37 protein-coding genes and 2 pseudogenes (1 of these 39 running past the window's edge) are annotated in these 57,671 nt (G+C 56.5%); 23 read left to right on the forward strand and 16 right to left on the reverse strand.

Annotated elements, in window-relative coordinates; genetic code table 11:
• Window positions 1-125: 125 nt before the first annotated feature.
• The 4 genes and pseudogenes from AB8W27_RS20995 to AB8W27_RS21010 all read right to left on the reverse strand — a co-directional run bounded on the left by AB8W27_RS20995 (window position 126) and on the right by AB8W27_RS21010 (window position 7,364).
• Window positions 126-896 (reverse strand): AAA family ATPase, encoded by a 771-nt coding sequence (locus AB8W27_RS20995; RefSeq protein WP_161578214.1) that lies wholly within the window; start codon window positions 894-896, stop codon window positions 126-128.
• 567 nt (window positions 897-1,463) lie between these two features.
• Window positions 1,464-2,720 (reverse strand): hypothetical protein, encoded by a 1,257-nt coding sequence (locus tag AB8W27_RS21000; protein ID WP_012815845.1) that lies wholly within the window; start codon window positions 2,718-2,720, stop codon window positions 1,464-1,466.
• 206 nt (window positions 2,721-2,926) lie between these two features.
• A pseudogene (gene mgtA / locus AB8W27_RS21005) lies at window positions 2,927-5,640 on the reverse strand (magnesium-translocating P-type ATPase).
• Window positions 5,641-6,242: 602 nt separating this feature from the next.
• Window positions 6,243-7,364 (reverse strand): cupin domain-containing protein, encoded by a 1,122-nt coding sequence (locus AB8W27_RS21010; protein WP_041924249.1) that lies wholly within the window; start codon window positions 7,362-7,364, stop codon window positions 6,243-6,245.
• Between the two features lie 149 nt (window positions 7,365-7,513).
• Here AB8W27_RS21010 and AB8W27_RS21015 point away from each other — a divergent pair, with 149 nt between their 5' ends.
• The gene (locus AB8W27_RS21015) at window positions 7,514-7,681 is read left to right on the forward strand and encodes a hypothetical protein (protein WP_007767731.1); all 168 of its coding nucleotides are present in this window, start codon (window positions 7,514-7,516) and stop codon (window positions 7,679-7,681) included.
• 132 nt (window positions 7,682-7,813) lie between these two features.
• On the opposite strand, the gene AB8W27_RS21020 is transcribed toward AB8W27_RS21015, so the two are convergent.
• The gene (locus tag AB8W27_RS21020) at window positions 7,814-7,996 is read right to left on the reverse strand and encodes a hypothetical protein (RefSeq protein WP_282914043.1); all 183 of its coding nucleotides are present in this window, start codon (window positions 7,994-7,996) and stop codon (window positions 7,814-7,816) included.
• A gap of 64 nt (window positions 7,997-8,060) precedes the next feature.
• Between AB8W27_RS21020 and AB8W27_RS21025 the strand changes: the two genes are divergently transcribed.
• Entirely contained in the window at window positions 8,061-10,745 is a 2,685-nt protein-coding gene (locus AB8W27_RS21025; RefSeq protein WP_282914044.1) for an autotransporter domain-containing protein, read from the forward strand.
• Window positions 10,746-10,803: 58 nt separating this feature from the next.
• Here the strand turns inward: AB8W27_RS21025 and glgX are convergent, their stop codons facing one another.
• The 7 genes from glgX to AB8W27_RS21060 form a co-directional block, all read right to left on the reverse strand.
• Window positions 10,804-12,882, reverse strand: a complete 2,079-nt coding sequence (gene glgX / locus AB8W27_RS21030; protein WP_015740470.1) for a glycogen debranching protein GlgX — start codon at window positions 12,880-12,882, stop codon at window positions 10,804-10,806.
• A 68-nt stretch (window positions 12,883-12,950) separates the two neighbouring features.
• Entirely contained in the window at window positions 12,951-15,482 is a 2,532-nt protein-coding gene (gene treY / locus AB8W27_RS21035) for a malto-oligosyltrehalose synthase (protein WP_015740471.1), read from the reverse strand.
• Window positions 15,479-17,263, reverse strand: a complete 1,785-nt coding sequence (gene treZ, locus AB8W27_RS21040) for a malto-oligosyltrehalose trehalohydrolase (RefSeq protein ID WP_041924250.1) — start codon at window positions 17,261-17,263, stop codon at window positions 15,479-15,481. Before treZ ends, treY begins: the two co-directional genes overlap by 4 nt.
• 304 nt (window positions 17,264-17,567) lie before the next feature.
• The gene (locus tag AB8W27_RS21045; protein WP_015740473.1) at window positions 17,568-18,887 is read right to left on the reverse strand and encodes a type II toxin-antitoxin system HipA family toxin; all 1,320 of its coding nucleotides are present in this window, start codon (window positions 18,885-18,887) and stop codon (window positions 17,568-17,570) included.
• A 2-nt stretch (window positions 18,888-18,889) separates the two neighbouring features.
• Window positions 18,890-19,171 (reverse strand): helix-turn-helix transcriptional regulator, encoded by a 282-nt coding sequence (locus tag AB8W27_RS21050; protein ID WP_015740474.1) that lies wholly within the window; start codon window positions 19,169-19,171, stop codon window positions 18,890-18,892.
• 134 nt (window positions 19,172-19,305) lie between these two features.
• The gene (locus tag AB8W27_RS21055) at window positions 19,306-20,193 is read right to left on the reverse strand and encodes a siderophore-interacting protein (RefSeq protein ID WP_041924251.1); all 888 of its coding nucleotides are present in this window, start codon (window positions 20,191-20,193) and stop codon (window positions 19,306-19,308) included.
• The gene (locus tag AB8W27_RS21060; protein ID WP_015740476.1) at window positions 20,190-21,401 is read right to left on the reverse strand and encodes an MFS transporter; all 1,212 of its coding nucleotides are present in this window, start codon (window positions 21,399-21,401) and stop codon (window positions 20,190-20,192) included. The genes AB8W27_RS21055 and AB8W27_RS21060 overlap by 4 nt, the downstream gene beginning before the upstream one ends.
• Before the next feature lie 135 nt (window positions 21,402-21,536).
• Between AB8W27_RS21060 and AB8W27_RS21065 the strand changes: the two genes are divergently transcribed.
• Genes AB8W27_RS21065 through AB8W27_RS21085 form a run of 5 tightly spaced genes read left to right on the forward strand, consistent with a single transcriptional unit; the run spans window position 21,537 to window position 29,506 of the window.
• A complete protein-coding gene (locus AB8W27_RS21065) occupies window positions 21,537-23,285 on the forward strand; it encodes an IucA/IucC family siderophore biosynthesis protein (protein WP_015740477.1) in 1,749 nt (582 codons plus the stop codon).
• A complete protein-coding gene (locus AB8W27_RS21070; RefSeq protein WP_041924266.1) occupies window positions 23,278-24,225 on the forward strand; it encodes a GNAT family N-acetyltransferase in 948 nt (315 codons plus the stop codon). Before AB8W27_RS21065 ends, AB8W27_RS21070 begins: the two co-directional genes overlap by 8 nt.
• Window positions 24,222-25,967 carry an IucA/IucC family siderophore biosynthesis protein gene (gene iucC, locus AB8W27_RS21075; RefSeq protein WP_041924252.1) on the forward strand — a complete coding sequence of 582 codons (1,746 nt, stop codon included), beginning with the start codon at window positions 24,222-24,224 and terminating at the stop codon, window positions 25,965-25,967. The genes AB8W27_RS21070 and iucC overlap by 4 nt, the downstream gene beginning before the upstream one ends.
• Entirely contained in the window at window positions 25,964-27,286 is a 1,323-nt protein-coding gene (locus AB8W27_RS21080; protein ID WP_041924253.1) for a lysine N(6)-hydroxylase/L-ornithine N(5)-oxygenase family protein, read from the forward strand. The genes iucC and AB8W27_RS21080 overlap by 4 nt, the downstream gene beginning before the upstream one ends.
• A gap of 24 nt (window positions 27,287-27,310) precedes the next feature.
• Window positions 27,311-29,506 carry a TonB-dependent siderophore receptor gene (locus AB8W27_RS21085; protein ID WP_041924254.1) on the forward strand — a complete coding sequence of 732 codons (2,196 nt, stop codon included), beginning with the start codon at window positions 27,311-27,313 and terminating at the stop codon, window positions 29,504-29,506.
• 233 nt (window positions 29,507-29,739) lie between these two features.
• Here the strand turns inward: AB8W27_RS21085 and AB8W27_RS21090 are convergent, their stop codons facing one another.
• The 3 genes from AB8W27_RS21090 to AB8W27_RS21100 form a co-directional block, all read right to left on the reverse strand.
• Window positions 29,740-29,943 (reverse strand): hypothetical protein, encoded by a 204-nt coding sequence (locus tag AB8W27_RS21090; protein ID WP_282914045.1) that lies wholly within the window; start codon window positions 29,941-29,943, stop codon window positions 29,740-29,742.
• A 151-nt stretch (window positions 29,944-30,094) separates the two neighbouring features.
• Window positions 30,095-31,063 (reverse strand): ParB family protein, encoded by a 969-nt coding sequence (locus AB8W27_RS21095; RefSeq protein ID WP_015740483.1) that lies wholly within the window; start codon window positions 31,061-31,063, stop codon window positions 30,095-30,097.
• Between the two features lie 7 nt (window positions 31,064-31,070).
• Entirely contained in the window at window positions 31,071-32,267 is a 1,197-nt protein-coding gene (locus AB8W27_RS21100; protein ID WP_015740484.1) for an AAA family ATPase, read from the reverse strand.
• A gap of 851 nt (window positions 32,268-33,118) precedes the next feature.
• On the opposite strand from AB8W27_RS21100, the gene AB8W27_RS21105 reads away from it, so the two are divergent.
• From AB8W27_RS21105 to AB8W27_RS21180, 16 genes and pseudogenes are all read left to right on the forward strand, one after another.
• Window positions 33,119-34,132 carry a RepB family plasmid replication initiator protein gene (locus tag AB8W27_RS21105; RefSeq protein WP_041924255.1) on the forward strand — a complete coding sequence of 338 codons (1,014 nt, stop codon included), beginning with the start codon at window positions 33,119-33,121 and terminating at the stop codon, window positions 34,130-34,132.
• Window positions 34,133-34,746: 614 nt separating this feature from the next.
• Window positions 34,747-36,411 (forward strand): ShlB/FhaC/HecB family hemolysin secretion/activation protein, encoded by a 1,665-nt coding sequence (locus AB8W27_RS21110; RefSeq protein WP_041924267.1) that lies wholly within the window; start codon window positions 34,747-34,749, stop codon window positions 36,409-36,411.
• 13 nt (window positions 36,412-36,424) lie between these two features.
• Window positions 36,425-48,847, forward strand: coding sequence for a hemagglutinin repeat-containing protein (locus AB8W27_RS21115; protein WP_369833023.1), 12,423 nt, complete (start codon window positions 36,425-36,427; stop codon window positions 48,845-48,847).
• Complete coding sequence (locus AB8W27_RS21120; RefSeq protein ID WP_282914057.1) at window positions 48,844-49,539, forward strand: hypothetical protein; 696 nt, start codon at window positions 48,844-48,846, stop codon at window positions 49,537-49,539. The genes AB8W27_RS21115 and AB8W27_RS21120 overlap by 4 nt, the downstream gene beginning before the upstream one ends.
• A 253-nt stretch (window positions 49,540-49,792) precedes the next feature.
• Window positions 49,793-50,734, forward strand: coding sequence for a hypothetical protein (locus AB8W27_RS21125; protein ID WP_369833024.1), 942 nt, complete (start codon window positions 49,793-49,795; stop codon window positions 50,732-50,734).
• The gene (locus AB8W27_RS21130) at window positions 50,731-51,420 is read left to right on the forward strand and encodes a hypothetical protein (protein ID WP_282914031.1); all 690 of its coding nucleotides are present in this window, start codon (window positions 50,731-50,733) and stop codon (window positions 51,418-51,420) included. Before AB8W27_RS21125 ends, AB8W27_RS21130 begins: the two co-directional genes overlap by 4 nt.
• Window positions 51,421-51,741: 321 nt before the next feature.
• On the forward strand, window positions 51,742-51,987 hold the full coding sequence (locus tag AB8W27_RS21135; RefSeq protein ID WP_369833025.1) for a MafI family immunity protein: 246 nt from the start codon (window positions 51,742-51,744) through the stop codon (window positions 51,985-51,987).
• Between the two features lie 373 nt (window positions 51,988-52,360).
• Complete coding sequence (locus AB8W27_RS21140; RefSeq protein WP_282914032.1) at window positions 52,361-52,873, forward strand: hypothetical protein; 513 nt, start codon at window positions 52,361-52,363, stop codon at window positions 52,871-52,873.
• 2 nt (window positions 52,874-52,875) lie between these two features.
• Window positions 52,876-53,229, forward strand: coding sequence for a hypothetical protein (locus AB8W27_RS21145; RefSeq protein ID WP_282914033.1), 354 nt, complete (start codon window positions 52,876-52,878; stop codon window positions 53,227-53,229).
• 259 nt (window positions 53,230-53,488) lie between these two features.
• Window positions 53,489-53,662 (forward strand): hypothetical protein, encoded by a 174-nt coding sequence (locus AB8W27_RS21150; RefSeq protein WP_015740490.1) that lies wholly within the window; start codon window positions 53,489-53,491, stop codon window positions 53,660-53,662.
• Window positions 53,663-54,042: 380 nt separating this feature from the next.
• Window positions 54,043-54,240 (forward strand): hypothetical protein, encoded by a 198-nt coding sequence (locus AB8W27_RS21155; RefSeq protein WP_015740491.1) that lies wholly within the window; start codon window positions 54,043-54,045, stop codon window positions 54,238-54,240.
• A 17-nt stretch (window positions 54,241-54,257) separates the two neighbouring features.
• On the forward strand, window positions 54,258-54,740 hold the full coding sequence (locus AB8W27_RS21160) for a DUF2247 family protein (RefSeq protein ID WP_015740492.1): 483 nt from the start codon (window positions 54,258-54,260) through the stop codon (window positions 54,738-54,740).
• A 343-nt stretch (window positions 54,741-55,083) separates the two neighbouring features.
• Window positions 55,084-55,395: pseudogene (locus AB8W27_RS21165) on the forward strand (integrase core domain-containing protein); the annotation flags it as partial.
• Window positions 55,396-55,515: 120 nt separating this feature from the next.
• A complete protein-coding gene (locus AB8W27_RS21170; RefSeq protein ID WP_282914034.1) occupies window positions 55,516-55,866 on the forward strand; it encodes a hypothetical protein in 351 nt (116 codons plus the stop codon).
• A gap of 118 nt (window positions 55,867-55,984) precedes the next feature.
• Window positions 55,985-56,473: a hypothetical protein gene (locus AB8W27_RS21175; RefSeq protein WP_282914035.1), complete on the forward strand. Its 489-nt coding sequence runs from the start codon at window positions 55,985-55,987 to the stop codon at window positions 56,471-56,473.
• A gap of 61 nt (window positions 56,474-56,534) precedes the next feature.
• Window positions 56,535-57,503 carry a VENN motif pre-toxin domain-containing protein gene (locus AB8W27_RS21180; protein ID WP_041924256.1) on the forward strand — a complete coding sequence of 323 codons (969 nt, stop codon included), beginning with the start codon at window positions 56,535-56,537 and terminating at the stop codon, window positions 57,501-57,503.
• Between the two features lie 65 nt (window positions 57,504-57,568).
• Here the strand turns inward: AB8W27_RS21180 and AB8W27_RS21185 are convergent, their stop codons facing one another.
• On the reverse strand, window positions 57,569-57,671 hold the 3' portion of the coding sequence (locus tag AB8W27_RS21185) for a hypothetical protein (protein ID WP_282914036.1). Its footprint extends 113 nt past the window's final position; only the last 103 of its 216 coding nucleotides appear in the window; the start codon falls outside the window, past its right edge; it ends in the stop codon at window positions 57,569-57,571.

Raw genomic sequence — 57,671 nt, forward strand, 5'->3', positions numbered from 1 at the left:
TTTCCTGATGATGCTATCGTAGCGTCTGAACCTTAAGGCAAACTTAAGAGATGAGTTTAATCTTAAATTTTTTGTGACGATGGCATCATTACGTATCAAAAAGCCGGAAAATCTCACCGCCGCAATCAGGCATCCGTAAATTCCAGCTTCGCTTTCACGCGCTCCAGCGACTGCAGATAATCGATATTCTCAATAAGCTGATGTAATTCCCGCGTTTCGCCGCCAGACTCCGCCAGTGCATCTTCAATAAAAGGCGAATGCCCGAAACGTTGCAGGATCACATTTTTCTTTTGCATGTCATTCAGCGAGCAGAGCGTAATAAACCGGAAGCGTTTTTTATACGTAGCGTCGTTTTTCAGGGTCTCCGTCGCCTCGCACGGTGCGGAAATAATGCACCGGAACGACGACATCAGATACGGCTTAAGAGAGAGAAGAATGCGCATCCCTGCCGACAGCTGGTCATTTTCTGCGGTGAACGCGTGCGTACCGTCCAGATACAGAATGACTTTATGGCGCTCGGCCAGCTCAACCGCCAGCGCCAGTTTTTTTTCTACCTCTTCCTGACTGGTATTACCTGCATACAGCGACACCATATTAATTTCCGCCAGATGGCAGCCCGGCTGGATCTGTAACAGGTAGCGGGAAAGATTGCGGACAAAACAGGACTTCCCGACGCCTTCATTGCCGGAGACGACCAGACTGTTAGTATTTCGGCATGACAGAATCGCCAGCGCCGAGAGGATTTCTGATTCCCGATACATCACGTCCGGAATATTTCCGCTGGCGAGCATCCCCATCAGATCGCTGGCATGAATGCCATGCTCTTTTAACAGTGAATAAAACGCCTTCCGGTCATGTTGCGGCTCAATGGTGAACAAATTGTTAGGTGGTGTCATTTTATTTTCCTTAAGCGTGTAATTACAAAAGTAATAATCCCGCCCTGATTCATTTCTGAAAAGGCGTTGAATACCGCTGCGGTTAAATGGGTAACAAAATAATAATGGCGCCGGTTAACGGGCACGACTTATCCCCACGCCGGAGACCATTCCACCAGCGTTTGCGTACCTTTTGCGCATTACAATTTTACGAGCGTCTCGTTGAATACCCCGTTGTGTGTCTGACTCTCCCGCCAGCATTTCAAAGGTCAGAAAGGCCAGCTCATATCATCAGGAGAATTGGATAGTTAAGCGGTGCTAAAACTTAATTAAGTGTGAAGATAGGCAAAAATCTTAAAGGCGTCAACTGCCGAAATAATTATCGATAAATAAGTTATTCCTTATACCGTGAATTGGCGAATTAAGATTTTCCTCAGTATGAATTACGGAAATAAAAAGGTAAGTTGTCCGGTTATTTTTTATGGGGGCAGGTAAAATTTTATGTCGCAAACGGGTGGCGATACGGATGGAAATCATTAAAAAACCCCGCCGATGCGGGGTTTGTGAGAGAAAAGAAGACGAGCGGTTTCAGAACGTACTGTAAAGCAGCGCAGAAACCGTGAGCAGGCCGCCAGCAGCGACCACGACCGCCGTCGGGCCTCGCAGCGAGCGCAGCGCGTCACGGGTATAGATCAGGTACGTCGGGATAAGAAACAGGAAGATGGCGGTCAGCGGCCCGCAGACGGTTTCGATCAGCGTAATAACGTCCGGGTTGAGGTCAACCACGCCGAATGTCACGACAAACATCGCCAGGAACGCGAGCGTCTTCGCACGCGTTTTTATACCGGTGCGCTCGGCAATCAGCGCCGTCATGGTTTCCGCCACAGGCAGGCACACGCCGAGAAACGATTTCGTCATCCCTACGATGGCGATAAACGGCGCGAGGATAAACAGCAGATCGAGACCGCCCTGACTCTGCATCACCGAGAGCATGTTCAGGTTTTCCGCTTTCGCTCTGGCGAACGTCGCCGGCGGGTTTGCCAGCAGGCAACTCAGCACGAAGAACACAATGCTGAAAATAATCAGCGCATACGCCACGCGCACCACCCGTACTGACTTCACTTCGCCGCCATGACCGCTTTCACGATAGTACGACGCCAGCGGCGCAATCAACGGCGCGGAGCAGAGCGCGAAAGAGATGAGCGGCAAGGTCAGCCAGATATTTTTCAACGCGTCGCCCACGGGCTCGCCTGCCGGAATGAGCGGCATACTGAAATTCGCCAGGCTCCAGGCGGGGATCTGGAGCACCGCTATCAGCAGAAGCGATAACGCAAACGGCAGCGCCAGCGCGCCCATCATGCTGACGACTTTATCGCGCCCTTTGCTGAGCGCCAGAAACAGCACCGCCACGACGACAAACGCCAGCAGCGCGCGATTTACCGGCGCGACATGCATGCGATTCATCAGGTAATCCGAGATAGCATTTACCAGCGAGATGGCATACACCAGCGTGACCGGGAAATGCGCGACGCAGAAGAAAATCCGGATCGCCGCCCTCCCCTTCGGGCCGAAAAACGCGCCGAACAGCGGCAGCGTGCCGTCATCGGTCTGTTTATCGCGCATAAATACGCGGCAAATCAGCACATGCGGCACCAGCGAAAGCGGAATGCCCAGTATCAGCAGAAGAAGAAAAACCAGCGGGCCGCGCGTGCCGATTTCAACAGGAAGAAACAGCGTGCCCGCGCCGACGGTAGCGCCGTAAACGCCCAGCATCCAGAGCGTGTCTCTGAATCTCCAGTGGCTACGGGCTGGCAGGCCGCTGTCCGTGGGGGTTGATATTGTCATTGTCTATATTTCAGCTTAATGGATTAAGAATGTACCGAAGCCGTTTCGCAGGCCGGTTAAGAAAAAACGCACAGGGCGTAAACAGGGGCTGAATGATATAGAAATCGGGCGCTGAATTCGAAGCTCGCGGGTGATAAAACGTAAATAAACGCAACGGCGCGCGCGGTAATGACAAAGGGGCGCATGCCCCTTTGTCGGTTGATAACTCAGAACCACTGGCCAAATTTGCGGATATACAGCCATTTCATGCCCTGCACGACAACGCAATAGGCGAAAAGGATCCCCGCCAGCCACGGGAAATACGCCCACGGCAGCGGCACCAGACCAATCATATGGCCGAGCGGAGAAAACGGAATCGCTATCCCGGTGACCATAACGATCCCGGTCGTCACCAGCACCGGCAGCGCGGCGCGGCTCTGGATAAACGGAATTTTCCGGGTGCGCAGCATATGCACAACCAGCGTCTGCGACAGCAATCCTTCGACAAACCAGCCGGACTGAAAGAGTGACTGCGCCGCAGGCGTAGTAGCGGCAAAAACAAACCACATCACCGCAAACGTCACCATATCGAACAGCGACGACGTCGGCCCATCCAGATCATAAAGCGCTTAATATTCTGCGCATCCCATTTGCGCGGCTGACGCAGAAATTCCTTATCCATACGATCCCACGGCAGCGAGAGCTGTGAAATGTCGTACATCAGGTTCTGCACCAGCAGATGGATAGCAAGCATCGGCAGGAACGGCAGAAAGGCGCTCGCCACCAGCACAGAAAAGACGTTGCCGAAGTTCGAGCTGGCGGTCATGTTCAGATATTTGATGATATTGCCGAAGGTCTCGCGCCCGGTCAGCACCCCCTGCTCCAGCACCCTCAGATCTTTTTCCAGCAAAATGATGTCCGACGACGCTTTGGCGATATCCGCCGCGCTGTCGACCGAAATACCGACATCCGCATCGTGCAGGGCGGGCGCATCGTTAATGCCATCGCCCAGGAACCCCACCGTGTGACCGTTGTTTTGCAGCGCGCGCAGAATGCGGGATTTCTGCAGCGGCGTCAGCTTCGCGAAAATCGCGCCGTGTTCGACAGCCGTTGAAAGCTGCGCCTCGTCCATCTCCTCAATCCGATCGCCGGTGAGGATCTCGTGGTTGTCGATCCCGACCGCCTGGCAAATGCTGGCCGCCACCAGCGGGTTATCGCCGGTAAGCACTTTCACGGTCACGCCGTGCGCATGGAGGGCCGAAATCGCCTGCGCCGCGCTCGCCTTCGGCGGATCGAGAAACGTCAGCATCCCTTCAATAATCAACCCATTTTCATCCGCCACGCAGAGCGGATGATTAAGCCCCGGCTCCGGCAGTTCGCGTGTCGCCACCACCAGCACCCGGAAACCCTGCGCATTGTACTGGCGCGTTAAGCGCGCAAACGCGGCGCGGCGCGCGTCATCAAGCGCATAAACCGTGTCGCCATCGCGAATGTGCGTTGATATCGCGAGCATTTCTTCGACGGCGCCTTTGCAGATGAGCGTCTGCTGATGCGCGCCATAACGTTCCACCACTACAGAAACACGGCGGCGTACAAAATCAAACGGCAGCTCGTCAATTTTGAAATAGCCGGACTGCACCGCAGACGAAAGCGCTGCCTGCCCGGCGGCCAGCACCGCCTGATCCATCAGGTTGCGCGATCCGCTCAGGTTGACGCTGTTCAGCCAGGCAAGCGACAGCACAGGCAGGCTGTCATGGCCGTGGCAGTCCAGATGCCTCTCAAGCACGATGTTGTCCTGGGTGAGCGTGCCGGTTTTATCCGTACACAGCACATCCATCGCGCCGAAATTCTGAATCGCGTTGAGATGCTTCACAATCACCTTGCGGCGCGCCATCACTATCGCGCCTTTCGCCAGGTTAGCGCTGACGATCATCGGCAGCATTTCCGGCGTCAGGCCCACCGCGACCGCCAGCGCGAAAAACGTCGCGTCCAGCCAGTCGCCTTTGCTGAAGCCGTTAATGAGCAGCACCACCGGCACCATCACCAGCATAAAGCGAATAAGCAGCCAGCTGACGCTGTTCACGCCTTTATCAAACGCCGTCTGAGTGCGGTTGCCGACAAGCGATTTCGCAAGCTTTCCGAAATACGTTTTCGCGCCGGTCGCCACCACCACGCCGCAGGCGGTGCCGCTCGCGACGCTGGTGCCCATCAGACAGATATTGCCTCGCTCCAGCAGGCTGGCGTTATCGCCGGGCAGGTCATCTGCCGTGACGCCTTTGCCCTGCACATGACCGGTAACGTCATATTTCTCCACGGGCAGTGATTCGCCGCTCAGTATCGCCTGGCTGATGAACAGATCTCGGGAGGCGATAAGGCGTAAATCCGCCGGGATCAGATCGCCTGCCGAGAGATACACAATGTCGCCCGGCACCAGCGCCTCGACCGGGATTTCCCGTTTTTCGCCGTCGCGATGGCTGGCGGTACGGCGTAACACGGTCGCCGTCGTGCTGACCATGGATTTCAGCGCCTGCGCCGCTTTACTGGTGCGAAACTCCTGCCAGAAGCGCAGCAGGCCGCTGAACAGCACCATCGTGACGATGATAATCACGCCAGTCAGATCGGTCTCCTGCCCTGCGCGCAACGGATACCCGTAATCGGTAAAGAAACTGATCACCGCCAGCGCCATCAGCACATAGATGAAGGGATTGTTGAACGCCTGTAAGAGCTGCACCAGCGCGGGCGGCGCATTGTCATGCGCCACGGTATTCGGGCCATAAACGGCAAGGCGCGCCCGGGCTTCGTTTTCAGGCAGCCCATTTTCACTACTTTCCAGCCGCGCTAATGTTTGTTCCGGGCGTTCCGCGGACGCCGCTTCGATGCAAAAAAACGCCGCCTGTGTTTTAGCGGCGCTGTTCAGGTTTTTTTGATTGTGCTTTGCCATACCGGCACCTGTTATTCAGCAGGCAGCGAAACGCGTCCGCGCATCGCCGCCACGGTTTTATAAGGCGCACGCGATTTCACCTTTAAAAAGTAAAGGCGTGCTGAAGAATATGTTTAAAAAAGGAAAGGAATTAACGGAAAGGCGGAGGGAACAGCGCCGTATGAATAAAAAACATAGGTAAGCACTCCTTAATAAAACAAGGATAAAAGCCTGGGGTGCAATAAGAAGAAGTAAAACATTGCTGCCCGCCATGAGAGGCAAACAGCGAAGGTGACGTCGCGAGTTTGCCCGTTAATAAAATCCGGTATCGCTGTTCAGGGGAGGGATCTCCATCAATAATTTTCCGGCAGTATAAAACGCAGCCGCTTAAAGTAAACGTCTTCACGCGTTCAGTTTACAGAGCGTTTAGCTTTGGTTTCTGCCGCGTCGTTTACTGACAAAGAAAAGAATCTGGCAGGTTATTTTATTATCGGCGGTGCGGATAATGTATTGTCGGCATAAATCGAAGCTCTGGTCTTTTATTAACGAACGCCAGGCTATTCGTCACAGACAATCTTAAAAAGAAAACGGCCTTCACTGGAAATGAAAGTCGTCAGGAACGTTTATTCGTCGAAGAACCAGTAGCCCTGGTTTATCAGGTCGGTCAGCTCATCAATAAACGCCGGATGATGCAGCGCGTCGCCCAGTTCGTTCTGGCCCACGTCGGTATAGCGGCACAGCACATCCGCCGCGCGCGGATCCACGGTGTCGTACTGCTCGCTGTTAATGAAAAAGCAGCCGTTGACGTTCAGCACCCGCAGCCCGGAAAGGCGCGTAAGGGTTTCCCCGCCAAGCAGCGCCTCGCGCACCTCTTCGGCCGTGTACGGCGGTTCGGCGGCGGCGATATCCAGTTCGTGGCGCGGGGTGGTGACGAACGAGCCAAACCAGCGGGTAAAGTCTTCCGGCTGGTTAATCAGCCCGATCATCATATGGCGGATGCGCTCAAGCTCATACGCCTCGACGCGGCCCGGATGGTCGCGACAGGTCAGATCCGGGTCGCTGTAGTGCTCGCCGCCCAGATCGTTTTCCAGCGCATAATCCGCAAAGCTGCTGATTAAATCGCGCCCGTTCGGCCCGCGAAAACCGACGGAGTAGTTGAGCGCCGTTTCGTGGGTAAATCCGTCGTGCGGGAAGCCTGGCGGAATATAAAGGATATCGCCCGGTTCGAGATCTTCATCGATAATCGGCTCGAACGGATCGACATGCAGCAGCGCCGGGTGCGGGCAGAACTGACGCATCGGCAGCTTATCGCCTACGCGCCAGCGACGGCTGCCCATGCCCTGGATAATAAACACGTCGTACTGATCGATATGCGGGCCGACGCCGCCGCCCGGTACGGAAAACGAAATCATTAGGTCGTCCAGGCGCCAGTCCGGCAGTACGCGAAACGGTCGTACCAGCTCGGCGGACGGCGCGTGCCAGTGGTTTACCGCCTGCGCCAGCAGGGACCAGCCGGTGTCGCCAAGCCCGTCGAAATGTTCAAACGGGCCGTTGCTGGCGTGCCATTTTCCGTTAGCGTGGCTCACCAGACGGCTGTCGACCTCCGGCTCCATCGCCAACCCGGCCAGTTCATCCGGCGTGATCGGGTCAATAAAATTCGCAAACGCCTGTTTCAGCACGACAGGTTTTTTCTGCCAGTATTTTTCTAAAAATTCCGGCCAGTTCAGGTTGAGTTGGTAAGCCATAGCATCACACCAGTGAAGGATTGAGGGCGTGATTATAAGAAGGCTTACCGGTGCGCCGCCTTGTCATGGGTCAAGCGCCGGACCTGCGCATTATCAACGCGCCCTGTTTTTCGGTATGATGGATAACATTATTCACCGCCGGAGGGCGTATGCATTATCTGCTGGAACTGATTTGCGATATTCTGTGGTACTGGCCATCCCGTAACCCACCCGCCGAGGGAAGAAACGCCATTCCTTCGCTTAAACACAAGCCGCTGTTTCGCATGCCGGCAGGCGATCCCCTGAAAAAAGACGAACAGAAAAAAGATCCGGAGTAAGCCCTTGTCGCTACGCCGCTAATTGTCCCTGAAAACCTGGTTATATCGGCCCATCGTTACCGCACTCACAATGTTACGCTGCGCAACAATCCAACCCTTCTGATCATTTCACTGCGGGTAAATGATGGCGCGTCACGTTTCAGGGCTGCTTAACGCGGTCTGTTTTTTCGCTGTTTTTCTCGTCCTCCTGGCGATAACGATCTCGCCCGCCCGCGCGCTCTCCTCGGCGTGTATGGCCCTGAACGCCGCAAGCCCGGTGAGTTCCGCCACCAGCACGTACAATGCCAGCGCTTTCAGCGCGGATGAAAGCGTCACGGTCTCATTTACTGACAATGGTGGAGGCGCCGGCGGCTCCCAGATGAGTGCAGATGCGGTTCTTATGCACTCCCGGAACTTCTCCCGGCATTATCTGGTGCATTACAGCTCAGACGGCAATGCCGGGAGTTTCAGCACCACGGTGACCGGCGCGCAGCTCACCGCAGACGGGCTTTACCTGAAAGTATCGACGGCCAACGGTTTTATCAGCCCGGTGACCGTCTCCTGTACCGCCGCAGTCACGCTCTCATCAGACGCCACGCTGAGCGGGCTCTCGTTTTCCGGCGGCGCCCTCTCCCCCGGTTTCTCGTCCAGCGCCACCAGCTACCATGCCACGGTCGACTATGCCGTCGCCTCCGTGACGCTGACGCCCGTCACCACTCACGCCGCCGCCACGGTTACCATTAACGGCAACGCTGTCGCGTCGGGCGCCGCTTCGACCGCTTTTAACCTTAGCGTGGGCATAAATACTTTCGGGATCGTCGTCACCGCCGAAGATGGCTCCACGAAAAATTACAGCGTCACAGTCCAGCGCAACGAGCAGACGCCGGTAGCGGGCAATGTTTCCGCACAGGTGGCGGCCAACAGCCACGATAACCCGATTACGCTCGCCCTCTCCGGGGGCAGCGCTACGGCCGTGAATCTGGTTACCATCCCGGCACATGGCACGCTGGTTATCTCCGGCACGTCGGTCACCTATACGCCACTGGCCGGGTATAGCGGCAGCGACAGTTTCACGTATACCGCCAGCAACAGCGCGGGCACGTCGGCAAGCGCCACGGTATCGCTGATCATTACCGCGCCCGCGACCGTCACAATAGCTCCCGCCAGCGGCGCGCTCCCGGCGGCCACTAAAGGCAGCGCCTGGTCGCAGAGTCTCTCGGCTACCGGCGGCACAGCGCCTTATACCTGGGCAGCGCATGGTCTGCCAGCAGGCATTACGCTGAACAGCACAACCGGCGCGCTCTCCGGCACGCCCACCACGTCCGGCAGTTTCAGCTTCACGCTGACCGCGCAGGACGCCGGGGGTATTTCTTCCACCGTGACCTATACGCTCGTGGTGACGAATGACGCGCCGCCAGCCGCCACACTCGTAATGACGCCGGCTGCGGGCGCACTCCCGCCTGGCACGGTCGGCACCGCCTTATCGCAGACGTTCACGGTGAGCGGTGGCGCAACGCCCTATACCTGGCAACTGAACGGTACGCTGCCCGCGGGGCTTACCTTCTCCGACGGCATCCTGAAAGGCACCCCGCGCGCGTCAGGCGACAGCGCCCTGACGCTTTCGGCCACCGATGCGAATGGCGCCGTGGTTCACGCCGCCTATACACTGCACATCAACGCCGCGGCGGCGCAGGCGGTGGATCAGAGCGCGTCGATCTCAGCCGGACGCGTCGCCCGCGTGTCGCTCACGCGCGGCGCTACCGGCGGCCCGTTCACCGGCGCGCGTCTGCTAGCGGCCCCGGATAAACGCCAGGGCAGCGCGACCATTCAGCCGCGGGGCGCCGATTACGAACTCACCTTTACCGCCGCGCCGCAGGCCAGCGGCACCGTCGCGCTGCGCTACGTGCTGTTAAACGCCTCCGGCGCCACTCCGCCTGCGACCATTACGCTGAGTATCGCCTCCCGCCCCGATCCGTCGAAAGACGCCAGCGTGACGGGCACCGTCAGCGCGCAGTACCAGGCGGCGCAAAACTTCGCCCGCGCGCAGATCCGCAACTTCAACGATCGTCTCGAACAACTGCACGGCAGCGAAAACGTACCGTCCAGCCTGAATGGCGTACACTTCGCCCTGCCTTCTTCGCAGGCGGAGCGCGGGCTGGATACCGATCTCTGGGATGCGGCGCTGCAACAGCAGGCGCAGCTGGATGCGCAGAACAGCCTGCCGCCCGCGCTGCCGCTCGGAACGCAGGCGCCCGGCCAGCGTCTGTCTTACTGGACGGGCGGTTATGTCGATTTCGGGCGTGATAAAGACAGTACGATGCGCTTAAGCCACACGCTGGTGGGCGTCAGCACCGGGGTGGATTACCGTTTCACACCCACCGTGACGGCGGGCGTCGGCATCGGCTTCGGGCGCGACGTCAGCGATATCGGCGATACCGGCACCCGCAGCAATGGCCGCTCGCTGAGCACCGCGCTGTATGCGAGCTATCATCCGGATGCGGTTTTTGTCGACGGGCTGCTGGGCTACAGCCGTCTTGATTTCGACAGTAAACGCGACGTGAGCGAAACGGACGCCTTCGCGCGCGGCAGTCGCGCCGGAAGCCAGGTTTTCGGCGCGCTGACCTCCGGCTACGAGTTCCGCTCGCCGCAAAGCCTCGTCTCTCCGTATGGCCGCGTGCAGGTTTCGCAGACTCGCCTTGAGCGCTACACCGAATCGGACGCGGGCATGTATAACCTGGCGTTCGCGCCGCAGCGGTTCTCTCAGGTCACGGGCAGCGCGGGTCTGCGCGCGGAACATCGCGTTCCGCTTACCTGGGGCGGCGTGCGGCTGCAAAGCCGTGTCGAATATTCCCGCCTGATGAATGACACCGGCAGCGCGCGTGTCGGTTATGCGGATACGGGCAGTGATACCTGGCGAATGTCGCTGTATGAACAGAACCGGCAGTCGCTGGCGCTGGGCGTCGGGGTGGATATGCAGCTGCCGAACGGCGTCACGCCAGGCCTCGCGTATCAGGGTACGCTGGGACTGGATGACAGCGGTTCGCGCGCCCAGACCATCATGGCGCGGATGAACGTGGCGTTTTGATTGGCCAAAAAAAACGGCGCGGGGTTGCCCCTGCGCCGTAGGTGTTATGGCGTCGCGATTAAGGCCGTCTGAAGAGCGCGATGCTGCGCCCTTCCAGCTCAAAATCCTTCTCTTTCGTGATAACCAGCCCGTGGTTCGCGGTATCGGACGTGGTCAGCTCCAGCACCCAGCCGCCTTCTTCGCCAAACTGCGGAATGCGGAACGGCACGGTGCCTTCAAACGGGTTGAACAGCATCAACACGTCGTGCCAGATCCCCTCTTGCTCCTGCAAATCGGAGCGCCCGATGTAGAGGCCAAGCGTCGAGCCTTCATCCCACTGTTCCGGCGTCTGCAGCCCGCCGCCCGCGTTAAACCATTTGATCTCCATTCCGTCGCGCCAGCTCTCGCGGCGCAGCAACGGCTGTTCGGCGCGCAGGCGGATCACGTGACGGGTAAACTCGCGCAACGCTTCGGCGCTTTCCGGCAGGTTTTCCCAGTGCACCCAGGAGATCTCGCTGTCCTGGCAGTAGCCGTTGTTATTTCCCATCTGGCTGCGGCCAAACTCGTCGCCCGCCAGCAGCATCGGCGTGCCGTGCGAGAAAAAGAGCGTGGCGAGGAAGTTACGTTTCTGGCGTTCACGCACCGCGTTGATGCCTTCGTCGTCGGTCGGGCCTTCCGCGCCGTAGTTATAGGAGCGGTTGTCGTTATGGCCGTCGTTGTTGTCTTCGCCGTTATCCTCGTTGTGCTTGCCGTTATAGGAGACCAGATCGTTGAGCGTGAAGCCGTCATGCGCGGTAATGAAGTTGACGCTTGCCCACGGACGGCGGCCGCGCTGATCGTAGAGGTCGCCGGAGCCGAGCAGGCGCGCCGCGAAATCGGTCGAGACGTTATCGCCCTTCCAGTATTCGCGCACCGTATCACGGTATTTATCGTTCCACTCCGCCCAGCCCGGCGGGAAGCCGCCCACCTGGTAGCCGCCAGGGCCGATGTCCCACGGCTCGCCGATAAGTTTCACTTTCGAGAGCACAGGATCCTGCATGATGGCGTCAAAGAAGCCGCCGCGCTGGTCGAATCCTTCCGGCTCGCGGCCAAGAATGGTGCCCAGATCGAAGCGAAAACCGTCGATATGCATCGATTCTGCCCAGTAACGCAGTGAATCCATCACCATCTGCAATACGCGAGGATGGGACGTATTCACCGTGTTGCCGGTGCCGGTATCGTTAATGTAATACCGGTGCTGATCCGGCATGGTGCGGTAATAAGAGAAGTTATCGATGCCCTTAAACGAGAGCGTCGGGCCAAGCTCGTTGCCTTCGGCGGTGTGGTTATAAACCACATCCAGGATAACCTCGATACCGGCGTCGTGGTAGGCGCGCACCATGTCGCGGAAACCCTGAATGCCGCGCGGCCCGAAGTAGCGCGAGGCGGGCGCGAAGAAGTTAAGTGAATTGTAGCCCCAGAAGTTTTTCAGCCCCTTATCCAGCAGATGCTGATCGTCCGGGAACCAGTGCACCGGCAGCAATTCAACAGACGTAATGCCGAGGCTTTTGATGTAATCCACCGACGCCTTATGCGCCATGCCGTCATAGGTGCCGCGCAGCTCCGGCGGTATGGCCGGGTTGAGCTGGGTGAAGCCTTTCACATGGGTCTCATACACCACCGTGTGCGGCCAGACGACAGACGGACGGTTCTGATCCTGCCAGTCGAACTCATTCGGGTCGATAACCCGGCACTTCGGCATATACGGCGCGCTGTCACGCTCATCAAACGTCAGATCTTTATCTTCGTGCAGCAGATCGTAGGCAAAGTGCGCCTCGTTCCATTCGATATTGCCGACGAGATCGCGGGCGTACGGGTCGACCAGCAGCTTGTTCGGGTTAAAGCGGTGGCCGTTTTCCGGATCGTACGGCCCGTGCACGCGGTAGCCATACAGCGCGCCGGGTTGCAGGCCCGGCACATAACCGTGCCAGACTTCGTGCGTATATTCCGGCAGCGTCAGGCGGGCGATTTCGTGTTTGCCGCTCGGATCGTAAAGACACAGCTCCACACGCTCTGCGTGCGCCGAGAAAATCGCGAAGTTTACCCCCTCGCCGTCGTAGTTTGCGCCGAGGGGATAACTGCATCCCGCCGTGATTTCAAAAGCCTTATCGTTTGACATTTATCCCTCTCCATCCAGGCCGTAAATTTTCAGGACTACCACGATTCATGATGTTTATTTGCATGGAATCAGTCGGTTATCAGTATCACGGACGAGCAGCCATCAGCTGTCTCCAGGGTTATCCGATCGGTAAGACTCAGCGTCTCGCCGGTCAGTACGTTGCGCCAGCGACGGTGAGCCAGTGACGCTGGCAGCACGATATGTGTGTCGGGCCAGCCGCCGCTTGCCGGCAGCGACGCGCTCTCATAGAGCGCGGTGAACATCAGCCGCGGCGCGATGACGATGATGGCGTTATCGCCGTGCGTGCGGGCGTAAGCAATGACGTTACTGTCGAACTCGCCTTCAGCATGGAGCGGCAAATAGTCGCCGTGGCGGAACAGCGCCGGATCCTGCTGGCGCAGGTGCAGCACGCGGGCGATCAGGTGCTGTTTAAGGCGCCCGCTGATCCAGTCCTGCGGCGTGGCGGCAAGATTCGCCTGCGGCGCCAGCATACTGTCGAGCGCGATAAAATCCGGCTCGCGGCGGTTATCCGGGTCCACCAGGCTGAAGTTGAGCGCTTCGCTGCCCTGGTAGATATCCGGCACGCCGGGGGCTGTCAGTTTCAGCGCCGTCTGGGTCAGGCTGTTGACCAGGCCCGCGCGGATAAACGGCTGTAATGCCTCATGGAAATCCGTCAGGAAATCCTGATTGTCCGGCGAGAGCATATGGCTTGCGTAATCCAGCACCGCTTTTTCATAGGCATCGTTCGTGTCCGCCCAGTCGGTGCGCAGCTTCGCTTCGCGCAGCGCCTTTTCCACAAAAGCGAGAAAACGTTCTTCAAGCGCTTTCAGGCCCGCTTCATCATCCGGTTTCAGCGTGGCGGGCCAGACGCCCGCCAGCGCCTGATAGAGCATCCAGGTATCGGTGCCCTTCGGCGCGGTGCCGTCATTCAGGAACACCACTTTAGTCTGGTTCAGCTGACGCCAGCGCGCGACGCACTCGGCATAAAACAGCGGCGCTTCGGTGAGCGCATAAAGCCTGGCGCGGGCGTCTTCACCGCGTTTGGTGTCATGCGTCGACGTGCTGGTGAGCGCGTCCGGCTGATGCGCGAGACGCAGCACCATCTCTTTATGGAAACGATCCACCGAGAAGGTGCGCGGCAGCGGCTCGGCCCCCACTTCATTGAGCGCAAGCTGCATGTTCTGGCGGAAGAACAGCGTATCTTCCACGGATTTCGCCATCAGCGGGCCGGTAAGCTGCTGAAAACGGGTGCGGAACGTGGCGGCGTCGGCAACTGAGGCGCCGGAAATATTCCCGGCCAGCACATCGGTGATAAACCCGAGCGCCTGCGCATCCGGCGCATGCTCGCCAGCCTGCACTTTCGCGACCACTTTTTGCAACAGCGCGCTGTCGGCGGGCGTCAGCCCGTGCGCGGTGCCGTAGGTGCGGTACACCGGGAACGCCGCCAGCAGTTCTCGCAGCGCGTCGCGCAACGCCGGTTCTTCCGGCGTTACGCCCTCCTGCTGCGCAATGCGGGTCGCCAGCCGCAGCAGCGTGGTGAATTCGCCTTCGAAATTCCGGTCGGCCATCAGCAGTTTGGCGTCGCGCAGTTCGGCGCGCATATCCACCTCCTGCCCGACCACCTCGTGATACGCCTTGCTGAGATCCTCGAGCTTCGCGTCATCCACCAGCACATCCGAGAGCGCGGCGATAAATTCATACCCCGTCGTGCCGGAAATCGGCCAGTCATCCGGGATCTGCTCGCCCTTACCGAGAATTTTTTCCACGGTGATGTAGCAATCCGGCCCGGCTTTTTCGCGCAGCCGCTCCAGATACGCTTTCGGATCAGCAAGGCCGTCGACGTGATCCACCCGCAGGCCATCCACCGCGCCGGAGTGCACCAGGTCGAGGATCAGCCGGTGGCTGTCGTCAAACACGGCGTCATCTTCAACGCGCACGCCCGCCAGCCCGGTAATTTCAAAAAAACGGCGGTAGGAGAGCGAGCGCGGCGCATCGCGCCAGGAGATTAACTGGTACGGCTGGCGGTCGTGCAGCGCAGCGATGGCCTGTTTATCGGTCATCGCGAGCACTTCCGCCTCGCGCCCCTGCCAGGTCTCCGGATTGAGCGGGTAAAAGCTGTCGTAATAGGCGATCGCCGGTTTGCCGGTTTTCGGATCGGGCTTAACGCTGATTTCGCCGTTTTCCAGCACGTTTTCAAACGTGTCGCCCAGGAACGGCAGCGTCAGGCGGCGTGTCCAGTCGATATCGAAATAGCGGGCGTAACGGCTCTTTTCGCCGTGTTCAATCACATCTCGCCACCACGGGTTTTCCAGTGACGCCGCCATATGGTTGGGCACGATATCGAGGATCAGCCCCAGCCCGCCCGCTTTAAGCGCCTGTACCATGCGGTCGAAGCCCTTGCGACCGCCGATGGCGGGCTCTATCTCATTGGCGTCGGTCACGTCATAGCCGTGGGTGGAGCCGGTGGTCGCGGTAAACACCGGCGACGCGTACAGATGGCTGATGCCAAGCCGCTTCAGATAAGGCACCAGGCCCGCCGCGCGGTCAAATGTCATGCCGTTGCGAAACTGAATGCGGTACGTTGAAGAAGGAATACTCATTGCGCGTCTCCTTTCGCCAGGCGAACGTGAATGCTGTCAGGGGGCAGTTCGTCGCTTCCCTGCGGCCAGGCAAACAGCGTATCGCCCGGCAGATCCGGCAGCGGTTGCGGGCGCTCGCTGATATTCAGCGCCAGCGACAGCGTGCCTTTCGGGAAGGTCCAGCTCACCGCCACAAAACCCGGCGCGGTGTCGACGACACGTCCGCTGTGGCCGCCCGCCGTTGCCAGCAGCGGCACAATATGCTCACGGCGAAGCGTCAGCAGCTCGCGGGTGAGCGCAAGCCACGCCCTCCCCTCTTCGCTCTCCGGCTTCTGCCAGTCGAGTTTCGACATTTCAAACGTCTGCTGCGCGTTCGGATCCGGCACGCTGTCGCCGTCCCAGTCGCCGTGGCCTTCGAATTCGCGCGCGCGTCCTTCGCGCACGGCTTTGGCGAGCTCGCCGTGGAAATCGGTAAAGAACAGGAACGGATTGGTTTCGCCGTACTCTTCCCCCATAAACAGCAGCGGAATGTGCGGCGAGAGCAGCAGCGTCGCGAGCAGCACTTTGGTGCGGTCGCTGCCCGCCAGCTCAATCAGGCGCTCGCCCCAGGCGCGGTTGCCGACCTGGTCGTGGTTCTGGATAAAATCGACGAACGCGACCGGCGGCTGGCCGGTGCTGTCCACGCCGCGCGGCTCGCCGCTCTGCGGCGACACCTCGCCCTGATACGCGAAACCTTCCGTCAGTATGCGGGCGACGAGTTTTTCCGGCCGATCGGCGAAGTCCTGGTAATAAGCGTGCGTTTCGCCGGTGGCGAACACATGAATGGCGTTATGGAAATCATCGTTCCATTCGCCGGTAAACAGCGGCGCGCTGCCGTCCGGGTTACGCGGATGCAGGAAAATCACGTTGCGGCTGTCTTCGGTGGTGAGGTGCGCGGGGCGATCGGTGATTTCCGCGCGGATGCGCTCGGCAATTTCAATCAGCGCATGCTTTGCCGAGGTATCTTCAATCTGGTCGATGGCGTCAAAACGCAGGCCATCTAAGCGATATTCTTTGAGCCAGTAGAGCGGCGCTTCCACAATGTAACGGCGCACCGCGTCGACGTCATAAGCGATGCCGTTGCCCCAGGGGGTCATACGTTCTTTGTGGAAGAAATCGGGCGCCAGCAGCGGCAGATAGTTGCCTTCCGGGCCGAAATGGTTGAGCACGATATCCAGCACCACGGAAAGCCCGTGCGCGTGCGCGGCGTCGATAAACGCTTTGAAATCGTCCGGCGTGCCGTAGGCGGAGTGCGGCGCGTAAAGTAATACGCCGTCGTAGCCCCAGCCGCGGTTACCGCCGAACTGCGAGACGGGCAGCACTTCGAGCATCGTGACGCCAAGCTGCGCCAGATACGGCAGCTTTTCGATTGCCGCGCGGAAGGTGCCTTCCGGCGTAAAGGTGCCGATGTGCATCTCATAGACGACCGTCTCTTCCCACGGGCGGCCGCGCCAGTCCGTGGTTTTCCATGGGTACGCGCTGGGATCGACCACCAGCGACGGTCCGTTGACATCCGCTTTCTGAGCGCGCGAGGCCGGGTCCGGCACGGTCATGCCGTCTTCCAGCACAAAAGAGTATTCGGTTCCGGGCGCGACGCCCGGCACGTCCAGTTCAAACCAGCCATCGCCTGTCGGCGTCATGGGCAAATCCTGGCCCGCGAGGCGCAGCGTCACGCGCTTCTGTCCGGTCGCCCAGAGACGGAAGCGAACGGCGCCGTCCGCCACATATTCGCTACCCCAACTTTTCAGGAATGTGGACTCCATTCTGTTACCTCGTTTAATCCAGAAGTGAGCAGTGGCGCGATCGCGCAATTTCCGCTCCTGCGGCGTGCCTCAGGAGCGTTAACGTGTAAGCATGAGCCGGGTGCCGCAGCGGGCCGGTAGCGCGCAGGCCGCCTGTGTGAAAGCGGTTTTCTGCTGGGGGGTACAACGGATAACGGAATGTCCCGGCCCTGGCGGCATACGTGAACAATCATAGACCATTACCGGAGAAGTGCCGGGAAGCGCGACGAGGCGCGTCAGGAGAAGGAGTGACGACGCCGCGTGCGACACGGCGTCGAATGGGCGATTACGCGGCCAGGAGACGCGCGCACTGCTGGCGCATGCCGTCGAAAATCGCCCCGGCCAGAAAGGCGGGGAAATCGGGCGTAAGGGCATCGGCCACGCGCGCGATGACCGCGGGCGCGCTGGCTATCAGCTCATCAATCATGGCATTGACCTGCGCCGCCGACAGCCCGGCGAGTTCGCCCTGACGCAGCCAGTGACGACGGCGGATCTGACTCAAATGGTAATAGTTACTGCTGCCGCGCACGGCCATCGCCAGCTTGCACTTCTGCCACGCAATCTGGTGACGACCGGGCCCGATGACCGGCCAGGCGGAAAGGACGTCATACAGAGGCGTCAGGTGATACCGGTTGCCGGGCAGATGCGCGATGCTGAAATTCTTGGCGTGGCCGTCGGTCGCCGCGAGGATCCAGAAGATGATCTGGGCGCGGAAGAAGTGCGCGCGATCCGCCTGTGCGTTTTCCGAACGGCTCAGGATAGTCATGATGTCGCCGATGCCCGGCCCGCCGTCGGACTGATATTTACGCAGCGGCGAGACGCCCAGCGCCTGGCACATATCTTCCTGCGGCAGGCGCAGCCACCACTGGCCATCGCCGGACAGACGGCGGTCGAAACGTTCGACAATCAGCGCTTTCTGCTCTTCAAACTGCGCCATCTGCGTGCGTGCGACCGGAATGCCCCAGGCCTCCAGCAGCTGCGCGCAGAGCCACTCGTTTTCAATGGAGGTGCGCATATCCGCCTGCATATTACCCACCAGCCCGAGCGGCAGTTTGAAAATATGCGTGGTGGGCGTGTTGCCCTCCGGCAGACACCACTGGCCTTCGTGCCACAGCAGCGCGGTTTTCTCCTGCGCGCCCGCAATAGAGAGCCGCAACGTCTCTTCGCCGCCATGCTGACCAGGGAAGGCCCCGGCGGTGTGGCGCAGCATCGCGGCAATATCCACTGTGGAGAGTGGCCGGGCGCGAATGGTAAACAGCCCGTCCGGCGTTTCACCGGCAGGCAGCAACTGAATGGCGCCGACGCAGTCGCGCCCCAGCTCCGCCAGCAGATCGAACGGCTCCAGGCTTTGCGCCTGGTAGCGCATCGCCAGCCGCCGCCGGATGTTTTCGCTGTCCGGCAGGAGGTTGTCGAAGTAATCACGCACCCGCGCGCCGCGGTACGGCTGATTGCCGGGCGTGAACGGCAGCGACAATGACAGCGGCCTGCCCTGCGGATCACCGGGCCACGCAGGTAAATAGGTCAGCCGGTCTTCGCCGTTATGTTTATCCCAGTAACCGACCGGGATGCCGTTCATCCAGAGCGCTAAACGCGACGGGCGGCGCATGGTTACCACGCCTCGCGGCGGGCAGGCGAATCGTCACGCGCGGGCGCGTCGGCGTCAGCCGTCTGCGTTTCGCTGAGCGTTATCTCAATGCCGAGCACGTTAAAGACGCGGAACAGGCGCTCGATGCTGGCCGTTTCAGGGTTCGCCTCCAGGCGCGCATAGGTTTGCTGGGTAACGCCCAGCCGCGCGGAGACGTCTTTCTGGGTCAGCCCCTGATTTTTGCGAAAGCCCACCAGCAGCGGGCGCAGCTGGCTAAGCGTTTTCAGTGGATAGCAGGTGTTCATACGGGCGGGTCGCATCCTCGGATACATACGATAAGCTGTATTTTCTATTTTACACCCTTCAGGCTGTAGTATGCAATTACAGCCTGAAGGGTGTTAAAAACAGGATACAGCCTGTATGCTGTAAAAGCAGGGCGTCATACGTGGCTTTTCCCGCGCGACCAGTACGCCATAAAGCAGGCGCGGGCCGGATCGAGCTGGCGATCGCGCGTCAGGTAGTGACGCAGCCGTTTCACTGCGCCGGATTCCGCCGCCACCCAGGCGCGAAACGTCCCTGCCCCGCCGGCGCGCTGCCAGATAAGCGTCTCTTCGTCATTATCGTCTGCGGTCGTCTGCGCCGACACCAGCTCGCTGGCAGGCAGCGCTGCGGCGTCTTTCACCGCTTCCAGTAGTCGCTCGCCGTGTGGCGCGTTTTCATCACGCGCCAGCCAGTGGATATCGGCAAACGGGTAACGCAGGGGCTGGATGTCCTGCGCCAGCGGCACTTCCAGAAATGCCTGTACGCGCGGCGGCGCAGGCTGGCGGGCGAGCTGTTCGAGAATGCCGAGCGCGGCGGGCAACGCGGTTTCATCGGCCACCAGCAGCGCCTGACGAAGCGCGTCGTCAGCGCGCCATTCATAGCCGCCGCTGTCGCCAGGAAAATCACGATCCGGCGCGACGATTTGTAGCGTGTCGCCAGGTTTCGCGTGCATCGCCCAGCGCGACGCCGGGCCGCTGTCGCCGTGCAGCACAAACTCGACATCCAACTCGCACGCCTCTCTACGCAGCGCTCTCAACGTGTAAGTACGCATAAAAGGCCGCCGCTCGCGCGGCAGCGCCAGATAGTCCTGATACCAGCTGTCGCTCACCGGCAGCCTGGCGGTGTCGCCGTCGGGCCTCGCGAACATCAGCTTGATGCGCTGATCGGGCGCTTCATGCTTCATGTGCGCCACATCAGGGCCGGTGAACACGCAGCGTAGCAGCGAAGGGGTGACAGGAATGCGACGGCGCAGCGTCACGTTAAAAATGCGGTAACTGGCGGTCATACGGTGGGCTCCTGCGGCGCGGCGCGGCGCCAGACGCCGATGCTTAACAGTAAAAACAGCGCGGCGGTGATAAAGGCGGCAGCGATAAGCATCTGCTCGCCGAACCAGAGAGAAATCACCGGCACCAGCAGGGCGCTTACGCCATACCCGAGCGTATGGCTGGTGGCGATAACGCCCGCGCCTTTGCCGGTGGTAAGCCGGTCGTTAAGCAACACCTGATAGCCAGGCGTCGCCATCGCGGCGCCGAAAGAGGTTATCGCGATACCGGCGTAAAAGGTGACCAGCCCCGGCAGGATCATCAGCAGCAGACCAGTTGCCATCAGCGCCGCCGCCGCCATCAGCAGCGCGCGCGGCTGAAGGCGCTGTGGGCGCACCACCAGGAACTGCGCCAGCAGCGTACTCGCCGCCGCCAGGCTTAGCAGCAGCGCCACGTGATGGCTGACGGCGCGGAGATCGCCATGAAACAGCGGGCGCAGATGCGGCGACAGGCCGAGCTGCATCAGGCTGACCGCGGCGGCCAGCAGCAGCGCGAGCGCAAGGAAGGGCAGCATATCCGCACGCAGGCGCGTCGACTGGCGCGCCACGGGCGCAAGCGGCGGATCGTTATGCTGGCGCGCCACCAGCAGCAGCGCGATAAAGGGCGCGAGCGCCATCAGCCAGAGCGGCATTTGCGGGTGAACGCTTAACGCGGCGGCCGCCAGCGGCGGGCCGATAAGACGCCCGCAGCTCAGGCCGGAACTGATGGAGGCAAGCGCCGCGAGCCGGTGCTCCATGCCCGCCCGCTGCATGGCCCACGTCTGGGCGGCAGGCACCATGCCGGAGACCGTCAGGCCGTAGAGCGCACGCGAGATAATCAGCCCGGCGAGCCCCAGGGACACGCCGACCACGCCGCGCGCCATTCCCCAGACCACCAGCGCCATCACGGCGAAACTCAGCAGATAACCGCCGAGCGCCGCCGCCACCACAAATTTACAGCCGCGCACTTCCGTCTGCCGTCCCCACCAGGGCGATCCGGGCAGAAATAGCATCGAACCGAACATCAGCAGTCCGGCCCAGACGGAGAGCGACAGCCCCGTCATCTGTACCAGTTGCGGCAATACCACGAGCAAACCGTTCTGCCCGATCCCGAGCAGACCCGCGCACAGCGCCAGCGGCCAGAGCGATTGTCCTGTGCGGCGGGCGTGTACGGCGTGAGAAGAAGCATCCATAAGCAGGTAAATATATTGTCAATAAAGATGAGGAAATTATGAAATTAATGAAAACAAATATTGCAAAAATAGTTGCCACTGTAAATAGAATCCCTATCATAACGATAATCATTATCAACAAAGGATGTGTTTGTTATGGTTTCCCTGCCCCGCCCTGCCGCGACTGACGTTGCGGCTCAGTGTTTTCTTAACGCGCTGCTGCGTGAAACCCGGGACTGGCAGCTGGTTCCTGGCGCATTACCGCAGGAGCCGGCGCAGATCCATTTACCGCTCTCCGATACGCAGGCAATCCGCATTGCGCTGCGCTATTTCTCCCCGACGCAACACCATCAGTATCAGTTCCCGGCAATGCGAGTGGCAAGCGATGAAGATAGCTGCGAGCCCATTGATTTTGAACAGCTTGTCGAGCTGATTCTGGCGAAACCGTCCGTAAAAGGCGAACTTGCCGATGACGTGCTGGCCCGCTTTGCGCGCCGCGTGCAGGAGAGCCACCGCCATACCTGGCAGGCCATTGAACTGCGTCACGACTGGGCTGCGCTGCGCGCGAAGCCGCTGAACTTCGCCGAGGCGGAACAGGCGCTGCTGGTCGGCCATGCATTTCACCCGGCGCCCAAATCGCACGAGCCGTTTGATGAGACCGAAGCGCGGCGTTATCTGCCCGATTTCGCGCCACGTTTTCCGCTGCGCTGGTTCGCGGTAAATAAAGCCTGTGTGGCGGGCGAAAGCCTGGGGGTAGATCTGCGCACCCGCCTGCTGCGTTTCGCCGCGCAGAGCGCGCCTGTGCTGCTCGAACATTTTACTGATACGCGCTGGCTGGTGCCGATGCACCCGTGGCAGGCGGCGTATCTGCTCACGCAACCGTGGTGTCAGGCGCTGGTGGAAAAGGGCGAGCTTATCGATCTGGGCGAGGCGGGCGCGCCGTGGCTGCCGACCAGTTCTTCGCGTTCGCTCTACAGCGAAACCAATAACGACATGATCAAATTCTCGCTCAGCGTGCGTCTCACCAACTCAGTACGCACGCTGTCGGTGAAAGAAGTGAAACGCGGAATGCGTCTGGCGCGCCTGGCGCAGACCAGCCGCTGGCAGGCCTTACAGGCGCGCTACCCGACGATGCGCGTGATGCAGGAAGATGGCTGGGTGGGCCTGCGCGACGCAGAGGGAAACATTCAGGAAGAGAGCCTGATGGCGCTGCGCGTCAATCTGCTGTTCGATACGCCACAGACCCAGACCAACGTGCTGGTGAGCCTGACCCAGGCTGCGCCGGACGGCGGCGACAGCCTGCTGGCCTGCGCCGTGCGTCGTCTCAGCGAGCGCCTCAGCCTGCCGCTGGCGCAGGCGGCGCGCTGTTGGGTGCAGGCGTACTGCGAACGCATTCTGCTGCCGCTCTTCAGCGCCGAAGCCGATTACGGTCTGGTGCTGCTGGCGCATCAGCAAAACATTCTGGTGGAGATGCAGCAGGATCTGCCGGTGGGCCTGATTTATCGCGACTGTCAGGGCAGCGGTTTTACCGATGGCGCGCTGCTGTGGCTTGCGGAAGCCGGCGAGCCGGAAGCGGAAAACCGCTTCAGCGAAGCTCAGCTGCTGCGCTACTTCCCGTATTACCTGCTGGTGAACTCCACGCTTGCGATAACCGCCGCCCTCGGCGCCGCCGGGTTCGAGCGCGAAGAAAACCTGATGGCGCTGGTGCGTGACGCGCTCGCGCAACTGCGCGCTACCGCCCGCGATACCCGCTGCCTCGATTACGTGCTGGAGAGCCGCCACTGGAACTGCAAGGGCAACTTCTTCTGCTATCTGCACGATCACAACGAAAACACCATCGTCGATCCGGCGGTCATCTACTTCAACTTCGACAATCCGTTTGCAGGGAGCACGCATGATGCCTGAAGCCAGCATTATTCATGACGGTTACGGTTTTCGCTGCGCGAAGCGCGATCTGGCGCTGCCACTGGCCCTCGGGCTCGACGGCAGCGCGGTACTGAATCATCCGGGCGCGCTGGCGGAAGGGTGGCTGACCGCCGCTCTCGATCAATTATTTGTCGCGGCGCCCACATTAACGGGCATTACGCTGCCGTGGGCGCAGTGGCGCGATGAGCCGCAGGCGCAGGCGCTGTTTGACGCGGTGCAGTGCGATTACCTGGCCCGCGACACGTTCTGGCAGCTGCCGCTGTGGCTGCGCGGCGAACGCATTGCGGCGCGTGCGGGAATACAGTTTGACGAGACGCGCCAGCTCGCCTTCCCGGCGCGGCCGCCGCGCCCGCAGGGCGAGGTCTATCGTCGCTACGATCCGCAAGTCAAGCGCACGCTCAGCTTCCGCGTGGCGGATGTGGCGCTGGATGGCGAGCGCTTCACCCGCTGGATGAACGCGCCGCGCGTGAATGCTTTCTGGGAGATGGCCGGGCCGCAGGCGGAGCAGGAAAAATATCTGCGTAAACAGCTCGACGCCACGTACTGCTATCCGCTGATTGGCTGCTTTGATGATGAGCCTTTCGGCTATTTCGAAATCTACTGGGCGCCGGAAGACCGTATTGGTCGCCACTACCGCTGGCAGCCGTTCGATCGCGGGCTGCATATGCTGGTGGGCGAAGAGCAGTGGCGCGGCGCGCAGTACATCCGCAGCTGGCTGCGCGGCCTGAGCCATTATCTGTGGCTGGACGAGCCGCGCACGCAGCGTCTGGTGGCGGAACCGCGCTTCGATAATCAGCGCCTGTTCCGCCATCTGCCGGTCGCTGGTTTTGAGACCGTGAAAGAGTTCGATTTCCCGCACAAGCGCTCGCGACTGGTAATGAGCGAGCGCAGCCGTTTCTTCAGCGAGGTGGGATTATGACGCCGGAACGGTGGGATCGCGTAAACCGCGAGATGGTGGCGAAAATTCTCGCCGAGCTGGAGTATGAACGCACGCTGACGGCGCAGGAAATCGGTGCTGGGCGCTGGGCCATCGCGCTCGGCAATGAGACCTGGACGTTTGACGCGAAGCGCGGCATCTGGGGCTGGCTGCATATCAACCCGGCGACGCTCGCGAACGAGAGCGGCAGCGCCATTGAGGCCGAAAGCGCCCTGCGTCAGCTGGCCGTGGTGCTGAAGATGAGCGACGCGCAGACAGCGGAGCATCTCGAAGATCTCTACGCCACGCTCAGGGGCGATCTGCAGCTGCTCCAGGCGCGTGAGGGTCTGGACGCCGACGCGCTCATCGATATGGATCCGGATGAGCTGCAGTGCCTGATGTCAGGCCATCCGAAATTTATCTTTAACAAAGGGCGTCGCGGCTGGGGGCTGGATGCGCTGAAGGCTTACGCGCCGGAATACCGTGGCCGGTTTCGCCTGCACTGGGTGGCGGTCCGTCGCGACCTGATGGTCTGGAGCAGCGACGCTGACTGCGACATCAATAACCTGCTGGCAAGCGCCATGGACGACGGCGAACGTCAGCGGTTTACCCGCTACTGGCAGGCGCTGCATCTGGATGAGAACTGGCTGCCGGTGCCGCTGCATCCGTGGCAGTGGCAGCAGAAAATCGCCCTGCATTTTCTGCCGCAGCTGGCGCGCGGCGAGATTATCGATCTCGGCGTGTTTGGCGATGAGTATATCGCCCAGCAGTCGCTGCGTACGCTGACCAACGTCAGCCGTCGTTCGTCGTTTGATATCAAACTGCCGCTCACCATCTACAACACCTCCTGCTACCGCGGCATTCCGGGCAAGTACATTGCCGCCGGGCCGCTCGCCTCGCGCTGGCTGCAACAGCAGTTCGCTGGCGATAAAACGCTGCTGGCCCTCGGCGCGCAGATCCTCGGCGAGCCTGCTGCCGGTTACGTGACGCACACCGGCTACGCCGCGCTGAAAACCGCGCCCTATCGCTATCAGGAGATGTTTGGCGTTATCTGGCGTGAGAACCCGTCCTGCTGGCTTAAAACTGGCGAGCAGGCCGTGCTGATGGCGGCGCTGATGGAAACGGACAACACAGGTCGTCCCCTGATTGACGCGTGGATCGCGCGCTCGGGGTTAAGCGCTGAGGCGTGGCTGACGCAGCTCTTTCGCGTGGTCGTCATTCCGTTTTATCACCTGCTGTGCCGGTACGGCGTGGCGCTTATCGCCCACGGCCAGAATGTGACGCTGGTAATGAAAGACCATGTGCCGCAGCGCATTCTGCTGAAGGATTTCCAGGGCGATATGCGTCTCGTGGATGAAACATTTCCTGAAATGGAGAGCCTGCCGGAGCCGGTAAAAGCCGTGACCGCGCGTCTCGGCGCGGATTACATCATTCATGATTTACAGACCGGGCATTTTGTCACCGTTCTGCGTTTTGTCTCACGGCTGACCGAACAGTGCGGCGTCAGCGAAACCCGGTTCTACCGTCTGCTGGCCGACGTATTGCAGGACTATATGGCCGCGCACCCGGAGATGACAGCGCGCTTCGCGCTGTTTGATCTGTTCAAACCGCAAATCATTCGCGTGGTGCTGAACCCGGTCAAACTCACGTTCGCAGAGCATGACGGCGGCAGCCGCATGTTACCCAATTACCTTACCGATCTTGATAACCCGCTGTATCGGGTCACCAGGGAGACCGCATCATGAAAACGTACGATTTCATCGGCATTGGCATCGGCCCGTTTAATCTCAGCATCGCCGCGCTCGCCGAAGGGCTTGACGGCTTCAGCTCGCTGTTCCTTGAACGCAAACCGCATTTCTCCTGGCATCCGGGCATGATGGTGCCGGACTGCCACATGCAGACCAGTTTCCTGAAAGATCTGGTCAGCGCGGTGGAGCCAACTAACCGCTACAGTTTTCTGAACTACCTGGTGCAGCGTAAAAAGTTCTACCGCTTCCTGACCACCGAGCAGCGCACGGTATCCCGTGAAGAGTTTGCCGATTACCTCTGCTGGGCGGCGGACAACCTGAGCAATCTGTCGTTCAGCCAGCAGGTGCAGCAGGTGAGCTTTAACGAGGCCAGCGGGCTGTTTGAAGTGGTGACCCAGCGCGATCGCTTCTTCGCGCGCCACGTCTGCATGGGCATCGGCAAGCAGGTCAACCTGCCCGATTGCGTGCCTGCGCAAAACGACCAATGCTTCCACGCCAGCGAAATGATGCTGCGCACGCCGTCGCTTGCCGGGAAGCGCGTTACGGTCGTCGGCGGGGGCCAGAGCGGCGCCGATCTGTTTTTAAATATTTTCCGCGGCGAGTGGGGCCAGCCCGCGGCGCTGAACTGGGTGTCGCGCCGCAACAATTACAACGCGCTCGATGAAGCCGCGTTCGCGAACGAGTATTTCACGCCGGAATATCTGGAGAGCTTCGCCCGGCTTGATGAGAAAACGCGTTGCGACCTGCTCGCGGAGCAGAAGATGACATCGGACGGCGTCACCTGCGAATCGCTGCTCGCTATCTACCGCGCCATGTACCACCGCTTTGAGGTGCTGGGTGAAAAACCCTGGGCGCATCTGCTGCCGTCGCGCTCGGTCACCCGCGTAACGCCACAGGCGCAGGGCCAGCGTCTGTCGCTGCGTCATCATCTGGACGGCGGTCAGGAAACCCTCGAAGCCGATGTGGTGATTTTCGCGACCGGCTATCGCCCTGCCCGACCGGCATTTCTCGCGCCGCTGGCGCATCGTCTGCAACTGGATGAGCGCGAAGGCTTCCGGGTTAATACCAACTTTACGCTGGAGTGGGACGGCCCCGACGCGAGTCACCTTTTTGCCGTGAATGCCGGTATGCACAGCCTCGGCATTGCGGAACCCCAGCTCAGCCTGATGGCCTGGCGGGCCGCGCGCATTCTCAATGTGGCGCACCCTGACGAGCCGTTTGACCTGAGCACCACGCCTGGCGTGATCCAGTGGCTTTCCCGGCCAGACACGGTCACCCGCCAGATTACTCAACCTGTAAACAGCACTGACTACTAACACACTCTCAGGAACACCATAACAATGAAGCGCCATCATCTTTGGGTTTTGAATCCTTGTTTACTTGCCATGCTTTCCGCCTCCGCCTGGGGGGCGCCGCAAAAAGAAGAGACGCTGGTGGTTGCCGCCAGTCGTACCGGACACAGCGCTGCGGATATGGCACAGACCACGTGGGTTATCGAACAGGCTGACATTGAGCAGCAGGTTCAGGGCGGTAAAGAGTTAAAAGAAATTCTGGCGCAGCTGATCCCCGGTATGGATGTCAGCAGCCAGGGGCGCACCAACTACGGCATGAATATGCGAGGTCGCTCCATGATGGTGATGGTGGACGGCGTGCGGATGAACTCCTCGCGAAGCGACAGTCGCCAGCTGGACTCCATCGATCCGTTTAATATCGAGCGCATCGAAGTTATCTCCGGCGCCACCTCGCTTTACGGCGGCGGCAGCACCGGCGGTCTTATCAATATCGTGACCAAAAAAGGGCAGCCTGAGACGCAGGTGGAGTTCCAGACCAGCGCGAAAAGCGGCTTTAATAGCCATAACGATCATGACGAGAACATGGCGGCGGCGGTGAGCGGCGGGAATGACAACGCCTCGGGGCGCCTGTCCGTCGCCTATCAGCGTTTTGGTGGCTGGTATGACGGCAATGGTGATGAAGCTATTATCGATAACACCCAGACCGGCCTTCAGTATTCTGATCGCCTGGACGTCATGGGTACTGGTACGCTGAATATTGATGACCACCAGCAGCTGCAACTGACCACGCAGTATTACAAAAGCGAGTCAGATGGTAAGCATGGCCTGTTCCTGGGCGAGAATTTTTCAGCGGTGACCGGCAACGGTACGGCCTACAACAAAGGCAATCTGGATTCCGATCGCCTGCCGGGTACCGAGCGTCATCTGATTAACCTCCAGTATTCCAATTCCGATGCCTGGGGCCAGGATCTGGTCGCGCAGATTTACTATCGCGATGAGAGCCTGACCTATTACCCGTTCCCGACGCTGAACGTTGATAAAACGCGGGTGACCAGTATTGGCGCCTCGCAGCAGAAAACGGATTTCTGGGGCGGCAAACTGACCGTAAACAGCACACCGCTGGATGCCCTTTCTCTCACCTATGGCGTCGATGCCGAGCATGAAACGTTTAATGCCAACCAGCAGTTTTTCGATCTGAACAAAGCCGCTGCCAGCGGGGGGATGAAGCTGGATAACGCCTATAACGTCGGGCGTTATCCGGATTACAGCATTACCAACCTGGCGCCGTTCCTCCAGGCGAGTTATGACATCGACGCGATCACCTTAAGCGGCGGCGTGCGCTATCAGTACACCGAAAATAAGGTGGATGATTTTGTCGGCTACACCCAACAGCAAAATATCGCCACCGGTAAAGCCACCTCCGCCGACGCCGTGCCGGGCGGTAAAACGGATTACAACAATCTGCTGTTTAACGCCGGGATCCTGGGCCATCTGAGTGAACGCCAGCAGCTGTGGTTTAACTTTTCGCAGGGCTTCGAACTGCCGGATCTCGCAAAATATTATGGCTCCGGCACCTATCGTCTTGAGAATGGTCACTACCGTCTGCTTAAGAGCGTGAACGTAAATGACTCACGTCTCGATGGCATTAAAGTCGACAGCTATGAACTGGGCTGGCGTTATACCGGCGATAGTCTGCGTACCCAGCTCGCGGCGTATTACTCGGTTTCTGATAAAACCATCAACATTAACAAAACCGACATGACCATCACCCTCGATGACGACAAACGTCGCATCTATGGTGTGGAAGGTCAGGTGGATTACTTCTTCAGCGACAGCGACTGGAGCACCGGCGCAAACTTTAACGCCATCAAATCAGAAACCCGCGTGGACGGCGACTGGAAAAAGCTGACGGTCGACAGCGCCAGCCCGTCGAAGGTCAGCGCGTGGGTTAACTGGGCACCGGATAACTGGACGCTGCGCCTGCAAAGCACCCAGACTTTCGATGTCTCTGATGATGCCGGTAAGAAAATCGATGGCTATAACACCATGGACTTTATCGGCAGTTATGCGCTCCCGGTCGGCAAAATCGCCTTCAGTGTGGAAAACCTGCTGGATGAAGATTACACGACGGTCTGGGGGCAGCGTGCGCCAGGACTCTACAGCCCGACCTATGGCTCACCCGATCTCTACACTTACAAAGGCCGCGGCCGGACGTTCGGTCTGAACTACTCCGTTCTGTTCTGATTGCTGCAACACGATAAAGGCTGCCTGAGGGCGGCCTTTTTTATTGCCTGATTCTGAAGATGTCTCGCATAACCGCGGCAATACGATGGCGCTCGCCGTAGTGGATACGTTCCAGCCGCGCTGGTTTTGCGTTTAACGCGCTCAAAGAGAAAACCAGTACCGCCTCTACACTGGTACATAATGCGCCGCAGAGCCGCTCATAACGATGCCGGGAATGAAAAAACAGCGTTATGTCATGTATCCGGCATTACTGCAAAAGCACTGGCCTGCTGAACACATGTTGTGTTGCGTAATCCGGGAAAATAGTAATGGAACGCAGCCTGAAAAGCGGCGATTTCAGCGTGAAATTTTCCATTTAAATCTATAAACATCAATAACTTAAATATAAAATCAGCGTGGCGAAACCCGTGAAATTTCATTGTGTAACGGGCCATCATCAGACGGAACATCCACTGTAGAGAGTAAAGGAGAGGGAACGCTTTAACGAAAGGAAAGGGGAAGCTGGCGATTTCACCGTGAAATCCGTCCAGGAAAAAACGGTATTTCAGGGCGTTAACGGTGAAATCACCACGGCGGGCAGATGCCCGCTCAGGAAAGATGCTTCTTCAGAATGCTTTCAATAGCGCTGTCGAGTTCGTCCTGAATATCGCGTGAAAGACGATTAAACTCGTAGCTGAACAGGCGGCCTTTGGTGCGCTTACGGGCAAAGCGATCTTTATCTGAAAAACGCCAGAGCGGGGAGATAACCGCTTTATCTTTCGGACCTGGTGACGTGAGCAGTTCCCCTTCACGGGCAATGATACGCACGATGCGGTTTTTGACTTCGTCTTCGGCCAGATCCGTTTCTGACAGCACAATATCCACTTCGCTGGTAATGGAATCGGTCAGCGTTTTCAGGGCGACCTCATTCTTCAGCAACGTTTCTTCGACACTGTTCAGCGTCTTGTAGTCGCTGAAGGTCAGCTCGGACTGAACCGGGAAGAACGCCAGCAGTTCAGCCGATACCGACGCGGCCTGTAGCGCGCGAGTGACTTTAGCCTGCGACAGCCCTTCCTGCTCGGCTATCTCTTTCTGGTTAAGCCCGGCGTTTTTCAGCGCCATCAGGCGCAGCCCAATCTCACGAATGTTGTGCTCTTTCGCGGTCTGGATATCTTTGGCAAGCTTGCGGGCTTCTTCTGACGTCAGCGCGGCTTCAGTCACCAGCACGGTCAGGCCGGTATGACAGATAAGCGCCGCCGCACGACGGCGGGAGCCATCCAGAATTTCAATGCAATCGCCCGCTTTCACGCCAATTGCCGGGAAGAACTGCTGGAATTTCAGCGTACGGGTAATATCCCGCAGGGATTCCGGTGTGAGCGCAGACTGATCGCGCCCGTTGGTTTCCTGGCGCACAAAGGTTTTTTCCGCCACGTCCGCTGGCGCGACGGTTTCCAGCCTGAACGTCGCTTTACGGCCGGAATTGAGCACAAACACCGAGGTAAACGTTTCGGCATCCGTGCTCTCTTTAAACGGGGCGTGGGTGAGTGTACGGCCAATGGTGACTCTTTTTGTGCTCATAGTATTCTCAGCTCATACGAATGAATTCAATGCGATCGAAAACCGCTTTGGCAAAGTCTTCGGCGGCGGCGCGCGCATTCTTCAGCGCCTCGCTGCTCCCGATATAAGTGGCAGGATTTGCGGAAATCACGGTATCAAACGACTCTCCGCAGCGCTCAAAGCCGTCCAGACGGGGCAGGGCGACATCCAGCATATCGCCGCCGAAAATCTCCTTGGCGAGGCTGTGGCAGAGCTTGTGATCGGCTTTGTTGAGCAGCTTCGACATGAAGCCGATATTTTTCTGCAGCCGCACCCGGCAGCCGGACTCTTCAATCAGGGCGATAAGCTCCGGCAGACGCGTCAGGTATTTGAGCGTGGAGTGGAAATCCACCTGCGCGGGCGGCACCGGCGTGAAGAGGACGTCCGAGGCAGCGATAGCGTTCATCAGGAAGGCATCCAGATGCGGGCCGCTGTCGACAAAAATAAAGTCGTAGTCTCCGGCGATTTTATCGATGATATTCTGGCGCAGTACGCCATAAATACTGGCGCCCGGCAGATGCTCCGCGCAGAGCTCTTCCCAGCGTGATGCGATAAAGGCGTCTTCAATAGAGGCCGGCATGACATCCACGCCCGGCACAATCGACGGCACGATGAACTCTTCCAGCAGCTCTTCACGCGACACGTTCTGCAGCATGGCCTGCGCGCTGGTGGTATCGACAGTGCCGACAGCGCGGGTGTGGTTAAGAAACATAGTGGCGGAAGATTGCGGATCGAGATCGACCACCAGAATACGCAAGTCTTCAAACAGCAGGTGAGGGTGTACGCGCAGCGCATGAGCAAGCGAAACGGTGGAAACCGTTTTGGAGACGCCGCCTTTCAGGTTTCCGACGAAAATGGTAAATGCCTCATCATGACGATCGCGGTATTTAGGTACGCCGCGGTGATGATAAAGATCGATAATATTCTGAACGGACATCGCATATTTGGTGGAAGAGCCTGCTGCACGTTTATCAAAAACGTAACCGTTCGCTTCCATTTCACTGACGGCGTAGTCGACGCTGGCGCGGGTCAGCCGCGGAAGTTTGGCGAGCGCCGCTTTGGCGTAGACCTGATAAAAGGTGTTTTCCTGAAGCTCATCTTTCTGATGCTGGATCTGTTCCGTCAGGCCCAGAAGCATTCTTTCTGAACGTTCGGCAACTTTCGTCAACTGCTGCTCATTATCCATCATAAAACTCACTGTATGCAGGATTTATTGATTTAGACGAAAATACAGCATAAAAGCCAGACGGTAAACATAAATGTGATAGCGATGTGCGCGTGCTCAAATTGCTGATGTTATAAGACGTTACTGCTAAAGCTCGCAGCGCTCACCGCAAAAACGAACGCGCGTCAGCCGTTCGTTTGAGGAAGCGCAAAAGAGCGGAGTTCAATCAGGGCGGGAGATGCGTTGTTTCTGAAGGTTATCCACAGGCCAGATCAAAGTTTTCGATCCCAAAGAGATCCCTGATATGATCCTTAAAGATCCCTTTCCTGAATTTCTTATGTGGATCATGAAGTTGCAGCACTTTATAACCACTATGGCGAGCAGATCATCCACTGAAGCGAGCCGTATATCCACTATAGTGAGTCGCATAACGGCTGAAGAGAGTACCGTGTATCCACTGTAGTGAGCAAAGTCCCTGGGTTGTTGTTATCGATCATTGCATGATAACCCTCTGTCACAGAAAGCCTTTTCCGGGTATCCGGTAAAGTTATCAATGCGCATCAACACGCTTATTCACACCCACTGAGCCTTTTTTTACTGCCTGACCAATCACTGTAACAGATTAACGCACTTGCACAGGCGTTCCGGATATCCACCAGGGTGAGTTACGTGCAGGATCCTGTATCAGTATCCCGTAAAACAACCACTGCAGAGAGTAAATAACCACTGTAGCGAGTAAACATCCACTGTGGAGAGTAATTGGCACGTATAAGCATGTGACATAACCACTATGGTGAGTGATACTCTCACTGGCGAAGATAATAACCACTATAGTGAGTAAGCACCGGCATTCAGGACAGGAGAACCCGCACGTGGCCGATGAAGAGAGCATCAATATCAACGACGCCTTCAGTGAACTGGACCGTAAAACCGGCGAGGTGGTCACGCTGGTTCCCAACCGTAACAACACGGTGCAGCCGGTCGCGCTGATGCGCCTTGGCCTGTTTGTACCGACGCTGAAGTCCACCGCCCGCGGCCGAAAAGGCCAGATGTCCTCAATGGACGTGACGGAAGAGCTTAAGCAGCTTTCGCTGGTAAAATCGGAAGGCTACGAAAATATCAAGATAACCGGCGCCCGTCTGGACATGGACAATGATTTTAAAACCTGGGTCGGGATCATTCATGCCTTCGCCAAATATAATGTCCTTGGCGACAGCGTCACGCTGCCTTTTGTGGAGTTCGTGAAGCTGTGCGGTATTCCTTCGGCCCGTTCATCTGCAAAGCTCCGTAAGCGACTTGATGCCTCGCTGACCCGTATCGCCACCAACACCATCTCCTTCAGTAACAAAGAAGGAGAGTACTACGTCACGCACCTTGTGCAGTCTGCCAAGTACAGCGCCAAAAAGGATGAGGTGACGCTGCAGGCCGATCCAAAAATCTTCGAGCTCTATCAGTTCGACAAGAAAGTCCTGCTGCAGCTGCGCGCCATTAATGAACTGTCGCGTAAAGAATCCGCGCAGGCGCTGTATACGTTTATTGAAAGCCTGCCGCCCAACCCCGCCCCGATCTCGCTTGCCCGTCTGCGCGCACGTCTGAATCTTACGTCCCGCACCATCACGCAAAACTCCACGGTGCGTAAAGCCATGGAGCAGCTCAAAGAGATCGGTTATCTGGATTACACCGAAATCAAACGCGGGCGGGTGGTGTACTTTCATATCCACTACAGAAGGCCAAAACTTCGACCACAAAGCCTGCCTGGCGCGCTGCCAGCCGGTGAAGAGTTACCGGTAGAAAACAGCGTCGTAGCGGAAGAGCAGGGCGAAATGGTGATGCTGACCAAAGAAGAGCTGGCATTGCTGGAAAAAATCCGCAAGGGCCAGATCTGAACAACCACTGTAGGGAGCAGTGCGTAGTGCCGTTTCGCTACCCTACTCACTACAGTGGATTCTACTCTCTGTAGTGGATGCTTCGCTCCATAGTGGATGTTTTGCCGTTATGCACTCTCCATAGTGGATACCCTTCCTGCTCTGCGTCAGAGATCTCGCATTACTGTTAAAACTCTGGCGATTTCACCATGAAATCTCATCATGTAATCCTGTATAAACAGCAAGTTAGCCGGGGATCAGGGCGGCGAGCATGAGAAATTTCACTTACCGCTGACCTTGCAGCGGATTGCCCCGGTTTGCATCAAGTGGGTTTCTTTAGTGGCTGCTTTCACTTAAAAAGCCCGTTTCACTGGTTATGGAAAACGCATTAAAAGTCCATTTCAACATTAATCCTCTTTATAACCACAACTCTCGCTGTTTTATTCTGGCCACTACCGCCGGTTTCACTCTGGGCCTGTTCTTATTTTTCTTTTATTCAAATTAACACGCGGCCCGCAAAGAATATATCTTTGTGAATGAATGTAATTAACTATTACTATAAGAAAAACCTTAAAACCATTCGCGAAATAACGCCGTGTTATTCCGCTAACTTTTACATTTCAAAGGTCAACCGGATGACTGCCCGCATTTATTATGGATTATTACTGGCGCTGCTATTCCCTTCTGCCTTTGCGGCGCCACTTTCTCCTGCCGATCGCGATGCCATCCGCCAGCAACAGGAACAGCTGTTATTACAGGGTCAGCAGCAGCGTGAGGAGTTACAGCGCAGCACGCCGCTGCCCCGCGCTGAAGCGCCTGTAATACCTGCCCCGTCATCCGGCCCGTGTTTTACCATTCGTACCATTACTTATTCCGGCGCCACGCTGTTAAGCGCGCGTGAGCAGGCGAAATTATCGCGCCCCTGGCTGAATCAGTGCCTCGATATGCCGCGTATTACGAAGCTGTTAAATAGCGTATCGGACTGGTATCTGAGTCGTGGGTATATTACCAGCCGCGCGTTTCTCACCGAGCAGGATCTCTCGCGGGGCGAATTACACATCGTCGTGCTGGAAGGAAAGCTGCGTCAGATCCGCCTCGAAAACAAAACGCCGCTGATGCTGAAAATGGCGTTTCCGGGGCTTGAAGGGAAAATCCTGAACCTGCGCGATATTGAGCAGGGGATGGAGCAGATCAATCGCCTGCGCGCCACGCCGGTACAAATCGATATTCTGCCGGACAGCGCCCCCGGCTGGTCGGTGGTCAATCTGACTGCCACGCCAGAGTTTCCGCTACGCGCCACGGTGAGTTTCGATAACAGCGGCCAGAAGAGCACCGGCACCGGGCAGCTTAATGGCTCGCTCACCGGTAATAATCTGCTGGGGCTCGCCGATCAGTGGTTTGTCAGCGGCGGGCGCAGCAGCGATTTCGCGACCGCGTATAACGCCCGCAGCCTGCAGGCGGGCGTTAGTATCCCGTGGGGCTACAGCCTGCTGGATTACAGCTACAGCTGGAGCGACTACCGCTCGACGCTCGATAACCAGGGCTTTATGTGGATCTCCACCGGCGACAGCGAAACGCACCGTCTTACTCTTTCCCGCGTGGTGTTCCGCAACGGCGATATCAAAACCGCGCTTACCGCGGGCGTCACACGGCGCGAAAGTCACAACTGGCTTAATAATGCCCTGCTCGCCAGCAGCAGTCGCAAGCTCTCCAGCCTGACGCTCGGCGTTAACCACACCCAGAAAACCGGCGGCGGCGTGGCAACATTCAACCCGGCCTTCAGCCGCGGCATGCCCTGGTTCGACAGCGAAACCGATGAGACCAAAACCGGTTACGAACCAAAAGCGCAGTTTCGTAAATGGAGCCTCAGCGCCAGCTGGCAGCGCCCGCTCTCGCAGGATCTGTGGTGGCTCACCAGCGCGTACGGCCAGTGGTCGCCGGATCGCCTCTATGGCGCCGAACGCCTGACGCTTGGCGGCGAAAGCTCGGTACGCGGCTTTAAAGAGCAATATTTGTCCGGCGACAACGGCGGCTACTGGCGTAACGAACTCAACTACACGCTGGCAACGCTGCCGGTGCTCGGCCAGATCAGCGCCACGGCGGCGCTGGATGGCGGCTGGCTCGCCAGAGATAAACTCGACCGCTACGCCTCCGGCACGCTGTGGGGTGCCGCCATCGGGGTTGGCAGCGCAGGGCGCTGGTTCGCCAGTCAGCTTACCGTCGGCACGCCGTTACAGTACCCGGACTGGCTGGGGCCGGACCACTTTACCGTTAACTACCGCATCGCATTCACGCTTTAAGAGGCTTCAGGTCATGGATACCCGTCAACCGCCCGTGCGTTTTTCCGCTCGTCTGCTGAGCTACCTCATTATTTCCCTGCTGGTCTGGCAGCCCGTGGCGCCAGCTTTTGCAGCGGCCATGACGCCCACAGGCCCCACGGCGATGGATAAAGCAGGTAACGGCGTGCCGGTGGTGAACATCGCGAAGCCCAACGCGGCGGGGATCTCCCATAACCAGTTCAAAGACTATAACGTCGGCCAGGAGGGGGTCATTCTCAATAACGCCACCGGGCAGCTGAACAAGACCCAGCTCGGCGGGCTTATCCAGAACAACCCGAACCTGAAAGCAGGCCTGGAAGCGCGCGGTATCATTAACGAAGTGACGGGCGGCAGCCGTTCGCAGCTCAACGGCTACACCGAGGTGGCGGGTAAAGCCGCGAACGTCATGGTGGCGAACCCGTATGGCATTACCTGTAACGGTTGCGGCTTTATCAACACACCGAACGTCACGCTGACCACCGGCAAGCCGGTGCTCGACGCCGCAGGCAATCTCTCCGCGCTGGAGGTCACCCGCGGCACCATCACCGTGGAAGGCAAAGGGCTTGATGCCAGCCAGAGCGACGCGCTGTCGATTATCTCCCGCGCCACCGAAGTGAACGCGGCGATCCACGCGCGCGATTTGAACGTGACGGCGGGCGCGAACCGCGTTAACGCAGACGGCAGCCGCACCGCGATGGCCGGTGAAGGCAATGCCCCTCTGGTGGCGGTCGATACCGGCGCGCTCGGCGGCATGTACGCCAACCGCATTCGACTGGTGTCCGGTGATAAGGGAGTGGGCGTTAACCTTGGCAACCTCAATGCGCGCCAGGGCGATATCACGCTCGACGCCAGCGGCAAACTGACGGTCAAAAACAGCCTGGCGAGCGGCAACCTGACGGCGAAAGGCGACAACGTCACGCTCATGGGCGAGCATAAAACCGGCGGTACGCTGGCGGTCAGCAGCCGCGGTAATGTGGCGCTGGATCACGCAGCGCTCGCAAGCGACAGCGCCATGACGCTTGCCGCCGATGGCACGCTCTCCGCCAGCGCCAGTACGCTCACCAGCGGCCAGAGCCAGGCGCTGAACGGCAAAGCCGTCACGCTGGATAACAATAGCCGTCTTGACGCTAAACGTGACGTCACCCTCACCGGCGGCGCGCTCGCGAGCCAGGCGCAAATCAACGCCGGCGGCAACGCGCAGATAGCAGGCGACAGCCTCACCAACAGCGGGCAGATTGCCGCCACGGGGCGCCTCGATACCCGAACCACCCGCCTGAATAACCGCGGAACGCTGCAGGGCAACGGCGTAACGGTTGACAGCGATGCCGTGACCAACAGCGGGGTGCTGCAGAGCGCGTCGGCACTGACGCTGAAAGGCAAAACGCTCGATCAACAGGGCACCGTCAGCGCGCGCGGCGATGCCACCCTTAACTTTACAGACAGCCTGCGCAACGGGACCAACGGGAAAATCCTGACGGAGGGCACACTCGCGGCCAACACCGGCGAGCTTGAGCAGAACGGCACGCTTTCCGGCACAAAACGCCTCGATATACAGGCTCAACAGGTTACCTCCGGCAAGGGAGCGCTCACTACAAGCCAGGGCGATATTCGTCTTGATGCGGTCGGTAAAGCGGATCTCAACGGCCAGACGATCGCGGCGGGTAACCTGACGCTGACCGGTGACGCCGTCACCACGCAGCAGGACGCGCAGCTGCAAAGCGGTCGCGATCTCGCCATTAGCGCCCATGACGCGACGCTTGACGGCACGCATGCGGCAAAGGGCGCGCTGAACGTCACGGCGCAGCGCCTGAGCCACGGCGGTAAATCTGACTCGGTCGCGACCACTTTTCAGGGCGATGAGTCTCTTAACAACAGCGGCACGCTGACGGGCGACGCGCTGACGCTGCGCGGTAAACAAATCACTAACCGCGGCCTTCTGAAAGGCAGTGGCGCGCTTAATCTCTCAACCGATCGCCTCGATAATCTCGCGGGCGGCACGCTGTACAGCCCGGCCAGCCTGAACCTTGCCGTTCCGACGCTCAACAACCAGGGGCAAATCACCACCGATGGCGATCTGACGCTGCGCGGCGCGCAGCTGACGAACGGCGGACTGTTACAGAGCCATCGCGCGCTCGATATGGCTTACGACAGTTTCGATAACCTCTCCGGCGGTACGCTGTACAGCGCCCGCAATCTGCATCTGACCCTCCCGGCGTTCACCAATCAGGGTCTGATCAGCACCGACGGCGATCTCTCATTGCGCGGCCAGTCGCTGGTAAACAGCGGCGAGATTAACGGGGTGAATCTCAGCGGCGATATCGCGTCGCTGAACAATACTGGCCGCCTGCTGGCGGATAACGCGCTTACGCTGAATACCGGCACGCTCAGCTCCGGCGGCACGCTGGCGGCAGAGCAGGTGACGATCGCCGCAGATCAACTGCAAAACCAGGGGCTGGTGCAGGGCAACCGCGCGCTGAACGTGACAGCGGGTGACACCGACAACCAGGGCGCGCTGCGCACCGGCGGTACGCTGGCGCTGGACGGGGGCACGCTCACCAACGGCGGCGAGCTTAGCGCCACGGCGCTGCTGCTGTCGCTGGCGAAACACGCTGATAACCGCGGCAAACTGGTCGCGACCGACGCGCTGCACCTTACCACGCCGGCGTTCACCAACACCGGCACGCTGGCGGCCGCCACGCTCGATCTCGACAGCGCCGCCGTCACCAACAGCGGCGCGTTGCAGGCGACCGGCGATGTATCCGCGCACGGTAAAAAGTTTGATAACCAGCAGGGCGGGGTGGTGCTCGCGGGCGGCGCGCTTGCGCTGGATCAGGACACGCTCAGCAACGCCGGGCTGTTACAGGGCGACACGCTCGCGGTCGCCGCGCAGGACTGGCGCAACGAGGGCAACGCGCTCGGGCAAAACGGCGTCACCGCACAGATTGACGGCACTCTGACCAACCAGGGCAACGTGTTAAGTCAGCAGGCGCTTGATATCCGTGCCGGTAATACGGATAACCGCGGTGCGCTGATGGCGAAAGTGCTGGCGCTGCATGGCGATCTGCAAAACAGCGGGCTGCTGCAGGGCAGCGATGCGCTGAACTGGGATGGCGCCACGCTCACCAACGCCGCAGGCGGTAAAGTCACCGGCGGCAATACGCTCGCGCTCAACGGCACGACGCTCGACAACCAGGGCCAGATGCAGGGCCGCGCGCTCAGCGTGACCGGCGACAACCTGCGTAACGGCGGTACGCTGCAGGCGACCGACAGCCTGAACGCCACGCTGAGCCAGACGCTTGAGAATAACGGCGCGCTGCTGAGCCAGAACCAGGCGGACGTGAGCGCGGCGCAGCTGACGAATGACGGCACGCTGGCGGCACGCGCGCTGACCGTTCAGGCGCCCGGCATCACTAACCGCGGGACGCTTGCGGGCAACGACAGCCTGAGCCTCACCACGCGTAACCTTTATAATGGCGCTCACGGCCAGCTTGCCACCGGCGGCGGCCTGACGCTGGATCTCGATCGTCTGGAGAACCAGGGGCAGTTGTCGGTTAACGACGGGCTGACGCTCCGGGGCAACACGCTCATCAACGGCGGCGATATCAACGCCGCGGCACTTGATGCCTCGCTCAATGGCGCGCTGGATAACGCCGGGCGACTGATGGCCGACGGACGTGCGCAGCTTACCGCAGGGACGATGACCAACAGCGGCACGCTCGCAGCGGATGACGTCACGCTGGGTGCCGGAATCCTCCACAACAGCGGGCTTATTCAGGGCGCGCAGCACGCGCAGGCCACTGCACAGACGCTCACGAACGACGCCAGCGGCACCTGGCTTTCTGGCGGCGCGCTGACACTCAACGGCAACCAGCTGACTAACGCCGGACAAGTGCAGGGCGACACGCTGACGCTGACCGCCGGCAGCCTCGATAACCGCGGCGTGATAAACGGCATTCAGGGGCTCACGGGCACCGTTCAGGGCGCGCTTACCAATGACGGGCAGATGGTCAGCCGTGGCGACGCGGCGCTTAACGCCGACAGCCTCACCGGCAGCGGGCGGATGGTGGCGGATACCCTGACGCTTCAGGCGAATCGGCTTACAAACAACGGCCTGTGGCAGGGCGCGAAAGGGCTGACCGCGACCGGCGACACCCTCACCACGGGCGCGAATGCCCGCACGCTGAGCGGTGGCGATCTTTCGCTTAACGCCGGAACGCTTAACACCGGCGGGACGCTGCAGGGCCAGCAGGTCAATGTAGACGCCGACAACTGGACCCACGGCGGCACGTTAATCAGCCTCGGCGGGCTGGGCGCGCAGACGCGCGGCACGCTGACCAACAACGGCTCGCTGTTAAGCCAGGGCGCGGCCACTGTCACGGCGGGCGAGCTTGCCAACAACGGCTCATTGCTGAGCCAGGGCGCGCTGACGCTCGACGGCCAGCGGCTGACCAACCGCGGCGCGCTGCAGGGCGATACCCTGAGCGCGTACCAGAACCAGATCAACAACCAGGGCACCCTGACCGGCGTGCAGGGGCTGACGCTCACCGCCCGCCCACAACCGCGGATGGCCCGTATGCTGCTGGCTGTACCGGCGCGCGAGCTGATCAATGGCGCGAACGGCGCGCTGCTCACCGGCGGCACGCTGCGTATTGATTCTGGCGCGGTGACCAACGCCGGGCGCTGGCAGGGGCAAAACATTCTGCTGAACGCCCAGCGCCTCGACCACAGCGGCGCTATCCAGAGCGCGGACGGCCTGAACATCACGCTTTCCGGCGATCTCACCAGCCTGGCGGGCAGTAAAATCACGGCGCTCGGCACGGCAGCGCTGAACGCGCTCGCCATGACGAACCAGGGCGAATGGGCGGCGAAAAACCTGACGCTCACCGGCAACAGCCTGCGTAACGACGGCGCTATCACGGGCGTCAACGGCCTGACGGCGACGGTCAATAACGATCTCACCCAGACCAGCGGCGGCAAACTGTTAACCGGCGGCGCGCTGACGCTGAACGCAGGCGCGGTAAATAACCAGGGCGCGGTGCAGGGCGGCACGCTGGATGTCACCACCGGCGACCTGACCAACAGCGGCCGGTTGCAGGGCGATAACGGCGTGACGCTCACCGCGCGCGGCTCGCTCACCAATAACGCGGGCGGACAGATTGTCAGCCGCCAGGATCTCGCCGTGACCACGCCGGTGCTCCTGAACTATGGGCTGATGCAGGGCGGCGGCGCCACGCGGGTGGAGGCCACCACGTCGGCGCGCAACGACGGTAAGCTGCTTTCCGGCGGCCAGCTGACGCTCACCACGCCGCAGTTCACCGGCGCGGGCTGGCTGCAGGCGACGAACCTTATTCTGAATGCCGCGAATGCGACCAACAGCGGCACCTGGCTTGCGGATCAGGGCACGCTGACCGGCACCTCGTTCACCAACCAGGGCACGACGCAGGGCGGGGCGCTGACGGTCAACTACGGCACGCTCAACAACAACGGCACGCTGCTCGGTAATAACCAACTGACGGTGAATGCCAGTCAGGTCAACCAGCAGGCGGCGGGCAAATTCTTCTCCGGCGGCGATTTGTGGATTGACAGCGCGGGGCTGGACGCGGCGGGCCAGCTGGTGGCGCTCGGCAATCTGACGCTTAAGCTCACTAACGCGTTTACCAATAACAACGCGCTGGCGGCCGGGAAAACGCTCACCGTCACCAGCAATGGCGCCATCGATAACCGCGGCGTGCTGCAGGGCCAGGCGGTGAATGTCAGCGCGGGCGGCGCGCTCACCAACAACGGACAGATCACGACCGGCAGCGGCGCGAGCACGCTCGGCGGCAGCAGCGTGGCGCTGAACGGCGCAGGCACGTTACAGGGCGGCGGCGATGTGACTATTGCGAGCCGCGGTAATATCACCGTGGACGGCTTTACCGGCACCCGCGGCAGCCTGACGCTCACCGCGCCAGGCAATATCGTCAATACCGCGCTGCTCTATGCGGCCAATAACCTGGCGCTCTACGCCAACAGCATCACCAACCAGCGCGGCGATATTCTCGCGGGCAACAGCCTGTGGATGCAGAAAGACGCGGCGGGTAATGCAAATGCGGAAGTGGTGAATACCTCCGGTAATATCGAGACGCAGAACGGCGATATTACGATTAAGACCGCAAGCCTGCGTAATGAACGAGCAGGGCTTCAATTAACCATGCAAACCCAGAGTTCAGGCTCTACTTATGCATGGATGGGACAACCGAATGTAAATATTCCTGTCGCTGACTTAGGAATAGATACCCTGGTTCAGGATTCATATATTGCTCTTTCTAACGAAACCTCAGGTAGCTGCAGTGGTGTACCTTGTTTCCGTTATGCATACAACATTATTTATTATCATCCTCTTAAAGAGTACGAAACGCGGAAGTTTATATTAGAAAAAACACAGCAACAAATATCAGCCGAAGGTAGTGGTGCTCGTATTTCTTCAGGCCGAAACCTGATGATTAGTGCAGGCGTGCTTAATAACCAAGCCAGTAACATAACCGCAAATAATAACATTAATCTGGAAGGCAAAAGTTTAAATAACCAAAGCTATCAAGCCGGTACGCATATTAAATATGCAGTATATAACTACTCGGGACCCAAGCCTGGCTCGCGGAATGTTGATACCACGGGTTATACGATGAACGGCACTCGGTATCTCAGGGATGTAGCTTATAAATTTGAAAATTATGTAACAGAAACTGAAAACGGCGAACTCTACCGCGCCGTTATACAAGCCGGTGGTAACGTCACCGCGAATTTTGCCGATAATATCAGTAACACCAGCACCACCGCGAACGCAGGAAAAGTCAGCAACACCATAAACACGCCACCCCTAAATACTCTGAGCCATCAAAGTATTGGCGGTAGCGTGCAAAAACAGGGCCTGGCGGGTGGCGCGGCGGTCGCCGTCAATTCGCCAGAATGGAAAGATCAGCTTCAGGGCGCGCTGCAACAGATCAGCGGCGGCGGTGCGCTGGAGAACAGCGCAGGCGGCAGCGCGCTGGCTAACCTCTCTGCCACCAAAGCGGGTAAAGCGAATCTTGGCAATACTTCTGGCCTCGCCAGCGCAGGCGTAACGGCGGCGAGCGCGGCGAATATCACCGGCGGCGCGCTCGCGAACACGCCAGGCAAACCCGTCGATACCAGCGCGTATCCGCTGCCTTCTGGCAACAACGGCTTTTTCGTGGTCTCCGATAACCCCAAAAGCCCGTACCTGATCAACGTTAACCCGAAACTGGATGGCCTGGGCGAGCTCGATCCGGCGCTGTTTGGCGATCTCAATAAGCTGCTGGGCGTCCAGCCTGGCGCCGCGCCGCGTGAGACGCGCACGAGCTTCACCAATGAAAAACAGTTCCTCGGCTCGTCATACATGCTCGGGCGGCTCAACCTTAACCCGGAGTATGACTACCGCTTCCTCGGCGATGCCGCGTTCGACACGCGTTACGTCAGCAATACGCTGCTGAACCAGACCGGCAACCGCTATCTCAACGGCGTCGGCTCCGATCTCCAGCAGATGCAGTACCTGATGGACAGCGCCGCCGCGCAGCAAAAATCGCTGGGCCTGAAGTTTGGCGTGGCGCTGACGCGCGATCAGATCGCCTCGCTTGATAAAAGCATTCTCTGGTGGGAGTCCGCCACGGTGAATGGCGAGACGGTGATGATCCCCAAACTCTACCTCTCGCCGAAGGACGTCACGGTTAATAACGGTAGCGTGATCGCGGGGAATAACGTCAGCCTGAAAGGCGGCGACATCACCAACAGCGGCAGCACGCTGCTGGCCAGACAGGATCTCAAACTCGACAGCCAGAACAGCATCAGCAACCTTAACGACGGCCTGATGAAAGCAGGCGGCGGCCTGAGCCTGAGCGCCATTGGCGACATCAATAACATCAGCTCAGCCATCAGCGGGAAAACCGTGGCGCTGGAGAGCGCCGACGGCAGCATTAACAACATTACGCTTGCCGAACAGACGAGCATCGACGCGCGCGGCAAGTACGGCAGCGTCATGCTGAAAGACACCACGCTCGGCAGCACGGCCACCATCAGCGCGCAGGATAGTCTGGCCTTACAGGCCGGTAAAAACATCACGCTCACCGGCGCGAACCTGACCTCCGGCGGCGATCTGCTGATGAACGCCTGGGGCGATATCGCGGTGAATGCCAACCAGGTAAACGATGCTTACGGGCAGTCCGGTTTACGCAATAACACCAACACCAGCCGCTCTTCGGTGACTTACCAGGGCAGCACCCTCAGCGCAGGCGGCAATCTCGGCATCAAAGCCGGCGACAACCTGAGCGTGGCGGCAGGCGATATCAAGGCAGGCGGCAACGCGGCCCTCGCGGCAGGCGGCGATCTCAATCTCGACGCGCTGCAAACCAGTAAAAACAGCCAGAACGGCAAGAAAGAAACACACAGCACCGGGCTCGATCGCACCACCGTTTCCGCTGGCGACAACCTGACGCTGAGCGCAGGCCGGGACATCAACGCGCACGCGGCGGCCCTGGCGGCGGAGGACAATATCGGCGTCCAGGCCGGACGCGACGTTAACCTGAACGCGGAGGCCACTACCTCAGGCGACAGCTACCGCTCGAAGAAAAAAACCACCATCAACGAGTCCGTGCGTCAGCAGGGCACGGAGCTGGCGAGCGGCGGTAACACGGTCATTGTCGCCGGGCGCGATATGAATGCCGACGCGGCGCAGGCTACGGCGAAGGGCGACATCGGCGTGACGGCAGGGCGCGATATTAACCTCGCGACCGCCACCGAGAGCGATTACCACTACAAAGAGGAAACCAAAACCAAAAAAGGTTTCCTCAAGAAAACCACCACGCACACGGTCTCTGAGCAGAGCGCCACGCGCGAAGCGGGCACGCTGCTGAGCGGCGATAATGTCACGCTGAAGGCGGGCGAAGATTTGCTCGTCAAAGGCTCGGCGGTGGCAGGTGACGGTAACGTCGCGCTGAGTGCCGGTAAAAACGTGGAGATCGCGGCGGCGACCAACACCGATTCGAACTGGCAGCTCAAAGAGAAGAAAAAGAGCGGCCTGATGGGATCTGGTGGGATCGGCTTTACCATCGGCAGCAGCAAAACGCGCCATGAGCTGAAAGAAAAAGGTACCACCCAGAGCCAGAGCGTCAGCACCGTCGGCTCGACCGGTGGCAACGTGACCGTCACGGCGGGCGAACAGGCGCGTGTCAGCGGCGCCGATCTGGTGGCGGGGAAAAACCTCACGCTTACCGGCGACAGCGTGGTTATCGAGCCGGGGCACGATAAACGTACGACTGATCAGAAATTTGAACAGAAGAGCAGCGGGTTAACCGTGGCGCTTACGGGGGCTGTGGTCGATGCCGTCAATAATGCAGTGACGGCGGCAAAGGACGCTACAAAGCAAAGCGATTCTCGTCTTGCCGCGCTGCAGGCGACCAAATCGGTGCTTTCCGGTTATCAGGCAGTACAGGGCAAAGAGATGGCGGACACCACCGGTGAGCCTAATGCCGGTATCCGCGTCAGCGTTTCTCTGACCACGCAAAAATCAAAATCTGAACAGCATCAGGTATCTGACCAGGTCACCGGTTCGACGCTGAATGCCGGAAACAACTTGTCGATTAACGCCACCGGTAAAAATCACGGCGCTAACAGCGGCGATATTGTGGTTGCGGGCAGCAGCATGAAAGCGGGCGGCGATGCCAGCCTGAATGCGGCGCGGGATATTCTCCTGACCGGCGCGGCGAATACGCAGAAAACCACCGGCAGTAACAGCAGCAGTGGCGGCGGCGTGGGCGTCAGCTTTGGGGTTGGTCAGGGAAGTGCGGGCCTGAGCGTCTTTGCAAATGTGAATGCGGCGAAGGGCAAGGAAAAGGGTGACGGCACCGACTGGACCGAAACCACGCTGGATAGCGGTGGCAAAGTATCGCTGCACAGCGGACAGGATGCATCGCTGATTGGCGCGCAGGTGAGTGGTAGCCAGGTGACGGCGGATATCGGGCGCAACCTGACAATTACCAGTCTGCAGGACAGCAATCACTACGACTCCAAACAGAGCAGCGTGAGCGCAGGCGGCAGTTTCACCTTCGGCAGCATGACGGGTTCTGGCTATGTTAATTTTAGCCAGGACAAAATGCACAGCACCTTCAAGAGCGTTGCTGAGCAGAGCGGGATTTTCGCTGGTAAAGATGGCTTTGACGTCACTGTCGGAAGCCATACCCAGCTCAATGGCGGGGCGATCGGCAGCGCCGCTACGGCGGATAAAAACAGCCTTGATACTGGTACGCTGGGCTACAGTAACCTTACCAACAAAGCGGATTATAAGGTGTCGCACTCAGGCGGCGGCTTCAGCTCTTCCGGTAGCTTTGGGCCGCAGGGGGCTCTCAGTGCGGCCAGTACGCTCATGTCGGCCGTGGGCAGTTCCGGACATGCGCAGGGCACCACCCAGGCGGCGGTTTCAGAAGGCACTATCACTGTTCGCGATACGGCACACTCGCAGGATGCTGGTGGACTGCAAAGGGATGTGACGCAGGCCAACGACGCCATCAGCCCGATCTTTAACAAAGAGAAAGAACAGAATCGCCTGCAGGCCGTGCAGATGGTCAGCGATATCGGTAATCAGGTGGCCGATATTGTGCGCACGCAGAGCGATCTTGATGGCCTGAAAGCGGCGATAGCCCAAACGGGCACGTCACTGCAGGGGCTGCCGGAGAAAGAGCGCCTGGCAAAACTGGCGGCCTTGCGTGATACGGCCGTCTACAAAAAAGTGACCGAAAACACCGGCACCGGAAGCGATGTGCAGCGTGCGATCACCGCCGCGACCGCCGCTGTCAGCGGGCTGGCAGGCGGAAACCTGAATGCCGCGTTAGCGGGGGGGGCGGCGCCGTATATCGCTAATGAGATCGGTAAAAACATCACCGACCAGAATACAACGGCGGGCATTATGGCCCACGCGGTGGTCAACGCCGTGCTGGCGAAAGTGCAGGGGCAGGACGCACTGACCGGTGCATCTGGCGCAGTTGTCGGTGAATCGATGGGAATTTTGTTGGCGAAGCAAGTGTACGGCAAATCTCCTGCAGCGCTGACGGATACCGAAAAACAGACCATTGCGGCACTCTCTACGCTGGCATCCGGCCTGGCAGGCGCACTGGCGGGTAACAGCACGGAAGCGACAGCGACCGCCGCGAAGGCCGGGCAGACGACGGTTGAGAATAACTTTTTGGGGGAAGACTCCAGGAAAAGAAAGGATGCGTTAGTTCACAAGGGGCTGACAGAAGGGCTGGCCGAGGATGAAGAAAAGGATCTCATTTTCCTTGATAAGACAAATCAACTGAGTGATGAGTATCTCGATAAATACCGTCATGACCCTGGTTCATTAACACCGGATGAAAAATATGTCCTGAACCAGGCGCTCAATGCCTTTTTTCAGGAAAATTCAAAATACTATGACGCTGATACCGTAAACAAAATGGTGGGCAGCCTGTTTTCGGAAGGCGCTACATTCAAAGATTATGGTTTCCCGTTCGCCGCAAGCAGTGAACTCAAAAACAAAATTACGGACAACAATAAGGCCGGACTGGGTTTCTGGGATGCCTTAACCTATACAAGGGATATTTCGCCACAGGAACGGTTGTATAAGGACGCAATAAGCGATCTGGGTGCGGTGAATGAGCACGCATACTGGGGCCGAGTTGGCGAGCCAGTATTAAACTTTTTGCCAGGCGCGCCAGGGCTTGTAGTCAACGTAAAAGATGCGATTACAGGCGGCAGCCAGATGGGGCAGGCAACAGCCTCCTTCCTGAATGATGGCCCGAATGCGGATTCCGCAGGACGCTTCCTGGAAGGTTTCCTGAACGCAGCAGGCGCCGTGGCTGGTACACACTGGGGTTATAAGAGTGGCTATGCGGGAAATGAACTTGTTGATAGCGGGATTGTTTCTCCGGGTAATTATCTTTGGCAAGAAAGTACACTCGTTAAAAAACCCTTTTATGATAAACCCCAGGAAGGGGGGATTTTAAATATAGGTGCAGGTAACAGACCGATTGAAGGCGCTTATAATATTTCTCATCCTGATTACCCTAAAGGGGTCGGTGTATATGCTGGCGATGCTAATGATTTGTCGAATATTGCTACAGGCTCCCAAAAAACAATCATCATGGAAAATCCTTATGGATTTAAACCATTTAATGATGAGGTTTTAAGGGTTTTAGATAAAGATGGAACAATTGTAGTTAAAGGTACATGGAATAATCCAGCAATCCAAAGGATTGAAAAGGATGCTAAAAAATATGGGTTTACATTAACTGAAAGGAATGTTATTCCAAGTACTGGTTTCTCACAGACTGATGGAAAGCCAATAAAAAACAAAAAAGTTACTGAATATAAATTTAAAAAAGGTGATCATAAATGATGAAATATAATATAAATATCACGAATTGTTACCATAAATTAATTTGTTTGGATAATAATATTGGTTTGAATTCATATTTCTCAATTCTGGATCTTGTAAGTAAGAAAGAAAGGGCAACTATTTTATTAAATAATATCGTTGTAAATATGCATGATGAATCATGGTATGGTGCAATAGCTGGCAATAACAATAACAGTATTGTGACCAAGGTTTTGAATGATTTAAGTGTTAATGACTTGGATGTTTTTACTTTAATGCTGCAACGGGCGGAATTAGTGGTTTCAGGAATAAAGTGTGTATATATTAAGTTGTCAACAAGTACTGGTGACTATTATCATTCTACAGGGAATGAGTTTTGTATTGGGGATAAGCAGATATGGCTTGCTGGCAGTTGCTCTGATTACGGAAACTCGGTCATTGACATTATCCTGATTTTTGATGGAGAGATTGATTTAAGTTTTTATGAGTCAGATATAGTTATAGAATCGATTAACTATGATAACTTTATTAATCCTCTTGATGTTGATAATTTCAATAAAGCATATGATTCTTTTATCTCTTTAAAAAGAATAAAGATAGAAGATTTGGGTTTTAATAATATAAAGTGCGGGCTTTTAGGGTTTTATGAAAATGTCAAGTATTTTGACCATGGCGAAACTGGAGATATTGCCATCAAACATTATAAATTTTAGCAGTTAAGAATAAATTTTTTGACGGGGTAAAAAAGTGGTTTGTTCAGAAGGGCCGTCAGAGGGACTGATCCAGTATCAATAAAAGAATTTCATCCTGCTCTGGGAAATAAATCAACTGAATGATAAATATCCCGATAAAGACTGGCATGACCTTGGTTCGTTAACCGCGTATGAAAGCGATGCCCTGGACCAGGCGCGCAATGCCTTTTTTCAGGAAAATTCAAAATACTATGACGCTGATACCGTAAACAAAATGGTGGGCAGCCTGTTTTCGGAAGGCGCTACATTCAAAGATTATGGTTTCCCGTTCGCCGCAAGCAGTGAACTCAAAAACAAAATTACGGACAACCATAAGGCCGGACTGGGTTTCTGGGATGCCTTAACCTATACAAGGGATATTTCGCCACAGGAACGGTTGTATAAGGACGCAATAAGCGATCTGGGTGCGGTGAATGAGCACGCATACTGGGGCCGAGTTGGCGAGCCAGTATTAAACTTTTTGCCAGGCGCGCCAGGGCTTGTAGTCAACGTAAAAGATGCGATTACAGGCGGCAGCCAGATGGGGCAGGCAACAGCCTCCTTCCTGAATGATGGCCCGAATGCGGATTCCGCAGGACGCTTCCTGGAAGGTTTCCTGAACGCAGCAGGCGCCGTGGCTGGTACACACTGGGGTTATAAGAGTGGCTATGCGGGAAATGAACTTGTTGATAGCGGGATTGTTTCTCCGGGTAATTATCTTTGGCAAGAAAGTACACTCGTTAAAAAACCCTTTTATGATAAACCCCAGGAAGGGGGGATTTTAAATATAGGTGCAGGTAACAGACCGATTGAAGGCGCTTATAATATTTCTCATCCTGATTACCCTAAAGGGGTCGGTGTCTATGCTGGCGACGTTAATGATTTGTCGAATATTGCTACAGGCTCCCAGACAAAGATCATTATGGAAAACCCTTACGGATTTGAACCATTTAATGATGAGGTTGTAAGGGTGTTGGATCAAAATGGAACAATTATAGTTAAAGGTACATGGAATAATCCAAAAATCAAAGGCATTGAAAAGAAAGCTAAAAAATATGGCTTTACCTTAACTGAAAAAAATGTTATTCCAAGTACTGGTTTTTCGCAGACTGATGGGAAGCCAATAGCTAACGATACAGTTACTGAATATATATTTAAAAAAGGTCATTACAAATGATTAATTATAAATTGGATATATCAGATTGTTATAATCAAATGATTTGCCTGGATAATTTTATTGGTTTGAACTCATATTTTTCAATCTTGGATGTTATTGATAAAAAAGAAAAGGCATCTGTATTATTAAATAATATTGTGGTAAATATGGATGAGAAATCATGGTGCGGTGCAATAGTAAACAATAACAGCATTGTTACCCAAACTCTGAAAGGCATAAATGTTGATGAGTTAGATGTTTTTAGGCTAATGCTGCAACGAGCGGAATTAACGGTATCGGGAATTAAATGTGTATATATTAAGTTATCAACTAAAACTGGCGATTATTACCACTCTACAGGCAATGAGTTTTGTATTGGGGATAAATATATATGGCTTGCTGGCGACTGCTCTGATTTCGAAAGCTCGACTGTTAAGATAATGCTGGTTTATGGCGGGGAAATTAATTTAAATTTCCATGAGTCAGATGTGGTAATTGAATCGATTGACTTTAATAATTTTATCAAACCGGATGATGTCGATAAATTTAATAAAGCCCAGGATTCCTTTATCTCTTTAAAAAATAGAAAGATAGAGGATTTTGGTTTTAATAATATTAAATCCGGTTTTTTAGAATTTGAAAAAAATATTAAGTATTTCGAACATAGCGAAACTGGAAACACTGCGATCAGAAATTATAAAGTTTAACACTTGAGAATACATCTTGGGTGGGGTTAAAAAGGATGGGTTTGTTCAGAAGGACCCGTCAGAGGGACTGATCCAGAATCAAGAAAAGAATTTCATCCTGCCTTAGGAAGTAAATCAACTGAATGATAAACATCCCGATAATTACCGCCATTACCCCGGTTCGTTTATCAGTCAGAAACTGTAAAGGTTATTACTGCTTTTTCTGATGCTTCACCAATCCCAAGTAGATTTAAACCAATAAAATAAGGGGGAATGATGCAGGGTTTAGATGGAAAGATAAAAGAATTCGGCTCTCTTTTTTATGGCTGACTAGATACAGGGATGTTGCAAGATGCAATTAGCTATGTTGACCACAATGAAAGAGGATTAGCATTTGAAAAAATTTGCGATCATCTTAGTGAATATGACATTCCAATTACCGAGGAAGAGTATTGCATTGCTATATCTCTATGTAATGATTTAAAAATGGATGTTAATGATGTCAGCATTGTTTATATGAAACGATTAGTCTCTAAGTCAATATCCTACCCTTCCAGTCACAGCTTTATCTTCTGCCTGTTGACATAAGCCACGCTCAGTTCCTCGGCGAAGCCGTACAGTTAACGAGTGTTGTGGGGGATACGATGCAGTCTGGCATTACTCGAATCTGTATGGGCATCCCGTCGGCAAATCCTGCCAGCACTATCCACACGCTGTGCAAAAAGCGCGTTATGCATGGCTCAAGTGCAGGGCTTATAGCGTGCAGCCCGTTGCGGCTCTGCATTCGGTCAGACGAAGAAATATGATTAGGTAAGGCGGCAGAGAGGAGCGGCGTCATCAGAGCCCGCTTCGTCAAAACAGGCATTTTATAAAATCCGCACGCACGCGCGAGTGGGTTGGATATGAATTACGGGGTCGTTAACGCAATACCGGCGTTGCGCAGGGCACCACCCAGGCGGCGGTGTCAGAAGGCACCATTACCATTCGCGATAAGGCGAACTCGCAGGATGCTGGCAGACTGCAAAGGGATGTGACGCAGGCTAACGATGCCATCAGCCCGATCTTTAACAAAGAGAAAGAACAGAATCGCCTGCAGGCCGTGCAGATGGTCAGCGATACCGGTAATCAGGTGGCCGATATTGTGCGCACGCAGAGCGATCTCGATGGCCTGAAAGCGGCGATAGCCCAAACGGGCACGTCACTGCAGGGGCTGCCGGAGAAAGAGCGCCTGGCAAAACAGGCGGCCTTGCGTGATACGGCCGTCTACAAAAAAGTGACCGAAAACACCGGCACCGGGAGCGATGTGCAGCGTGCGATCACCGTCGCGACCGCCGCTGTCAGCGGGCTGGCAGGCGGTAATCTGAATGCCGGATTAGCGGGTGCTGCGGCGCCGTATATAGCCAGTGAGATCGGCAAAAACATCACCGACCAGAATACAACGGCGGGCATTATGGCCCATACCGAAGGATGGTAAAAATGACTTCTATCGGAAAAGTACCAGGTTATATTGAATTGCTTTCATTTTTTGAAAGTACACCTTTTCTTTCTGATGAAATAGATCACAGATTTGGTTATTCGTATACTGATAGCAATGGGGTTAAATTAATTTTTTCTTATGCTGCGCTAGAGGGGTGGATACAAACCATTATTGAATTTAATGGCAGCGTTATATCCCAGCATCTTAGTGAAGGAGTAAATAGCTTTGAAATTAGAACTGAAATAAAAGGGGGGGTTTTATATTCAAAAATAAATTCTTCCAGTTCAGTGACACGAATGGAGATTAGGTTAAAACCACAAATATCAGTTAAGTGGAATACATTATTGAAATAAATAATCGTTTTGAATGTATAACATAAAATAAAGCTCCCGGCCTTTGAACCAGGTTTATGTTTGCATGCTTGATCACCATCACATCGTCGATGCCGTTAGGCGCGCGCGGCCATTGGCTCATAACGCTTAATCCTTGGGGCAACCTGTAATTAATGGAGTGAAAATTGATGTCATCAAAAAAGAAAATCAAGTTACAAGTGGCTACCCTGTAGGTGGAAAACCAACTCCTGGATTCATTCCAGTTAATTGAGGTATATAAATGTATAAAAAATTTGATTTATGTATAAGCGATTTTAGTGATGATATAAGCCCCGGGGATTATTGGTATGATTGTGCAATTATTGAGGCTTCAGAAATATTGAACCATTTTAATAAATCGGATTGGGGAAGCCTGTTTGATAATCTAAGTGATAAAATATTTTTTGGAAAATAAGATTAACCGAATGTTTGGGAGGGTTAAATAACCCATGTGAAGTTAAAATTATATTGGAACTCATTAAGACAGATGATCCTGATTTGTTTGTCTGTTGTATTGACTCGTTAAGAATTATAGAGTTGAGTCATTTATCTAAAGACGAATTAGATAATATTAATGATAAAATATCCTTTGCAAAGAAAAATGCTTCCTTGCCAGTACGATGTGTTTTAGAGGCTTTTACGCGTAAGTTTATAAGTAACTAATGTCAGAAATCACCCAATAGTGTATTGGTGCAACAAAAAGAAAAAGTGTCGCAAGTTGCAGAACAGGTTCTGATTTATTACAGGACTGGCAGTGGCTTGAAACCATATCTATCTCGCAGGTGAGCCAGTTTCTTGTCCAAAGAGCAATTAGAATCTGGCAGGGTTTTTATTTTGGTTGGGGGAGATGGTGTTAAAAGAACTCAGCTCCAAACAAACGGTTCATTTGATGGTAAGAATGGCATATTTAATCCATCAAACAGTGTTACCCATCAACGATTTATTTCAGGTGGCACTGTGAATGGAATACCCAATCAACGAGCAAAAAAATAAATGCGAGGGTAAAAAAGATGACGTTTTCGTTAATGAATAGTAAGTTAAAGTTTAGCTGGGAGGATATATGCTGGGGATACAAGCATCATTTAATAGGATGGAAAGATGTTGTTTGTTATGCAAGTGATAAAATCTCTCACGGTAATGACAATGAAGTTGTTTTTGGTATTTCATTGATAGATAAGCATAACCTTCATGAATTGGATGAACTGCTAGGAAAAATAGCAGTAATTTCTGATGATTATAGTAATGATAAATGGTTGTATTTTAAGTTATTGATGCTGTTTATTTCTAAAGATGAAATTAACGACCCATTAGGCGAAGTTGAGAAAGTTTATGATTTTTTTGATTATCCAGAGGAAATCAAATCATTTGTAAGGTACATGCCCGTTTCCGAAGATTATGACCCAAGTAAACATACGGTAGAGGAAAATATTCAGCGTTTATATTCTAATTGGAAAGGTTATTTAGATAATAAGATAGTATCATTTTTAAAATGACGCTATAGATCCTAACCTGAATGATCGGGATCGTACTAAAAACTTCCAGACTTACCCAAAATGCCCGTTCCCGCACTTCATCACCGACAAATCGCCAGTGTCGTTAAGCGCCGGGGATGGTCTTGACCAATGAAGCATCTTTTGTCGGTTAATATAAGCCACGCTCAGCCTCTTGTATCGCACCACTGCAAGCAGTACTCCGTGTAGTGAAAACGATGTGGCCCGGCATCGCACGGTTTGGGAGCGCCATGCCTACAGCGCAGAGCCTGACGTCCATGAAAAAGGCGGTAGTTCTGACTTGAACGCTGGACTGCGCCCATAGTAAAGGTGGCTTTGACACTAAGGGCCGGAGTTCACTTGCCGCGCACTGGATCAATGGGCCTTTGAGCATGGTGTGGAGTTACGCTTAATCCAGCCGGGCAAGCCAGTGCAGAACGGATTTATTGAGAGCTTTAACGGACGATTTCGCGATGAATGTCTGAATGAGCACGGGTTCAGCGATATCCTTCACGACAGGAAAATCATTAATGACTGGAGGCAGGATTATAACGAGTGTCGTCCCCATTCAGCACTGAATTATCAGACGTCATCAGAGTTTGCAGCGCGGTGGCGAAATGGGAAATGTGAAGGTAAACAAACCGACATTACTAACTGATGGCTGTATCAAATACTGGAGGCAGGTCAAGAGATCCTCCACTGGAACGCTAATACTTACCCCCATAGATGAGTTTCGTCAGAAGTTCTCTGGTGAGGCTATTTTTACTAAGGTAATAAAATGAAGAATATAGACGCTTTATTAAGCGCATTTGGATTGCCATCATCTTCTATAGAAACTAAGGTAATTGTAAATGCAATTTTAATTATACGTGGGAGTGAGTGTTATTTAGTTCCTGGAAATACTAACTATGAAAGCCCTGACCGTATAGAACTGTATTATCCCAACCTTGAAACTTTACTGGATGAAGCTGTGGGCGGGTGGGTTGGCGGCCCAGCAAGTTATTATGACAATGTCGTTATTACGGGTGTGCTTAAAAAGGGTGCAACTACATTAAATCCCTTATCTATCAGTAAAATAGAAAAATGTAAAATTATTAGAGACGGAGAAACTTATGAGGTCATAAGCTGATTATTAATCCCGGCCTTTACGGCGGGATCGTGCCGCCAGACTCACCCACATGCCCATTCCCGCACCTGATCACCTGCACATCTCCGGTGTCGTTAAGCGACGGGGATGGTCTTGACCATTGAAGCATCTTTGGTCGGTTGAAGTCAGCCACGCTCAGCCCCCTGGCATCGCACTACTGCTAATGGTACTCCGGGTAGTTAAAACCAGGCTCATACTTGAACCCCCGGACAGCGCCCGTAAAGGTGGCTTTGGCGCCACAGGCGGTAGCCATACCCAATGCAATGGCGGGACGACTGACAACACCGCCGCCGCGGATAAAAACCGGCTGGAGACCGGCACGCTGAGCTTTACGGATATTGGCAATAAGGCGGATTACAAAGTCAGCCATAAAGGCGGAACGATTGGTGCCGGTACGGGGTCAGGGTCTTTAATAGGGCTGGCGAGCAGCGGGCTTTCCGCTGTCAGCGGGGCGATGCTGTCAGGACTTGGCAGCAGCGGTCATGCCAGCGGTACCACGCAGTCTGCAGTATCGGAAGGGACTATTGTTATCCGAGATAAAGCTGGCCAGCAACAGGATGTGGCCTCGCTGAGCCGCGACGAATGCTAACGACACGGTCAGCCCGATCTTTAACAAAGAGAAAGAACAAAAACGCCTGCAAATTGCACAAATGACCGGTGATATCGCCGGGCAGATGACCAGCATGGTGATGACGGAAGGCGACATCAATGCGCTGAAAGCGGCCCGTGCCTTTCCGGGAAATGCGCATTTAAGCGCGGAAGAACTGAAGCAGACACAGGCGTATCGGGACGCCTTTAGTGAATACGGCACCGGCGGGAAATACCAGCAAATTGCGCAGTCGGCTTCTGCGGCGATAGCAGGGCTGGTCAATGGCGATTTCTCAGGTGCTGTCGCAGGCGCTGCCGCGCCTTACATCGCGACATTTGTGAAAAATCACACCAACGAAGACAGCGCCCGGCGCATTCTGGCCCACGCGCTGGCGGGCGCTGTGATTGCAAATGCGCAGGGTAAAGATGCGCTGGCAGGCGCCGCCGGGGCTTCCACCGGTGAACTGACGGCGAAACTGGCGCTCGATCTGTACGGCAAAAAACCGGAACAGCTGGGTGAAGACGAAAGACAGCTGGTCAGTGCGCTCTCGTCCGTTGCCGCAGGGCTCGCCGGCGCGGCCGTCAGCGACAATACCGCGGGTGTTCAGGCCGCAGCGCAGGCCGGGAAGAATGTGGTAGAGAATAATGCATTAAATGGAAATGATGCCCAGGAAAAAAGCAACATCCAACTTGCTTTTTCTGAAACCGGACTTACTCTTCATCCTCGCTCGCTTGAAGAAATTGAATCCTTAGAGAAACGGCGTGATCAGCTGCTACGTTTAAGTGAGGTCGTAGATCAATATGTAAAAGATGCCTGTTCACAAGGGATAGCCTCAACTTCCTGTCAGGAAGCCAACGTACTCCTGTTAGGTCTTCAGCAGAGTTATGACGGTTATCTCGGCAGCATGACTTATAAAGACCTTAACAAAGATGAATATGCAAAGGTTAGCCAGTTAATAGCAGAGACCACTGGTGGAAGCTGGGATTACACAATTGAGGATTATGCAAAAACCCATAACATAAGTTACTAGGAAGCGAAGGATAAATTTGCCAAAGCTATTCCTATCAATCAGGCAGCAGACATCATTGGCATACTCTATGGATTTAAAAATCCGAAAGGTGGAAAAGCTTCTTCTGTTGCTCCTGCTCTTGCCTCGTCGATAAAACGAGTCTTGTCTGTATACGACAAGTCTAAACAG

The organism is Cronobacter turicensis (assembly GCF_041222865.1).
Lineage (GTDB): Bacteria > Pseudomonadota > Gammaproteobacteria > Enterobacterales > Enterobacteriaceae > Cronobacter > Cronobacter turicensis.

Bases quoted from the DNA above. Each gene is read 5' to 3' on its own strand.
- AB8W27_RS21095 (WP_015740483.1), bottom strand. From the start codon at position 31,063: ATGAGCACAAAAAGAGTCACCATTGGCCGTACACTCACCCACGCCCCG.
- AB8W27_RS21000 (WP_012815845.1), bottom strand. From the start codon at position 2,720: ATGACAATATCAACCCCCACGGACAGCGGCCTGCCAGCCCGTAGCCAC.
- AB8W27_RS21085 (WP_041924254.1), top strand. From the start codon at position 27,311: ATGAAGCGCCATCATCTTTGGGTTTTGAATCCTTGTTTACTTGCCATG.
- AB8W27_RS21160 (WP_015740492.1), top strand. From the start codon at position 54,258: ATGACGTTTTCGTTAATGAATAGTAAGTTAAAGTTTAGCTGGGAGGAT.
- AB8W27_RS21090 (WP_282914045.1), bottom strand. From the start codon at position 29,943: ATGATGGCCCGTTACACAATGAAATTTCACGGGTTTCGCCACGCTGAT.
- AB8W27_RS21115 (WP_369833023.1), top strand. From the start codon at position 36,425: ATGGATACCCGTCAACCGCCCGTGCGTTTTTCCGCTCGTCTGCTGAGC.
- AB8W27_RS21015 (WP_007767731.1), top strand. From the start codon at position 7,514: ATGCATTATCTGCTGGAACTGATTTGCGATATTCTGTGGTACTGGCCA.
- AB8W27_RS21110 (WP_041924267.1), top strand. From the start codon at position 34,747: ATGACTGCCCGCATTTATTATGGATTATTACTGGCGCTGCTATTCCCT.
- AB8W27_RS21055 (WP_041924251.1), bottom strand. From the start codon at position 20,193: ATGACCGCCAGTTACCGCATTTTTAACGTGACGCTGCGCCGTCGCATT.
- AB8W27_RS21125 (WP_369833024.1), top strand. From the start codon at position 49,793: ATGGTGGGCAGCCTGTTTTCGGAAGGCGCTACATTCAAAGATTATGGT.
- AB8W27_RS21130 (WP_282914031.1), top strand. From the start codon at position 50,731: ATGATTAATTATAAATTGGATATATCAGATTGTTATAATCAAATGATT.
- AB8W27_RS21100 (WP_015740484.1), bottom strand. From the start codon at position 32,267: ATGGATAATGAGCAGCAGTTGACGAAAGTTGCCGAACGTTCAGAAAGA.
- AB8W27_RS21120 (WP_282914057.1), top strand. From the start codon at position 48,844: ATGATGAAATATAATATAAATATCACGAATTGTTACCATAAATTAATT.
- iucC (WP_041924252.1), top strand. From the start codon at position 24,222: ATGACGCCGGAACGGTGGGATCGCGTAAACCGCGAGATGGTGGCGAAA.
- AB8W27_RS21060 (WP_015740476.1), bottom strand. From the start codon at position 21,401: ATGGATGCTTCTTCTCACGCCGTACACGCCCGCCGCACAGGACAATCG.
- AB8W27_RS20995 (WP_161578214.1), bottom strand. From the start codon at position 896: ATGACACCACCTAACAATTTGTTCACCATTGAGCCGCAACATGACCGG.
- AB8W27_RS21010 (WP_041924249.1), bottom strand. From the start codon at position 7,364: ATGGCTTACCAACTCAACCTGAACTGGCCGGAATTTTTAGAAAAATAC.
- AB8W27_RS21080 (WP_041924253.1), top strand. From the start codon at position 25,964: ATGAAAACGTACGATTTCATCGGCATTGGCATCGGCCCGTTTAATCTC.
- treZ (WP_041924250.1), bottom strand. From the start codon at position 17,263: ATGGAGTCCACATTCCTGAAAAGTTGGGGTAGCGAATATGTGGCGGAC.
- treY (WP_015740471.1), bottom strand. From the start codon at position 15,482: ATGAGTATTCCTTCTTCAACGTACCGCATTCAGTTTCGCAACGGCATG.
- AB8W27_RS21025 (WP_282914044.1), top strand. From the start codon at position 8,061: ATGCACTCCCGGAACTTCTCCCGGCATTATCTGGTGCATTACAGCTCA.
- AB8W27_RS21170 (WP_282914034.1), top strand. From the start codon at position 55,516: ATGAAGAATATAGACGCTTTATTAAGCGCATTTGGATTGCCATCATCT.
- AB8W27_RS21145 (WP_282914033.1), top strand. From the start codon at position 52,876: ATGACTTCTATCGGAAAAGTACCAGGTTATATTGAATTGCTTTCATTT.
- glgX (WP_015740470.1), bottom strand. From the start codon at position 12,882: ATGTCAAACGATAAGGCTTTTGAAATCACGGCGGGATGCAGTTATCCC.
- AB8W27_RS21065 (WP_015740477.1), top strand. From the start codon at position 21,537: ATGGTTTCCCTGCCCCGCCCTGCCGCGACTGACGTTGCGGCTCAGTGT.
- AB8W27_RS21180 (WP_041924256.1), top strand. From the start codon at position 56,535: ATGACCGGTGATATCGCCGGGCAGATGACCAGCATGGTGATGACGGAA.
- AB8W27_RS21135 (WP_369833025.1), top strand. From the start codon at position 51,742: ATGTTGCAAGATGCAATTAGCTATGTTGACCACAATGAAAGAGGATTA.
- AB8W27_RS21150 (WP_015740490.1), top strand. From the start codon at position 53,489: ATGTATAAAAAATTTGATTTATGTATAAGCGATTTTAGTGATGATATA.
- AB8W27_RS21050 (WP_015740474.1), bottom strand. From the start codon at position 19,171: ATGAACACCTGCTATCCACTGAAAACGCTTAGCCAGCTGCGCCCGCTG.
- AB8W27_RS21045 (WP_015740473.1), bottom strand. From the start codon at position 18,887: ATGCGCCGCCCGTCGCGTTTAGCGCTCTGGATGAACGGCATCCCGGTC.
- AB8W27_RS21070 (WP_041924266.1), top strand. From the start codon at position 23,278: ATGCCTGAAGCCAGCATTATTCATGACGGTTACGGTTTTCGCTGCGCG.